The sequence below is a fragment of the Marinobacter sp. X15-166B genome, from assembly GCF_001752365.1.
GTDB lineage: Bacteria > Pseudomonadota > Gammaproteobacteria > Pseudomonadales > Oleiphilaceae > Marinobacter.
In genome coordinates this window covers 3,246,843-3,304,513 of sequence record NZ_MEIY01000001.1, presented here as the reverse complement: position 1 = coordinate 3,304,513, position 57,671 = coordinate 3,246,843, and the positions used below count along the sequence as shown (strand labels likewise).

At 59.2% G+C, this 57,671-nt stretch carries 52 protein-coding genes, 1 tRNA gene and 1 pseudogene (2 of these 54 cut by a window edge); 31 read left to right on the top strand and 23 right to left on the bottom strand.

The window, feature by feature from the left end; translation table 11 throughout:
- The 16 genes and pseudogenes from BG841_RS15555 to cobA form a co-directional block, all read left to right on the top strand.
- Positions 1-2,461 carry the 3' portion of a FimV/HubP family polar landmark protein gene (locus tag BG841_RS15555; RefSeq protein ID WP_070058483.1) on the top strand. It extends 536 nt beyond the left edge of the window, so the window shows 2,461 of its 2,997 coding nt (coding positions 537-2,997); its start codon lies beyond the left edge, outside the window; its stop codon occupies positions 2,459-2,461.
- Between the two features lie 100 nt (positions 2,462-2,561).
- A complete protein-coding gene (gene truA / locus BG841_RS15550) occupies positions 2,562-3,467 on the top strand; it encodes a tRNA pseudouridine(38-40) synthase TruA (protein ID WP_070058482.1) in 906 nt (301 codons plus the stop codon).
- Positions 3,464-4,093: a phosphoribosylanthranilate isomerase gene (locus BG841_RS15545; protein ID WP_070058481.1), complete on the top strand. Its 630-nt coding sequence runs from the start codon at positions 3,464-3,466 to the stop codon at positions 4,091-4,093. The genes truA and BG841_RS15545 overlap by 4 nt, the downstream gene beginning before the upstream one ends.
- Positions 4,086-5,294: a tryptophan synthase subunit beta gene (gene trpB, locus BG841_RS15540; RefSeq protein WP_198929237.1), complete on the top strand. Its 1,209-nt coding sequence runs from the start codon at positions 4,086-4,088 to the stop codon at positions 5,292-5,294. The genes BG841_RS15545 and trpB overlap by 8 nt, the downstream gene beginning before the upstream one ends.
- Before the next feature lie 9 nt (positions 5,295-5,303).
- Positions 5,304-6,119 (top strand): tryptophan synthase subunit alpha, encoded by an 816-nt coding sequence (gene trpA, locus BG841_RS15535; RefSeq protein WP_070058479.1) that lies wholly within the window; start codon positions 5,304-5,306, stop codon positions 6,117-6,119.
- Between the two features lie 54 nt (positions 6,120-6,173).
- Complete coding sequence (accD, locus tag BG841_RS15530; RefSeq protein ID WP_070058478.1) at positions 6,174-7,103, top strand: acetyl-CoA carboxylase, carboxyltransferase subunit beta; 930 nt, start codon at positions 6,174-6,176, stop codon at positions 7,101-7,103.
- Entirely contained in the window at positions 7,081-8,403 is a 1,323-nt protein-coding gene (gene folC, locus BG841_RS15525; protein ID WP_070058477.1) for a bifunctional tetrahydrofolate synthase/dihydrofolate synthase, read from the top strand. The genes accD and folC overlap by 23 nt, the downstream gene beginning before the upstream one ends.
- 115 nt (positions 8,404-8,518) lie before the next feature.
- Positions 8,519-9,169, top strand: coding sequence for an SPOR domain-containing protein (locus BG841_RS15520; protein ID WP_070058476.1), 651 nt, complete (start codon positions 8,519-8,521; stop codon positions 9,167-9,169).
- A 69-nt stretch (positions 9,170-9,238) separates the two neighbouring features.
- A complete protein-coding gene (locus BG841_RS15515; RefSeq protein WP_070058475.1) occupies positions 9,239-9,784 on the top strand; it encodes a CvpA family protein in 546 nt (181 codons plus the stop codon).
- Between the two features lie 35 nt (positions 9,785-9,819).
- Positions 9,820-11,340 carry an amidophosphoribosyltransferase gene (gene purF / locus BG841_RS15510; RefSeq protein WP_070058474.1) on the top strand — a complete coding sequence of 507 codons (1,521 nt, stop codon included), beginning with the start codon at positions 9,820-9,822 and terminating at the stop codon, positions 11,338-11,340.
- 21 nt (positions 11,341-11,361) lie between these two features.
- Complete coding sequence (locus BG841_RS15505) at positions 11,362-12,591, top strand: O-succinylhomoserine sulfhydrylase (RefSeq protein WP_070058473.1); 1,230 nt, start codon at positions 11,362-11,364, stop codon at positions 12,589-12,591.
- A 21-nt stretch (positions 12,592-12,612) separates the two neighbouring features.
- The gene (locus BG841_RS15500; RefSeq protein WP_070058472.1) at positions 12,613-15,204 is read left to right on the top strand and encodes a DNA translocase FtsK; all 2,592 of its coding nucleotides are present in this window, start codon (positions 12,613-12,615) and stop codon (positions 15,202-15,204) included.
- A gap of 18 nt (positions 15,205-15,222) precedes the next feature.
- Positions 15,223-15,870, top strand: coding sequence for an outer membrane lipoprotein chaperone LolA (gene lolA / locus BG841_RS15495; protein ID WP_141737167.1), 648 nt, complete (start codon positions 15,223-15,225; stop codon positions 15,868-15,870).
- Positions 15,870-17,237: a replication-associated recombination protein A gene (locus tag BG841_RS15490; protein WP_070058470.1), complete on the top strand. Its 1,368-nt coding sequence runs from the start codon at positions 15,870-15,872 to the stop codon at positions 17,235-17,237. Before lolA ends, BG841_RS15490 begins: the two co-directional genes overlap by 1 nt.
- An 87-nt stretch (positions 17,238-17,324) precedes the next feature.
- Positions 17,325-18,599: a serine--tRNA ligase gene (serS, locus tag BG841_RS15485; protein WP_070058469.1), complete on the top strand. Its 1,275-nt coding sequence runs from the start codon at positions 17,325-17,327 to the stop codon at positions 18,597-18,599.
- A 101-nt stretch (positions 18,600-18,700) separates the two neighbouring features.
- Positions 18,701-19,432: pseudogene (cobA, locus tag BG841_RS15480) on the top strand (uroporphyrinogen-III C-methyltransferase); the annotation flags it as partial.
- A 3-nt stretch (positions 19,433-19,435) separates the two neighbouring features.
- Here cobA and BG841_RS15475 read toward each other — a convergent pair.
- From BG841_RS15475 to gloB, 8 genes are all read right to left on the bottom strand, one after another.
- Positions 19,436-20,509: a 3-deoxy-7-phosphoheptulonate synthase gene (locus tag BG841_RS15475; RefSeq protein ID WP_070058467.1), complete on the bottom strand. Its 1,074-nt coding sequence runs from the start codon at positions 20,507-20,509 to the stop codon at positions 19,436-19,438.
- Between the two features lie 322 nt (positions 20,510-20,831).
- On the bottom strand, positions 20,832-21,617 hold the full coding sequence (locus tag BG841_RS15470; RefSeq protein ID WP_070058466.1) for an enoyl-ACP reductase FabI: 786 nt from the start codon (positions 21,615-21,617) through the stop codon (positions 20,832-20,834).
- A gap of 87 nt (positions 21,618-21,704) precedes the next feature.
- Positions 21,705-23,327, bottom strand: a complete 1,623-nt coding sequence (locus tag BG841_RS15465) for an ABC transporter ATP-binding protein (RefSeq protein ID WP_070058465.1) — start codon at positions 23,325-23,327, stop codon at positions 21,705-21,707.
- 1 nt (position 23,328) lies between these two features.
- Positions 23,329-24,351 carry an ABC transporter permease gene (locus tag BG841_RS15460; RefSeq protein WP_070058464.1) on the bottom strand — a complete coding sequence of 341 codons (1,023 nt, stop codon included), beginning with the start codon at positions 24,349-24,351 and terminating at the stop codon, positions 23,329-23,331.
- Between the two features lie 8 nt (positions 24,352-24,359).
- Positions 24,360-25,439 (bottom strand): microcin C ABC transporter permease YejB, encoded by a 1,080-nt coding sequence (locus tag BG841_RS15455; protein ID WP_070058463.1) that lies wholly within the window; start codon positions 25,437-25,439, stop codon positions 24,360-24,362.
- A 3-nt stretch (positions 25,440-25,442) separates the two neighbouring features.
- A complete protein-coding gene (locus tag BG841_RS15450) occupies positions 25,443-27,269 on the bottom strand; it encodes an extracellular solute-binding protein (protein ID WP_070058462.1) in 1,827 nt (608 codons plus the stop codon).
- A gap of 41 nt (positions 27,270-27,310) precedes the next feature.
- The gene (locus BG841_RS15445; protein WP_070058461.1) at positions 27,311-28,996 is read right to left on the bottom strand and encodes a lytic transglycosylase; all 1,686 of its coding nucleotides are present in this window, start codon (positions 28,994-28,996) and stop codon (positions 27,311-27,313) included.
- 111 nt (positions 28,997-29,107) lie between these two features.
- A complete protein-coding gene (gloB, locus tag BG841_RS15440) occupies positions 29,108-29,902 on the bottom strand; it encodes a hydroxyacylglutathione hydrolase (protein ID WP_070058460.1) in 795 nt (264 codons plus the stop codon).
- Between the two features lie 88 nt (positions 29,903-29,990).
- On the opposite strand from gloB, the gene BG841_RS15435 reads away from it, so the two are divergent.
- The 4 genes from BG841_RS15435 (at position 29,991) to BG841_RS15420 (ending at position 33,827) form a co-directional block, all read left to right on the top strand.
- Complete coding sequence (locus BG841_RS15435; protein WP_070058459.1) at positions 29,991-30,776, top strand: class I SAM-dependent methyltransferase; 786 nt, start codon at positions 29,991-29,993, stop codon at positions 30,774-30,776.
- Positions 30,766-31,227 (top strand): ribonuclease HI, encoded by a 462-nt coding sequence (gene rnhA / locus BG841_RS15430; protein WP_070058458.1) that lies wholly within the window; start codon positions 30,766-30,768, stop codon positions 31,225-31,227. The genes BG841_RS15435 and rnhA overlap by 11 nt, the downstream gene beginning before the upstream one ends.
- A 14-nt stretch (positions 31,228-31,241) precedes the next feature.
- Positions 31,242-31,946 (top strand): DNA polymerase III subunit epsilon, encoded by a 705-nt coding sequence (gene dnaQ / locus BG841_RS15425; RefSeq protein WP_070058457.1) that lies wholly within the window; start codon positions 31,242-31,244, stop codon positions 31,944-31,946.
- A gap of 174 nt (positions 31,947-32,120) precedes the next feature.
- Complete coding sequence (locus BG841_RS15420) at positions 32,121-33,827, top strand: chemotaxis protein (RefSeq protein ID WP_070058456.1); 1,707 nt, start codon at positions 32,121-32,123, stop codon at positions 33,825-33,827.
- A 71-nt stretch (positions 33,828-33,898) separates the two neighbouring features.
- On the opposite strand, the gene BG841_RS15415 is transcribed toward BG841_RS15420, so the two are convergent.
- Positions 33,899-34,213, bottom strand: a complete 315-nt coding sequence (locus tag BG841_RS15415) for an SCP2 sterol-binding domain-containing protein (protein WP_070058455.1) — start codon at positions 34,211-34,213, stop codon at positions 33,899-33,901.
- A gap of 224 nt (positions 34,214-34,437) precedes the next feature.
- Here BG841_RS15415 and sohB point away from each other — a divergent pair, with 224 nt between their 5' ends.
- Positions 34,438-35,499, top strand: coding sequence for a protease SohB (sohB, locus tag BG841_RS15410; RefSeq protein WP_070058454.1), 1,062 nt, complete (start codon positions 34,438-34,440; stop codon positions 35,497-35,499).
- Between the two features lie 57 nt (positions 35,500-35,556).
- Here the strand turns inward: sohB and BG841_RS15405 are convergent, their stop codons facing one another.
- The 4 genes from BG841_RS15405 to metH all read right to left on the bottom strand — a co-directional run bounded on the left by BG841_RS15405 (position 35,557) and on the right by metH (position 41,991).
- A complete protein-coding gene (locus BG841_RS15405; RefSeq protein ID WP_070058453.1) occupies positions 35,557-36,057 on the bottom strand; it encodes a DUF934 domain-containing protein in 501 nt (166 codons plus the stop codon).
- The gene (locus tag BG841_RS15400; protein ID WP_070058452.1) at positions 36,050-37,702 is read right to left on the bottom strand and encodes a nitrite/sulfite reductase; all 1,653 of its coding nucleotides are present in this window, start codon (positions 37,700-37,702) and stop codon (positions 36,050-36,052) included. The genes BG841_RS15405 and BG841_RS15400 overlap by 8 nt, the downstream gene beginning before the upstream one ends.
- Positions 37,703-38,031: 329 nt before the next feature.
- On the bottom strand, positions 38,032-38,256 hold the full coding sequence (locus tag BG841_RS15395; RefSeq protein WP_070058451.1) for a DUF2970 domain-containing protein: 225 nt from the start codon (positions 38,254-38,256) through the stop codon (positions 38,032-38,034).
- Positions 38,257-38,292: 36 nt separating this feature from the next.
- Entirely contained in the window at positions 38,293-41,991 is a 3,699-nt protein-coding gene (metH, locus tag BG841_RS15390) for a methionine synthase (RefSeq protein WP_070058450.1), read from the bottom strand.
- A 195-nt stretch (positions 41,992-42,186) separates the two neighbouring features.
- Between metH and nfuA the strand changes: the two genes are divergently transcribed.
- Positions 42,187-42,774 carry a Fe-S biogenesis protein NfuA gene (nfuA, locus tag BG841_RS15385; RefSeq protein ID WP_070058449.1) on the top strand — a complete coding sequence of 196 codons (588 nt, stop codon included), beginning with the start codon at positions 42,187-42,189 and terminating at the stop codon, positions 42,772-42,774.
- Positions 42,775-42,866: 92 nt separating this feature from the next.
- Here nfuA and BG841_RS15380 read toward each other — a convergent pair whose 3' ends face one another.
- The 6 genes from BG841_RS15380 to BG841_RS15355 form a co-directional block, all read right to left on the bottom strand.
- Positions 42,867-43,934: a glycosyl transferase family protein gene (locus BG841_RS15380; protein ID WP_141737115.1), complete on the bottom strand. Its 1,068-nt coding sequence runs from the start codon at positions 43,932-43,934 to the stop codon at positions 42,867-42,869.
- Positions 43,935-43,950: 16 nt separating this feature from the next.
- Positions 43,951-44,265 (bottom strand): TusE/DsrC/DsvC family sulfur relay protein, encoded by a 315-nt coding sequence (locus tag BG841_RS15375; RefSeq protein WP_070058447.1) that lies wholly within the window; start codon positions 44,263-44,265, stop codon positions 43,951-43,953.
- 7 nt (positions 44,266-44,272) lie between these two features.
- A complete protein-coding gene (gene tusB / locus BG841_RS15370) occupies positions 44,273-44,545 on the bottom strand; it encodes a sulfurtransferase complex subunit TusB (protein WP_083260285.1) in 273 nt (90 codons plus the stop codon).
- Positions 44,542-44,889 (bottom strand): DsrE family protein, encoded by a 348-nt coding sequence (locus tag BG841_RS15365; protein WP_070058445.1) that lies wholly within the window; start codon positions 44,887-44,889, stop codon positions 44,542-44,544. Before BG841_RS15365 ends, tusB begins: the two co-directional genes overlap by 4 nt.
- Positions 44,890-44,892: 3 nt before the next feature.
- Positions 44,893-45,309: a sulfurtransferase complex subunit TusD gene (gene tusD, locus BG841_RS15360; RefSeq protein ID WP_070058873.1), complete on the bottom strand. Its 417-nt coding sequence runs from the start codon at positions 45,307-45,309 to the stop codon at positions 44,893-44,895.
- A gap of 114 nt (positions 45,310-45,423) precedes the next feature.
- Complete coding sequence (locus tag BG841_RS15355) at positions 45,424-46,149, bottom strand: Bax inhibitor-1/YccA family protein (protein ID WP_070058444.1); 726 nt, start codon at positions 46,147-46,149, stop codon at positions 45,424-45,426.
- 245 nt (positions 46,150-46,394) lie between these two features.
- On the opposite strand from BG841_RS15355, the gene BG841_RS15350 reads away from it, so the two are divergent.
- Both BG841_RS15350 and BG841_RS15345 read left to right on the top strand, forming a co-directional pair.
- Positions 46,395-46,485 (top strand) — tRNA-Ser (locus BG841_RS15350).
- Positions 46,486-46,849: 364 nt separating this feature from the next.
- Entirely contained in the window at positions 46,850-47,593 is a 744-nt protein-coding gene (locus BG841_RS15345) for a MauE/DoxX family redox-associated membrane protein (RefSeq protein WP_070058443.1), read from the top strand.
- Here the strand turns inward: BG841_RS15345 and BG841_RS15340 are convergent.
- Entirely contained in the window at positions 47,537-48,199 is a 663-nt protein-coding gene (locus BG841_RS15340; RefSeq protein ID WP_070058442.1) for a GNAT family N-acetyltransferase, read from the bottom strand. The genes BG841_RS15345 and BG841_RS15340 overlap by 57 nt on opposite strands.
- The gene (locus BG841_RS15335; RefSeq protein ID WP_070058441.1) at positions 48,187-48,909 is read right to left on the bottom strand and encodes an NUDIX hydrolase; all 723 of its coding nucleotides are present in this window, start codon (positions 48,907-48,909) and stop codon (positions 48,187-48,189) included. Before BG841_RS15335 ends, BG841_RS15340 begins: the two co-directional genes overlap by 13 nt.
- A 128-nt stretch (positions 48,910-49,037) precedes the next feature.
- Between BG841_RS15335 and pncB the strand changes: the two genes are divergently transcribed.
- The 4 genes from pncB (at position 49,038) to BG841_RS15315 (ending at position 53,341) form a co-directional block, all read left to right on the top strand.
- Positions 49,038-50,270, top strand: a complete 1,233-nt coding sequence (gene pncB, locus BG841_RS15330) for a nicotinate phosphoribosyltransferase (RefSeq protein ID WP_070058440.1) — start codon at positions 49,038-49,040, stop codon at positions 50,268-50,270.
- 11 nt (positions 50,271-50,281) lie between these two features.
- Positions 50,282-51,142: an ammonia-dependent NAD(+) synthetase gene (gene nadE, locus BG841_RS15325; protein ID WP_070058439.1), complete on the top strand. Its 861-nt coding sequence runs from the start codon at positions 50,282-50,284 to the stop codon at positions 51,140-51,142.
- A 15-nt stretch (positions 51,143-51,157) separates the two neighbouring features.
- Positions 51,158-51,793, top strand: coding sequence for an isochorismatase family protein (locus tag BG841_RS15320; RefSeq protein WP_070058438.1), 636 nt, complete (start codon positions 51,158-51,160; stop codon positions 51,791-51,793).
- A 153-nt stretch (positions 51,794-51,946) separates the two neighbouring features.
- Positions 51,947-53,341 (top strand): esterase, encoded by a 1,395-nt coding sequence (locus BG841_RS15315; RefSeq protein WP_070058437.1) that lies wholly within the window; start codon positions 51,947-51,949, stop codon positions 53,339-53,341.
- 33 nt (positions 53,342-53,374) lie between these two features.
- On the opposite strand, the gene BG841_RS15310 is transcribed toward BG841_RS15315, so the two are convergent.
- Positions 53,375-54,691: a mechanosensitive ion channel family protein gene (locus tag BG841_RS15310; protein WP_198929198.1), complete on the bottom strand. Its 1,317-nt coding sequence runs from the start codon at positions 54,689-54,691 to the stop codon at positions 53,375-53,377.
- Positions 54,692-54,923: 232 nt separating this feature from the next.
- On the opposite strand from BG841_RS15310, the gene BG841_RS15305 reads away from it, so the two are divergent.
- From BG841_RS15305 to yghU, 3 genes are all read left to right on the top strand, one after another.
- Entirely contained in the window at positions 54,924-55,346 is a 423-nt protein-coding gene (locus tag BG841_RS15305; protein WP_070058436.1) for an MgtC/SapB family protein, read from the top strand.
- 63 nt (positions 55,347-55,409) lie between these two features.
- Entirely contained in the window at positions 55,410-55,841 is a 432-nt protein-coding gene (locus BG841_RS15300; protein WP_070058435.1) for a group II truncated hemoglobin, read from the top strand.
- Positions 55,842-55,886: 45 nt separating this feature from the next.
- On the top strand, positions 55,887-56,756 hold the full coding sequence (gene yghU, locus BG841_RS15295; RefSeq protein WP_070058434.1) for a glutathione-dependent disulfide-bond oxidoreductase: 870 nt from the start codon (positions 55,887-55,889) through the stop codon (positions 56,754-56,756).
- 7 nt (positions 56,757-56,763) lie between these two features.
- On the opposite strand, the gene glpD is transcribed toward yghU, so the two are convergent.
- Positions 56,764-57,671, bottom strand: partial view of a glycerol-3-phosphate dehydrogenase gene (glpD, locus tag BG841_RS15290; protein WP_070058433.1) — the 3' portion only. Its footprint extends 646 nt past the window's final position; only the last 908 of its 1,554 coding nucleotides appear in the window; the start codon falls outside the window, past its right edge; the stop codon is at positions 56,764-56,766.

Below are 57,671 nucleotides of genomic sequence, written 5' to 3'. Positions count from 1 at the left end.
CACCTACGGCGCAACGAACCAGAGTGATACCTTGTGGGGTATCGCATTGGCGGTGCGTCCCGACAACAGTGTCAGCCCCCAACAAGTCATGCTGGCTCTGCAGGACCTGAACCCCGATGCCTTCATCGGGGGCAATATCAATCGCCTGAAGCGGGGCGAAGTGCTGCGTATTCCGGATATGGAACAGATCCAGCAGCGGTCACGGGCCGAGGCCAACCGTCAGGTAACCGCTCAGAATCAGGCGTTGCAAACACCAACCCAGGAAGTGGATGCCACCGCCCGCACAGCCGCAGAGGTGACACCGGCCACAACTACTGCCGGGCAGGGTGCAGTTGACGGTGGCAGCGAGCTCAAACTGCTCGTCGCGGAAGACGTGTCCGAGAGCGGTGCGTCTGATAGCGGGTCCGCCGGGGGCGATGGCCAGCTGGGCGGTGGTGCTGATGTCGGTACCGCGGTCGCCCTGGAAGAACTGGAAAGTGCCCGCCGTGAGAACGCGGAACTCTCGGAGCGCCTGACGGACCTTCAGGATCAGGTGGCCACCTTACAGCGGCTGCTGGAACTGAAAAACAATCAGCTGGCCGATTTGCAGGGGCTGAGTGCGCAGGAAGCAGCGCCGGAAACCAGCGGCGAACCTCTGGGCGGCGCGGATGCGCCGGCAGACGCCGGTGGTGCCGGTCTTGAGGCCCCGGTGGAAACAGCGCCCGCCATTGCAGATGGGGAGGTAACCGCCACCGACGCCGAGGGTGCGGGCCCGGCAACGGATGGCGCGGGTGTCGACACAGGCACCCCCGTTGTAACCGCTGAGAGTGGGGTCGAAGCCGAGCCGCTGGCCGACACGGTCGCTACCCCGGGACCCGGCCAGCCGGTAACCGAAGACCCGTCCGGGCAAACTGCGGTTGGTGGCCAGGAGGGGGTGGCGGCAGCGACCCCTGACAGCGCTGAGCAGCCAGCCGCGACCGCCTCCGCGCCTCAGGCAGAAATCGAACCCGACAAAGGTCTGGTCGAGAGCATCATCCACGGTATTACCACCAACCCGTTGTACCAGTTGGTGCTTGGCGGCAGCCTGGTGCTTCTGTTGTTGCTGCTGTTGTTGCTGGCGCGGCGTAATAAGCGCCGTGAACAGGAGTTTTTCGAGCAGTTGGAAGCCGAATCAGCCGCGGATCCGGACCACATGGCCGTTGCAGGCTTCGACTTGACCCTTGATGACGAAGAGGCAGAAAGCGTTGCAGGGGCGGCGGAGGCCAGCGATCCGATCGTGGAAGCCGATGCCCTCATCGCCAATGGGCGTCAGGACCAGGCCATGCAGGTGTTGGAAGCCGCTATTTCCAAAGAACCAAGCCGCACCGATTTGCGGGTTAAACTGCTGGGCGTGTACGCGGAGACTCAGGATCGCAGTGCGTTTGACAAGCAGTTTGGTGAGTTGGAAGCTCTGGGCAATGCAGAGGCTGTGGCCGAGGCGCAAGTGCTGCATCAGCGTCTTGCCGATACCGAGGCGGTGCCCAGCATCGATGAGCTAGAGTCGCAACTGATGTCCGGTGCGGAGACCTCAGCTGAAATCGACCCGGTGCGCAGCGAAGGCTTTGCGTCGGTGGATCTGGAAGAGGGGGCACCGGAACCATTGAATCTGGAGGCTGATGCGGCGGAGGAAGACACGGTCGACCAGCCCATCGAGTATGATCTGTCGGGCATCAGTGAGGCCCAAAAGGCAGACGAGGCCCCAACGGCAGACAGCCAGGATGACGACCTGAGTCTGGATTTCGGCGATCTGGATATCTCCTTTGAGAGCGCCGAGGCCGAATCTCCCAGCTTGACCGAGGCGGATTTCGCCACCCTCGATCAGGACGGCGACAGTGCGGCGACCGACTCCCCTCAGAGTCTGGTGGAGCAATTTGAAGAAACCGGGCGTGATGAGTTGGGGGTCTTCGGGAGTTCCGACGAGCCGTCTCTCGAGCCCCTGGCCGACGATATATTGGACGAGTCGTTTCTGGATGAGCTCGATGCCGAGCTGGAAAAAGCCACCAGCGGCAGCCCGAGCGACACGGAGTCACCGATTGACCTGGACCTGGCTGAACTGGACGACCTTGAGCCGAATGTCACCGATGAGGATCTCGCATTTCTCGAAGAGGTGGCCGATGCGGACGTTCCGTCGTTGGAGCAGGAACTGGATCTGGATGAATTGCTGGAAGAAATTACCTTGGTGGAAGACGAGCTGCAGACCGCCGCAGCCGACCCTGCCCGAGACACGGCAGCGCCTTCCATCTCCGCAGCCGATCTGAGTGACGAGGAGGATTTCGACTTCCTGGACGGCACCGATGAGGCCGCCACCAAGCTTGATCTGGCGCGGGCCTACGTGGAAATGGGGGATGCGGACGGTGCCCGGGGCATTCTGGAAGAAGTCACCCTGGAAGGCAGTGACGAGCAGCAGGCCGAAGCGCAGGAACTTCTTAACAAATTGTCCTGATCCGTTATAATCTGGCTTGTTTCCTGTAAACGCCGGCCTTCGGGGTTGATCCCGGAGGGCCGGCGTTTTCGTTTGTGTCCGCTGATCTTCGGAAAACCTCTTGTTTATAAATCCTCCTCAATTAACCACGGACAATGCCATAGGCCAGGGACGTGTGGTGCTGGCGCTGGAATACGATGGAGACGCCTACCACGGTTGGCAGTTCCAGAAATCCGGTGTCCCCACCATAGAGCAGGCCTTGCAGAAGGCGGTGGCGAAAGTAGCCGACCATCCGGTTGACCTGGTGTGCGCAGGGCGAACCGATGCGGGGGTGCACGCCTCCTGCCAGATTGTGCATTTTGAAACCACCGCGGTGCGCAGTCTCCGGTCCTGGGTGATGGGCATAAACACGGCCTTGCCCGGTAATATTGCCGTGCACTGGGCGGGTAACGCGGCTCCGGATTTTCACGCCCGGTTTTCAGCCATCTACCGACGGTACCGCTATCTGATTATGAACAACCCGGTGCGCCCGGGTATTTTGCGTAATCAGGTGAGCTGGGTGTACCGTACCCTGGACGCCGAGGCCATGAACCGGGCAGCCCAGGCCCTGGTCGGCGAACACGACTTCTCTTCGTTTCGCGCGGCGGGCTGTCAGTCCCGCAGCCCACAACGGTTTATGGAGCGCATTGAGGTCACCCGCCACGGCGATTATGTGGTGGTGGATGTGCAAGCCAATGCATTCTTGCATCATATGGTGCGCAATATTGCCGGAGCGTTAATCGCGGTGGGCAGTTACGAGCGCCCGGAACGCTGGATTCGTGAGATACTGGAAGCCCGGAACCGCAAAATAGCGGGGGTGACCGCGCCGCCGTTTGGTTTGTATCTGGTGGATGTGGGGTATCCCGACGCCTGCGGCATACCCAAGATCATGTGCGGCCCTGACTTTGCCCGCCCCTGGTTTGCCAGCGAGGCGAATCTGCCCCGGCCAATGTCGCAAGTGTATAAGCGGAGTGATCGCCAGACATGAAAACCCGTATAAAGATATGTGGCATTACCCGGGTAGAGGACGCGCTGGCGGCCGCACACGCCGGGGCCGACGCCCTCGGACTGGTGTTTTACGAGCAAAGCCCCAGGGCCGTCGACATCGCAACCGCCCAGGAAATTGTGGCGCGGGTGCCGGCGTTTGTAAGCGTTGTGGGTTTGTTTGTTAATCCGGACGACGCCCGTGTGCGCGAGGTCGTTACCCGCGTTCGCCTCGACTTGCTGCAGTTCCATGGTGACGAAAGTCCCGAGTTTTGTGATCGGTTTGCCATCCGCTGGATCAAGGCCGTCAGGGTGCAGTCGCGCCATGACATAGAGGACGCAATGGCGCGATATGCTGACGCCGCAGGGTTGCTCGTTGACGCCTATGACCCGCACCTGTATGGCGGCACCGGCAAGGAGTTTGACTGGACATTGATACCCCGTCAGCGGCCGCTTCCGCTGATATTGGCCGGGGGGCTCCAACCTGCTAACGTAGCCCGGGCGGTCGCCCGGGTGAAACCTTGGGCAGTGGACGTCAGTGGCGGCGTTGAGGTCGCGAAAGGGTTAAAGGACAGGCTTAAAATCACTGAATTTATTAACGAGGTTCATCGTGTCGACCAAACTGACTGAAGATATGTTGAAGGCGATGCCGGATAGTCGTGGGCATTTTGGCGCTTACGGCGGCCGCTTTGTATCAGAAACCCTCATGGGAACCATGCTGGAGCTGGAGCAGCAGTACCTCAAGCTCAAGGCCGATCCCGACTTTCAGGCTCAGTTCGACTACGATCTGGCCCATTACGTAGGACGTCCCAGCCCCCTCTATTTTGCTGAGCGCCTCAGCCGTGAAACCGGCGGTGCGCAAATCTGGCTGAAGCGTGAAGATCTGAACCACACCGGCGCCCATAAAGTGAACAACACCATCGGGCAGGCATTGCTGGCCAGTTTCCTCGGCAAGAAACGCATCATTGCGGAAACCGGTGCCGGCCAGCATGGTGTGGCCACCGCCACCGTATGTGCCCGGTTGGGGCTTGAGTGCCATATCTACATGGGCGCGGACGACATCAAGCGGCAAACCCTGAACGTCTATCGCATGAAACTTCTGGGTGCGACGGTGCACTCGGTCGAAAGTGGCAGCCGGACACTGAAGGATGCGATGAACGAAGCCATGCGTGACTGGGTTACCAACGTCGACGACACCTTCTACATCATTGGCACCGTCGCCGGGCCCCACCCTTATCCGATGCTGGTGCGTGATTTCCAGGCGGTGATCGGGCGGGAAGCACGGGCGCAGAGTCTGGAGCAGGCGGGCAAGCTGCCGGACGCGCTGGTAGCCTGTGTGGGCGGTGGCTCCAACGCGATCGGCCTGTTTCACCCGTTTCTCACCGACGAGTCGGTGGCGATGTACGGCGTAGAAGCCGGGGGCCACGGGATCGACACCGGTGAACACGCGGCGCCTTTGGCTGCCGGTCGTCCGGGGGTGCTCCATGGCAACCGGACCTATTTGATGTCGGATGAAAGTGGCCAGATATCGGCCACCCATTCGGTCAGTGCCGGGCTGGATTATCCGGGGGTCGGGCCGGAGCACAGCTGGTTGAAGGACCTCGGTCGGGTTCACTATGTGTCGGTCACCGATGACGAAGCGCTCGCTGGTTTCCGCACTCTGACCAGCGTGGAAGGCATCATGCCGGCGCTGGAGTCCGCCCATGCGGTTGCCTACGGGGTAAAACTGGCCGCGGGTATGGATGCAGAGCAAATGGTGGTTGTTAACGTTTCCGGACGTGGCGATAAAGACATTCACACCATTGCACAGCTTGATGGAATCGAGATTTAAGAGGCAGCCATGAGTCGTATTGAAGGTGTATTAACCGCTCTGAAACAACAGGGCAAAAAAGCGCTTATTCCGTTTATCACCGCGGGCGACCCGCACCCTGACCAAACCGTTGACATCATGCACACGTTGGTCGACGCCGGCTGTGACATCATCGAACTGGGTATTCCTTTTTCCGATCCAATGGCCGACGGCCCGGTGATCCAGTTGGCCAGTGAGCGCGCGCTCGAGCACGGCACGACACTCAAGCGGGTGATCGAAATGGTCAAGACCTTCCGGGAGAGCAATTCCACCACTCCGGTGGTTTTTATGAGCTATCTTAACCCCATAGAGACGATGGGCTTTGAGGCGTTCGCGGATGCGGCAGCCGACGCCGGCCTGGACGGTGTGCTGATCGTTGACCTGCCACCGGAGGAAGCCGGGGATGTGTCGCCCTTGCTGGCCGCCCGGCAACTGGATTCCATATTCTTGCTGGCGCCAACCACTTCGGATGAGCGGATCCGTGCTATAAGCACCCACTCCTCGGGCTATGTGTACTACGTTTCCATCAAGGGTGTGACCGGGTCTGCATCGATTAATGTGGATGAAGTGGCGGACAAGGTCCGGCATATCCAGGAACTGACGGCCCTGCCGGTGGGGGTTGGCTTTGGCATCCGCGACGCCAAGACCGCCGCCGCTGTGGGGCAGGTATCCGATGGTGTAATTGTCGGCAGTGTTCTGGTCGATACAATAGCCAGAAATCAGACCCAACCGGATCAACTGAAAGCGGCGTTACAAGGCTTGCTTTCTCCAATGCGTGAAGCACTGGATGCCCTACCTGCAGAATGAGACAGGCCTTGCAGAGGCACCCGGTAGACATGCAGCAACGAACAGGAAGACATCATGAGTAACTGGCTGGACAAGATCATGCCGAGCATGATCCGCTCGGACTCCAAGCAGCGCAGCAACAGCGTGCCCGAAGGGGTGTGGAAGAAATGCCCCAAGTGCAGCGCGTTTCTATACAAACCTGAGCTGGACAAAAACCTGGATGTGTGCCCGAAGTGCAACCATCACATGCGCGTCACCGCGCGCCGGCGTCTGGATATTTTTCTGGATGAAGAGGGGCGTCAGGAACTCGCGGTTGATCTGGAGCCCTGGGATCGTCTGAAATTCCGCGACAGCAAACGCTACAAGGACCGGCTGACCCAGAACCAGAAAGCCACCGGTGAAAAAGATGCCCTGCTGGTCATGCGTGGCACCACCCTGGGTATCCCGTTGGTGGCGTGCGCGTTCGAATTCAACTTTCTGGGCGGCTCCATGGGGCAGGTCGTAGGAGAGAAGTTTGTGCAGGCGGCCAATGTCTGTCTGGAAGAGCGTATTCCGCTGGTGTGTTTCTCCGCCAGTGGCGGCGCACGTATGCAGGAAGCCATCCTGTCGCTGATGCAGATGTCCAAGACCGCTGCGGTTCTGGAGCGCATGAAACAGGAGGGCATTCCTTATATTTCGGTGCTCACCGATCCGGTGTTCGGTGGCGTGTCCGCGAGCCTCGCCATGCTGGGGGATCTCAACATTGCAGAGCCGAATGCCCTTATCGGTTTTGCCGGCCCCAGGGTCATCGAGCAGACCGTGCGGGAGAAGCTGCCGGAAGGTTTCCAGCGCAGTGAGTTTCTGCTGGAGCACGGCGCCATCGACATGATTCTGCATCGCCATCAGATGCGTGAGCGGGTGGCGCACGTGCTGGCCAAATTCACCGGACAGGAACGCCCGGGGACGGAAGCACCCATCGAATTTGAGATCACTGAAAAACCGGATGCCGACGTTGCCGAAGAATAATGCATCCGCGGCGCGCCCGCTTGCACCGGGCGCTGACGCCACCCTGGCTCAGTGGCTTGGCTACCTCGAATCCATACATCCCGCCGAAATTGACATGGGGCTGGAGCGGGTATTGACGGTTTACCGGCGTCTGTTCCGCCGCCGTCCCGAGGCCCGGGTCATTACCGTGGCGGGCACCAATGGCAAAGGCAGCACGGTGGGCGCGCTTGAGCAACTGCTCAGCCAGGCCGGGCGCTCCGTGGGCACTTACACCTCTCCCCATCTCGAGCGCTACAACGAGCGAGTGCGGATCGATGGCGCTGAGGTTTCAGACCGCTCTCTGGTGGCCGCCTTCAATGCAATCGAACAGGCTCGCGGTGAGACCACGCTGACCTATTTCGAGTTCGGCACACTGGCCGCGCTGGTGCTGATGGCTGAGGCCGGGGTGGACGACTGGATACTGGAGGTGGGGCTGGGCGGGCGCCTGGACGCGGTCAATATCGTGGACGCGGATCTTGCCATCATTACCTCCATTGATATTGATCACGTTTCCTATCTGGGTGATGACCGGGAGGTGATCGGCTTTGAAAAGGCGGGCATTCTGCGCAGGGGCAAACCTGCCGTTTATGCCGATCTGGAACCGCCCGCCTCGGTGCTGCAGCAGGCGTCTGCCCAGAGTATCCCGCTGCTCCGCCCGGGAAAGGGTTATGAGTTGACCCCCACCGGGAGGGGAGGGCTTGCCATCGCTTGTCCCTCCCTCGGGCGGGCTGTCACGCTGCCGCAGTGTCATCTGCCGGAAAAGAGTATGGCGGCGGCCGTGATTGCAGCGGTCCTGCTGGAGCCGGAGCTGAGCGATGATGCGGTGGTCGCCGCTATCGGTCGGGTGCGTTTGCCCGGACGCTTCGAGAAGCTCCGTGCCGATCCGGCACTGTATGTGGATGTGGGCCACAACCCGCACGCGGCCGGTTGGTTGGCAGGCAAGCTGACCCAGGTCCGGGGTCGGGGACAGATCCGGGCTGTGTACGCGTGCCTGGAAGACAAGGATACCGCCGGCGTGGTGCGTGCGCTGTCCGGTGTGGTCGATCACTGGCATCTGGCCGGTCTGGCGGTCAGTCGTGGCCTCGGCGTTGCCGAGCTTGCGGAGCGGGTGAAACCCGAACTGGCGGACGCCGGTTCGTCTGTGCAGTGTCACAGCTGCGTCAGCGAGGCTCTGGGCGAGGCCATCGCCAAAGCAGCCCCCGACGATCTGATCATCGCGTTCGGTTCCTTTTTTACCGTGGAGGACGCCCGGCGCTGGGTCAGGCACCCTGTGGAAACTTAATAATCGGACATGGGCGGCGACTTGTTTTGAGTTCTCGGTGACAGGCAGTTAGTATTTATCCCGTTCGTATCGTCCTGCGGGTCAAATGATTGGTAGACAGAAGGGGCTGAAAAGCGTGGATGGGCTCAAGCAACGAATAATTGGTGCACTGGTACTGATCTCCCTGGTGGTCATCTTTGTGCCCATGCTGTTTGATGAGCCTCATTCCGAGCGCACCTCGCGCGCCATCACCCTGCCGGAAGAGCCACCGTTTCCCGAAGTCCATGTGCCGCAACCCAAACCCGCAGACATACCGTCTTACCGGCTGGAAGAACCTGCCGATACCGCAGCGCCGCCCGCGCGGCAAGCTCCGCCGAGCGAACCTCTGCCGGAGCTGGCGGAGCCCGCAATAACCCAGCCCGCACCGCCAGAAGCGCGGGAGCCAGAGCCGCCGGTTGCCAGCACGCCGGAGCCCAGGCCGGAGCCCAGGCCGGAACCCGCGGCCAGGGTGCCCGCGGAAACCGCCAGTGCTGACTTCACCCGGTCCCTCAAGGGGGCATGGGTCATCCAGTTGGGCAGCTTTGGCAATGCGGAGAACGCCCGCCGGTTGCGCGACCGGGTGCGGGAGAAAGGCTACCACTCCCACCTGCAGGAAGTGCCCCGGGGTGACTCCTCCCTGACGCGTGTGTTTTCGGGACCATTCGCCGACAAAAGCGAAGCAGAACGGGCCAAAAAAGCCCTTGATGCCGCCTTTGGGCTGAATAGTCTTGTAACCTCGAACGACTAGTGATTAACCCTTCGATGTGACGCCAATTCCTGTTAGAATTCGCGTTTCTGCTTCCTGGTTGAGTTGCCCATGAACGCGTTGATCTGGATAGACTGGGTCATAATTGCCCTGATTGCCGTATCGACACTGATCAGTCTTAAGCGCGGTTTTGTCAAAGAGGCGCTCTCTCTTGTTACCTGGGTTGGTGCGTTTATCATCGCCCGGACTTTTCACCCCCAAATGCAGACTTTGCTTGAAAGCACCGTGGAAACGCCGCTGGTCCGGCTGATCTCCGCATTTGCGATTTTATTTTTCGGCGCGCTGATGGTGGGCGCTATTATTAATAATATGGTAGGACACCTGGTGCGCGCGACCGGCCTGACAGCCACGGATCGTGTGCTGGGCATGGGATTTGGCCTGCTGCGCGGGTTGGTGGTGGTGATCGTGGCGATCGCATTCATTCGCTATACCCCCCTGGCACAGGACACCTGGTGGCGAACCTCCATTATGATTGACCGGCTTGCCGTGGTGGAAAGCTGGTCCAGACGTACCCTGGGTGACGATTTTGTCCGGTTTCTCGAGCCCGCTGAGAATCACCCTGTTAATGGTGTGGAACGAGCGGCCACACCCCACTAACATTCAGACCTAACGCTTCGGAGAACACCCAGCCCATGTGTGGAATTGTCGGTATTGTCAGTACCTCTAACGTAAACCAGACGCTCTATGACGCGCTGACCGTCTTGCAGCACCGGGGCCAGGATGCGGCCGGTATCGTAACGTTTCAGGACGACAAGTTTTTTCTACGCAAAGACAATGGCCTGGTACGGGATGTGTTCCGCACCCGTCATATGCGCCGGCTGGTGGGCAATGTGGGTATAGGTCACGTGCGTTACCCCACGGCGGGCAGCTCCAGCTCGGCGGAAGCACAGCCGTTCTATGTCAACAGCCCCTACGGCATTACGCTGGCCCATAATGGCAACCTGACCAACGCCGCCGACCTGAGTGAGGATTTGTTCCGCACCGACCTTCGCCACATCAACACCACCTCCGATTCCGAAGTGTTATTGAATGTGTTTGCCCATGAACTGCAAAAGCTGGGCAAACTCAAGCCGACCAAGGATGATATCTTCGCAGCGGTCAGCGCTGTCCACCGGCGGTGTCGCGGTGCCTACGCCGCCATTGCCATGGTCACCGGCTACGGCATTGTCGGTTTCCGGGACCCCAACGGCATTCGTCCCGCCTGCTACGGGGTGCGTGAAAGCGAACAGGGGCGCGAGTACATGATCGCCTCTGAAAGCGTGGCGTTGAACGCGGCCGGGTTTACCCTGGTGCGGGACATCCAGCCCGGCGAAGCGGTGTACATTGAAACGGACGGTACGCTGTACACCCAGCAGTGCGCGGAAACCTCCCGGCTGATTCCGTGCATTTTCGAGCATGTGTATTTTGCCCGCCCGGATTCCATTATGGACAAGGTGTCGGTATACAAGGCGCGTCTGCGCATGGGTGAAACTCTGGCGGACAAGTTGTTGCGGGAACGCCCCGACCACGATATCGATGTGGTCATCCCGATTCCCGACACCAGCCGAACCTCTGCCATGCAACTGGCGTATCGGTTGGGGGTCAAGTTTCGCGAAGGCTTCATTAAAAACCGTTACATCGGCCGCACCTTCATCATGCCCGGCCAGACCATGCGCAAAAAGTCCGTGCGCCAGAAACTGAACCCCATTGATCTGGAGTTCCGCGGCAAGAATGTCATGCTGGTGGACGATTCCATTGTGCGTGGTACTACCTGCAAAGAGATCGTGGAAATGGCCCGGGATGCCGGAGCGGCCAATGTGTATTTTGCCTCCGCCGCGCCTCCGGTGCGTTACCCGAATGTGTATGGCATTGACATGCCCTCCGCCAACGAACTCATTGCCCATAACCGCAGCGTCGAGGAAATCCGTCAGCTGATCGGCGCTGACTGGTTGATTTATCAGGATCTGCCGGACCTGATAACCTGCGTCAGTGACGTAAACCCGGACATCGACGATTGGGAGTGCTCGGTATTCAATGGTCAGTACGTCACGGGCGACATTGACGCCCGGTACCTGACCGAGCTGGAAGCATTGCGAAACGACGAACAACGCTCCCAGGCCGCGGGCCAAAGCAAAGACAATGGCATCATTGATCTGCACAACGACGAAGATTGAATTAATAAAGGAACCTGTTACATGACGCATTGCCGTGAAGAGCACAGTTTTATTCCGGAGTCGGATCTTGACGGTATGTCAGTCGATACCCTGGCGGTGCGCGCCGGACAACTGCGCACCGCACAACTGGAGCACAGCGATCCGATCTTTGCGACGTCCAGTTTCGTGTACGGCAGCGCGGCCCAGGCGGCCGCCCGGTTTGCAGGAGACGAGCCGGGTAACATCTACTCGCGTTTCACCAACCCGACCGTACAGGCGTTTGAAGGGCGGATTGCCGCGTTGGAAGGAGCCGAGCGGGCGGTGGCCACGGCGTCGGGCATGGCGGCGATCCTGGCCACCTGTATGGCTCATCTGCAAAGTGGTGACCATGTCATCTGCTCCCGGGGCGTGTTCGGTACCACCAATGTGTTGTTCCAGAAATACATGGCCGGTTTTGGGGTGACGACCTCCTTCGCCAGTCCGACCGAACTGGATGAGTGGCGCAGCGCCATCACCCCACAAACGCGCATGCTGTTTTTGGAAACCCCCACCAACCCGCTGGGGGATGTAGCCGACATTGAAGCACTGGCCGACCTGGCGCATCGGGCGGATGCGTTGCTGGTGGTCGATAACTGTTTTTGCACACCGGTATTGCAGCGTCCGCTGGAGTTGGGGGCCGATATCGTGGTCCATTCGGCCACCAAGTATCTGGACGGACAGGGCCGGTGCGTCGGTGGCGTGGTAGTGGGGCCTGACCGGTTGCTGGAAGAGGTTTTCGGTTTCATGCGGTCTGCCGGACCCACCATGAGCCCGTTCAACGCCTGGACGTTTCTCAAGGGCCTGGAAACCTTACCGATTCGTATGCGTGCCCACTGTGATAATGCGCTAGAGTTGGCGAAATGGCTGCAGCAGCAGGAAGTTATTGATCAGGTATACTATTCCGGTCTGCCCGATCATCCGCAGCACGAGTTGGCGAAACGCCAGCAGTCCGGGTTCGGCGGGGTGTTGTCGTTTACGGTGAAGGGGGGGAGAGAGCAGGCGTGGGCGTTTATCGACGCCACCCGGATGATCTCGATAACCGCCAACCTTGGGGATGTGAAAACCACCATTACCCATCCTGCGACCACCACCCACGGCCGGCTGTCTCCGGAAGACAAACTGCAGGCCGGGATCAGCGACAACCTGATCCGGGTGTCGGTCGGTATAGAGGCGATTGACGATATCAAGTATGACCTCGGACGCGGCCTGGCTGCGCTGGCAACTCAAGATTAAAGTGGAATTGTCTTAATATTCATGGCTGAGCCCAAAAAAGCATCAACCCCCAAGGAGCTGACTGACAAGCAACAGCGCTTTCGTCGTCTGGCCGCGCAAGGCGCAAGGGAAGGCACAGTAATCGGCTTGATCGTGCTGTGCATCTATCTGGCAATGGCGTTGGTGACGTTCAGTCCCTCTGACCCGGGGTGGGCCAGCATCGGACACCAGACCGAAGTGACCAATGCCGCCGGACGCACCGGTGCCTGGCTGGCCAGTCTGCTGCGGCATTTCTTTGGTCACGTGGCGTTTTTATTCCCGGCGATGGTGGCCGGTTATGCCGTCATGATCATCCGGCGGCGCAACAAGCCGCTGGATTTGCACTGGCCGCTGTTTTTAATGCGCTTTGGCGGATTCCTGCTGATCCTGTTGTCTGCCACCAGTCTGCTGTCGCTGTACTCTCTGTTTGGTTTGCAAGCGTCGTCGGGCGGGACCATGGGCGCCGCGGTCTCGGACGCCATGGTGCGTTTTTTCAATTTGCCGGCTACCACGCTGCTGCTGGTGGCCATCTTTTTGTTTGCCCTGACCGTAACCACGGGGCTGTCCTGGTTCTGGATCATGGATCAGGTGGGCGGGTACACCCTGCGCATGGGCGAGTCGCTGAAAGCGCTGCTGTTTGCACGCAAAGAGCAGAACCCGCTATTGGCGACAGCTGCAGCGACGCAAACGCCATCCCCCGCGGAACCAGAGCCCCCCATAGTGCGGGAGCGGGTTACCCGGGGGAGCAACGGTGACAAGCTGGCCTGGTGGCGGCGAATCCCCGGCTTCGGCCGCAAGTCCGCGCGCCATCCGTCGGGTCGGAAATCCGCGCTGGCCTCGAGACGGGAGCCGGGGCTGGACAGTCTGGCCGCCATAACAGCGGATGAGCCGGAGTTGATCGAACATCAGGAACCGGCGGTGTCCGGCATCGGAGGGGGGCGTTCAAAAGCAGCGGCCACCAGGCGGGCGGCTTCGTCTGCGGCGGGCAAGACCGCCAAGACTCTGAAAATCTCACCGTTCAAACGGGAAGACGACCGGCCCAAAATGAGCAGCGGGTCGCGGCAGCCGTCCTTGCTGGAAGACATTGAGAGCCCCATTCCACCGATTTCGTTGCTGGACCCTGCAGAGCCACACCCGGAAAAAGGCTATACCGAAGAATCCCTCGAGCACATGTCGCGGCTGCTGGAAGAGAAACTGGCCGATTTCGGGGTGTCGGTGGAGGTGGTGGAGGTCAACCCCGGGCCGGTCATCACCCGCTTTGAAATAAAACCCGCGGCCGGGGTCAAGGTCAGCCGGATCACCAACCTGGCGAAAGACCTGGCCCGTTCGCTGGCCGTGCTCAGTGTGCGCGTGGTTGAGGTGATTCCGGGGAAATCGGTGGTGGGCATCGAAATTCCCAATGAAATCCGGCAAATGGTGCGCCTCAGTGAGGTGCTGGGAGCCGCAGTGTTTCAAGAGTCCGCCTCGCCATTAACCATGGCGCTGGGGAACGATATCGGCGGCAATCCCATGGTCGCCAATCTGGCTAAAATGCCCCATTTGCTGGTGGCCGGTACCACCGGTTCCGGTAAGTCGGTCGGGGTCAACGCCATGCTGCTGAGCATGCTGCTCAAAGCCGGGCCTGAGGACGTCCGCTTCATCATGGTCGATCCTAAAATGCTCGAGCTCAGTGTTTACGAAGGCATTCCCCATCTGCTGGCCCCGGTGGTGACCGACATGAAGGAAGCCGCCAACGCCTTGCGGTGGTGCGTGGCGGAAATGGAACGGCGCTATCGTTTGATGGCCAGCCTGGGGGTGCGCAACCTTGCGGGTTACAACCGCAAGGTCAAAGAGGCCCGGGCCGCCGGGGAACCGATTCTGGATCCGTTATGGAAGCCGGACGAATACCTGGATAACGACGAGCAACAACGGCCAGAGCTGGAAACCTTACCCTTTATTGTCGTGGTCATTGACGAATTTGCTGACATGATCATGATCGTGGGTAAAAAGGTGGAAGAGCTGATTGCCCGTATTGCACAAAAAGCCCGGGCAGCGGGAATTCACCTCATCCTGGCCACCCAGCGACCCTCGGTTGACGTAATCACCGGTTTGATCAAGGCCAATATACCTACCCGTATCTCCTTCCAGGTGTCGTCGAAAATAGATTCCCGCACGGTGTTGGATCAGGGTGGGGCCGAGCAATTGCTCGGCCATGGTGACATGCTGTATCTGCCTCCGGGGTCCGGGTTGCCGGTGCGGGTGCACGGGGCCTTTGCCGGCGATGACGAAGTGCATCGGATTGTCGCGGCCTGGAAAGCCCGGGGCGAGCCGGTTTACATCGACGACGTGCTCAACGGGGCCGAGGGTGAACACCTGCCGGGTGTGCCAACCCTGAGCGAGGGCGGCGACAATGAAATGGACGCTTTGTATGACGAGGCGGTAGCGTTTGTAACCGAGGGCCGCAGGGTTTCCATTTCCTCGGTGCAGCGGAAATTCAAAATCGGCTACAACCGGGCCGCGAATCTGGTTGAAGCCATGGAGGCTTCCGGTGTGGTCAGCGCAGCGGGTCACAACGGTGCCCGTGAAGTCTTGGCGCCTCCACCTCCAAAAGACTAGGGGTACGCTATGAGGAACATGAACCGAAAATTCGCGTGGTTGTTAGTGACGGCGGCAAGCCTGTTCGCCTGTCTGGCCACTGCGGATGAGAGCTTCTCGGCAGAGGCCGCCGCTGAATTGGCGGCCACCCTGCAAAGTTATCGTACCTACCAGGCTGATTTTATCCAGATCGTGGTCAACGAAACCGGCAGCCGGGTGCAGGAGACCAATGGGCGGCTGAAAGCCAAGCGGCCCGGGTTGTTTTACTGGGAGGTAAACCAGCCCATGGCACAGTTTATTGCCAGTGATGGCGAGCGGGTGTCCGTGTACGACCCGGATCTTGAGCAGGTGACCATCCATAAACTGGATCAGCGAGCCAGCAGCACCCCGGCGTTATTGCTCAGTGGGGAAGTGCGTAATCTGGCGGAAACCTATCGGGTCAGTGAGCGTCAGTTCGGGGATAAACTGCGTGAGTTCACCCTGGCGCCGCGCAATCCCGACTCCTTGTTTGTGACGTTGAAACTGTCGTTTGCGGATGGAGTGCTGCAGGAGATGCGCCTGACCGACTCGCTGGCTCAACTGAGTATTCTAAGTTTCAGTAATGTCCGCTTGAATCAGGGCTTGTCAGACAGCGATTTCACCCTGGATTACCCGGAAGGGGTCGATATTATTCGGGACGAAGGTTGATGCAGGACAATCTGTTCGCCGATGAAAAAGGATTTGAGCCTTTGGCGGCCAGGATGCGGCCGCAGTCTCTGGAAGACTACGTAGGGCAGGTGCATTTGTTCGGCCCGGGGAAACCCCTGCGTAAAGCGGTCGAGCAGGGACAGTTGCACTCCATGATACTCTGGGGGCCGCCCGGCGTGGGTAAAACCACGTTCGCCCGGTTGCTGGCCAATCTGGGCGAGCTGAGTTTCGAAACCTTGTCGGCGGTACTCAGTGGGGTGAAAGACATCCGTGCGGCGGTTGACCGCGCAAAGTTGCGCAAACAGGCCGAGGGGCGGGATACGTTGCTGTTTGTTGACGAGGTGCACCGGTTCAACAAAAGCCAGCAAGATGCGTTTTTGCCGCACATCGAAGACGGCACTTTTATCTTTGTCGGTGCCACCACGGAAAACCCCTCGTTTGAACTCAACAGCGCCCTGTTGTCCCGCAGCCGGGTGTATGTGCTCAAGAATCTTACCGACGCCGAAATTATCACCCTGCTCGAACGCGCGCTGGTGGCTCCGGACGGACTGGCAGGCCGGGTGGCCGTGTCCGCCGAGGTGTTGCGGCTGATCGCGGCGGCCGCCGGTGGTGATGCGCGCCGGGCCTTGAATCTGCTGGAGGTGGGCAGCGATCTGGCGGAGCCGGATGCCGACGGAACGCCACGGATCAGCGCGCAAAATCTGGAACAGGTGATGCAAACCAGTCTGCGTCGTTTTGACAAAGGCGGGGATGTGTTTTTCGACCAGATATCGGCGTTGCATAAATCCGTGCGCGGGTCAGACCCCGATGGCGCATTATACTGGATGTGCCGCATGCTCGACGGTGGTTGCGACCCTCTCTACGTGGCGCGGCGGCTGGTACGCATCGCCAGTGAGGATATTGGTAATGCCGACCCCCGGGCGTTACGACTGGCACTTGATGCCTGGGAGGTGCAGGAGCGCCTGGGATCGCCGGAAGGCGAACTGGCCATGGCCCAGGCAGCCACCTATCTGGCCCTGGCCCCCAAGAGCGTGGGCGTTTACAACGCCTATAACCAGTGTATGGCGGACATCCGCCGTGACCCCGATTACGAGGTTCCGGTGCATCTGCGCAACGCGCCTACTGCACTGATGGAGAGCCTCGGCCACGGCGACGATTACCGCTACGCCCATGACGAGCCAGACGCCTTCGCTGCGGGCGAAGCCTATCTGCCGGAAGCAATCCATGGGCGGCGCTATTACCATCCGGTGCCGCGCGGGCTGGAAATACGGCTGGCGGAAAAACGGAGCTGGCTGGATGAAAAAAACCGCGCCAGCAGCCGTCGCCGTTATGCCGACCGGGATGGCGCCAAGCCGGACTGGGCATAATCCATCGCCCAACCATAGCCTGGCCAATTTGCATGGGTATAATGCGGCTAGCGACATTATCAAAATACAGCATCTATCAGGATCATCATGCTCGACCCCAAACGTGTACGTAACCAGACAGAAGAAATCGCCCGCCAACTGGCGGTTAAACATTTCCCTTTTGATCAGGCTGAGTTTGAACGGCTGGAAGAACGCCGCCGCTCGATCCAGGTGCGTACCGAAACCTTGCAGAGCGAGCAGAACAAACGCTCCAAGCAGATCGGCAAGGTGAGGGCTGCGGGGGAAGATGTGCAGCCGTTACTCGAAGAGGTGGAACAGCTCAAGAGCCAGCGCTCGGAGGCTGAAAAAGAATTGCGTGCTGTTCAGGAAGCCCTGACGGCGTTTCTGGCCGGTCTGCCCAACGTACCGGATGCGGACGTTCCGGCCGGTGCGGATGAGAACGATAACGTGGAAGTGCGGCGCTGGGGAACCCCCCGGGTGTTTGAATTTGAACCCAAGGACCATGTCGCTCTCGGTGAACAGCTGGGCGGCCTGGATTTTGAGACCGCCAGCCGGCTGGCCCATGCCCGGTTTGCCGTCATGCGCGGGCCGGTGGCTCGGCTCCACCGGGCGCTGACCCAGTATATGCTGGACCTGCATACCCGCGAGCACGGCTACACCGAAACCTACGTGCCTTACCTGGTAAACGCCGACACCCTGTACGGAACGGGGCAGCTGCCAAAGTTCGAGGCCGATTTGTTTAAAATCGATGGCGACCAACCCTTGTATCTGATCCCCACCGCGGAAGTGCCGGTGACCAACCTGTTTGCCAACAGCATCCTGGACGCAGGTGAGCTGCCAGTGCGCATGGTTGCCCATACCCCTTGCTTCCGCAGCGAAGCCGGCTCCTATGGTCGTGATACCCGCGGGATGATCCGTCAGCATCAGTTTGACAAGGTGGAACTGGTGCACGTGGTGCGCCCGGAAGATTCAGACGAGGCCCTGGACATACTCACCGGCCACGCTGAAAAAGTACTGCAGGAGCTGGGACTGCCTTACCGGGTGGTGGATTTATGTGGCGGGGACATCGGCTTTGCCGCCGCGCGCACTTACGATCTGGAGGTGTGGCTACCGGGGCAGGACACATTCCGCGAGATTTCCTCCTGCTCCAACACCCGGGATTTCCAGGCCAGGCGTATGCACGCCCGGTGGCGCAACCCCGCCACCGGCAAGCCCGAACCGGTGCATACGTTGAACGGTTCAGGTCTGGCGGTCGGGCGCACCCTGATCGCGGTGCTGGAAAATTATCAGCAGGCAGACGGCAGCATCGCCGTTCCCGAAGTGCTCAAGCCTTACATGGGCGGTGTCGAGACGATTCGATGAGTGAGCGCCAGCCCCCGCCGTCGGCCAAAGGTGCCCGCAATGCCCGCTTACCGACCCGGTATCGGCGCAACGCGGTGACTGATAACCCTAACAGTTCGGCCGGTGAGGTGTTTCTCATTGGCGCGGGGCCGGGTGACCCGGAACTCCTGACCCTGAAAGCCTGGCGCATCCTCAATACGGCGGAGGTGGTGCTCTTTGATCGCCTGGTGTCCCCGGAAATTCTCGCGCTGATACCGGAACAGGCCGAAACGATTCACGTTGGCAAGCGTCGTTCGCAGCATGTCCTGCCGCAGGCGCAAATCAATCAACGACTGGTTGAGCTGGCCCAGGCCGGCAAGCGCGTGGTTCGCCTCAAAGGCGGGGATCCGTTTATATTCGGACGGGGTGGGGAGGAACTTGAGACCCTGGCGCGGGCGGGCGTGCGCTTTCAGGTGATCCCGGGCATTACCGCGGCGTCCGGGTGCGCCGCATACGCCGGCATACCCCTAACGCACCGGGATTACGCGCAGTCCGTGCGCTTTGTCACCGGCCACCTCAAAAACAACACCTGTGATCTGCCCTGGGCGGATTTTGTCCAGAACAATCAGACCCTGGTGTTTTATATGGGGCTGGTGGGTTTGCCGGTTATCGCACGTTCACTGATGGACCACGGCATGTCGCCGGCCATGCCCGTGGCGCTGATATCCAAAGGCACCACCCCCGAGCAGCAGGTGGTGGTGAGTGATCTGGAGCATATCGCGGCACGGGTTGCAGAAAGCGGCGTCGGCGCGCCAACTTTGATCATCATTGGCCAGGTCGTGGAACTCCGATCAAAGTTGGACTGGGTCGGCTGACGCTTACTGGTTGCGATTGGGCAGCACGTCTTTCAGCTTGGCGTGCATTTCGCGAATCGCTGTTTCCGTGGTTTGCCAGTCGATGCAGGCGTCGGTAACTGACACGCCGTATTGCAACTCGTCCAGATTGGCCGAAATCGGCTGATTGCCCCAATTCAGGTGGCTTTCCACCATCAACCCCTGGATAGAGGTGTTGCCTTCGACAATTTGGCTGGTGATGTCCTGCATCACCAGTGGTTGCAACCCGGGATCTTTGCTGGAGTTGGCGTGGCTGCAGTCCACCATGATAGAGGGCCGCAGGCCGGCCTTTTCGAGAGCCTGTTCACACAGTGTCACACTGACCGAGTCGTAGTTGGGCTTGCCACCGCCGCCGCGCAGCACGGCGTGACCGTAGGCGTTGCCTTTGGTGCGAATGATGGTACCCCTGCCTTCCTGGTCGATGCCCAGAAAGTTGTGCGGGTAGGATACCGATTGCATTGCGTTGACGACCACATCCAGACTGCCGTCGGTGCCGTTCTTGAAACCGATGGGTACCGACAGGCCGCTGCTCATCTCGCGGTGGGTTTGGGATTCGGTGGTGCGGGCACCAATCGCGGACCAGGAAATCGTGTCCTGAAGATACTGGGGCGAAATCGGGTCCAAGGCCTCGGTCGCCGCCGGCAGGCCCAGCTCGGCAATATCCAGCAGTAGCCGGCGGCCAATATGCAAGCCCTGTTCAATGTCAAAGGTATCATTCAGGTGCGGGTCATTGATCAGACCCTTCCAGCCCACCGTGGTGCGCGGCTTTTCAAAATAGACCCGCATGACCAGCAACAGGGTGTCACTGACTTCGTCGGCCAGCGCTTTAAGTTTTTCAGCGTATTCCCGGGCCGCTTTGACGTCGTGGATGGAACAGGGACCAACCACAATAAACAGACGGTGATCTTTACGGTCCAGAATGTCATAGATCGCCTGACGTCCTTCAGCGACGGTTTTGGCGGCTGCAGGGGAAAGCGGCAGTTCCGCTTTCAGCGCCTTGGGGGTGATCAAGGGTTCCTGACTGGCCACATTGACGTTATCGATCTTGATGCCGGACATGCTTGTTGTTTCCTCGAAATAAACCATTCGGCAGGGCAGGGGCACAGCGCCGCGCTGCCCGCAGTGAGTACGAGCGGTTGTGCATTGTTGACTGTAGATAGCCGAATATACTGCGGTATTTTAAGCTTCAATGCAACGCGATCTCACCGGTGCACAGCGCAGCCACGGGCTGTTGATGCGGCGCAGGGTCATAAGACAAGTGTTTGGTACTGCGGGACTTTTCAGGAGACAGGCGGTTTCATATCGGCCCCGGACGGAGGGCAGACGGAGTGAAGAAACGGGCAACCGGGGGCTCCGGTTGCCCGTGGTGCAGGGCGGACGGTTATTCCGGAATTTCGCCCATGGCGGTCACGTTGAAGCCACCATCAACGTGCATGATTTCTCCGGTAACCCCGCTGGCCATGTCGGAACACAGGAACGCGGCGGCGTTACCCACTTCGTCAATGGTCACGTTGCGACGCATCGGCGTCTGCTTGGCATTTTCGGCCAGCATCTTGCGGAAACTCTTGATGCCTGAAGCCGCCAGTGTGCGGATCGGGCCGGCGGAGATGCCGTTCACACGAATGCCGTCAGGGCCCAGGCTGGCCGCCATGTAGCGGACGTTGGCTTCCAGTGAGGCCTTGGCAAGCCCCATCACGTTGTAGTTGGGCAATACGCGTTCGGCGCCCAGGTAGGTCAGGGTCAGCAGCGAGGCGTTCTCGCTCAGCATACCGCGGGCTGCCTTGGCGAGGGCTACAAAACTGTAGGAACTGATATCGTGGGCGATGCGGAAACCGTCACGGGTGGTGACGTCTACGTAGTTGCCGTCAAGTTCGTGGGCCGGTGCAAAACCGACTGAGTGAACAATTACGTCCACTTTGTCCCAGTGCTTGTTGAGTTCGGTGAATACCGCTTCGATTTCTTCATCACTGGTGACGTCACAGGGGAATGTCAGCGAACTGCCCCAGCTTTCCGCAAAGCCCTCGATGCGGGATTTGAGTTTTTCATTCTGGTAGGTGAATGCCAGTTCGGCACCCTGTTGATGGAACGCCTCGGCAATACCGGCGGCGATCGACAATTTGCTGGCAAGTCCGACAATCAGGACTTTTTTACCGCTAAGAATTCCCATGTTTATTCTCCCTGAGAAGCTGGTTTCGAGCATTATCCCCGATTGACGGTGACAGGGGTAACACTCAATTGGTCGTAGTGGGTGAGACTACGGTAGTTGGTTCGGTTTTTTATGTGAGGTGTTTTGGTAGAACAGCGCGGCGCTCAGCAGTTCCCGGGTGTAGGGGGACTGGGGCGCAGAGAACACCCTGCCGGCGTCGCCGCATTCGACCACCTGCCCCCGCCGAAGGACCAGCAGCTTGTGGCTTAACGCCCGCACCACCGCCAGATCGTGGCTGATGAACAGATAGCTCAGTCCGTAACGCTGCTGCAAATCCCGCAGCAGCTCAATGACCTGAATCTGCACGGTGCGGTCCAGCGCCGAGGTCGGTTCGTCCAGCACAATAATTTCGGGCTGCAGCACCAAGGCACGGGCGATGGCGATACGCTGCCGCTGACCGCCGGAAAACTCGTGGGGATAGCGGTGTCGTGCCTCCGGATCCAGACCGACATCCTGCAGTGCCTGCACGACCTTGGCCTCATGATCCTGGGGTGGCCCCGGATGGTGAATCTCCAGCCCCTCACCGATGATTTGCGAGATCGACATGCGTGGGCTCAGACTGCCAAACGGGTCCTGGAACACAATCTGGATGCGTTGCCGGTAGGGGCGGAATGCCCTCTGGTCGAGCTGGTCAAGCCGTTCGCCGGCGATCTGCACCGCGCCCTGGCTGGGGGTCAGTTTCAGCAAGGCGTGGCCAATGGTGGTCTTGCCACTCCCGCTTTCGCCTACAATTCCGAGGGTCTGTCCACGGGGCAGGCTGAAGCTGACGTCCTGCACCGCATGAAAAGTCGATTTGGTGCGCCCCAGCAGGGTTTTCCCGGTCACAAAGTGAACGTTCAGACCCTCTACCTGCAACAGTGGTTGTTCGCTCGCCGCCGGGGACTCCGGGGGAGCCGCCGGCGGCTCGGCGCCCAGCAAGCGCCGGGTGTAAGGGTGTTGGGGCTGCGTGAACAGCACCCCGGTCTCGCCCTGCTCAACCAGTACGCCCCGCTCGAGCACGGCCACCCGGTCCGCATAACGCCGGACAATCGACAGGTCGTGGGTAATCAGCAGCACTGCCATCTTGAATTTGCGCTGCAGCTCGGCCAGCAGCTCGAGCACTTGTTTCTGTACCGTCACGTCGAGGGCGGTGGTTGGCTCGTCGGCAATCAGAATATCCGGCTCATTGGCCAGCGCCATGGCAATCATCACCCGCTGCTTCTGTCCGCCGGACAGTTGATGGGGGTAGCTGGACAGCCGGGTTTCTGGCTCGGCAATGCCCACCAGATCCAGCAGTTCGATACAGCGTTGGCGTGCTTGCGGCCCGCGCAACCCCTTGTGCAGTGCCAGGGTTTCGCCGATTTGCTTTTCCACCGTATGCAGAGGGTTCAGGGAGGTCATCGGCTCCTGAAAGATCATGCTGATGCGCCGGCCGCGCAGCTGCCGTAATCGTTTTTCCGGCACTCTTAGCAGATCTTCCCCTTCGAACCGGATGGCACCGGAGGGGTAGCGTACGTGGCGCTCATCCAGCAGGCGCAGTATGGACAGTGCGGACACCGATTTGCCGGAGCCACTTTCGCCCACCAGTGCCAGCGTCTCTGCAGGATTCAGCGACAGGGAAAGTTGGTCGACCACCTTGGTGTGGCCGTCGAAGGCAATCGACAAATCGGTAATTTCCAGCAGGGCAGACATGTCAGTTCTTCCTCGGGTCAAACGCATCGCGCACCGCTTCGCCAATAAACACCAGCAGGGTGAGCATGAGCGCAAGGCTGACAAAGGCGGATACGCCCAGCCAGGGGGCGTGCAAATTGGCCTTGCCCTGAGCAATCAGTTCCCCAAGAGACGGCGAGCCCGAGGGCAAACCAAAACCGAGAAAATCCAGCGACGTGAGTCCGGTGATCGCGCCACTGAGGATGAAGGGTAAAAAGGTCAGCGTGGCCACCATGGCGTTGGGCAGTATGTGACGGAACATGATCAGCCGGTTGCTCAGGCCCAGCGCCCGGGCCGCCCGCACATACTCGAAGTTGCGGGCGCGGAGGAACTCCGCCCGGACCACGTCCACCAGCCCCATCCAGCTGAACAGCAACATGATGCCCAGCAGCCACCAGAAATTGGGCTGCACAACGCTGGACAGGATGATCAGCAGGTAAAGCACCGGGAGTCCCGACCAGACTTCCAGAAAGCGTTGGCCCACCAGGTCGATTTTGCCGCCATAGAACCCCTGAATCGCGCCCACTGCCACCCCCACAATGCAACTGAAGAAAGTGAGGGTCAGGCCGAACAGCACGGAAATCCTGAAGCCATAGATGACTCTGGCGGCCACATCCCGGCCCTGATCGTCGGTGCCCAGCCAGTTTTCCGCCGACGGTGGTGCCGGTGAGGGCACTTCCAGTTGATAGTTGATGGTGTTGTAGCTGAAGCGGATTGGCGGCCAGAGCATCCAGCCATCGGCTTCGATTTGCTCCTGGATAAACGGATCCCGATAATCGGTTTCCGTGGGCAGGAAGCCGCCAAAGGTATCCTCCGGAATCGACTGCACCACCGGCGCGTACAGGGTGCCCTGGTAGGACACCAGTAAGGGCGAGTCATTGGCGATCAGTTCCGCGATCAGGGACAGTCCAAAGAGGAGAATAAACGCCCACAGCGACCAGTAACCACGGCGGTTGCGGCGGAAATTGGTCAGCCGCCGCCGTTGTATGGGAGAAAGCATTGCCATTCGCACGGTCAGCGCTCCCTGCTTTCGAAGTCGATGCGCGGGTCCACCAGTACATAGGTGATGTCGCTCACCAGCTTCAGTACCAGCCCCATCAGGGTGAAAATGAACAGGGTACCGAAGATGACCGGGTAGTCCCGGTTCAGGGCCGCCTCGAACCCGAGCAGCCCCAGGCCGTCGAGGGAGAAAATCACTTCGATCAGCAGCGAACCGGTAAAGAACAGCGACACCAGCACACCCGGCAAACTGGCGATGACAATCAGCATGGCGTTGCGGAACACGTGGCCGTACAGCACCTGACGCTCTTCCAGACCTTTGGCCCGCGCGGTAACCACGTAGTGTTTGCTGATTTCATCCAGAAAGGAATTCTTGGTCAGTAGCGTTAGCGTGGCAAAGCCGCCGATTACGTTGGCGGTCACCGGCAGCGCCAGATGCCAGAAGTAGTCGCCGATTTTCTGGTACCAATTCAATTCATCAAAGTTGACCGAGGTCAGACCCCGCAGAGGAAACCAGTCGAAATAGCTGCCGCCGGCAAACAGCACAATCAGCAGAATGGCAAATAAAAAGCCGGGAATGGCGTAACCCACGACAATGACCGAGCTGCTCCACACGTCGAAGCGGGAGCCGTCGGTGATCGCTTTACGGATGCCCAGAGGAATGGATATCAGGTAGATGATCAGGGTTGACCAGAGGCCCAGCGAGATGGACACCGGCATTTTGTCGATGATCAGTTCGGTGACGGTGCGGTTGCGAAAAAACGAGTCGCCAAAATCAAAGCGGGCGTAATCCCAAAGCATTTTTGCGAACCGTTCGTGGGCGGGGCGGTCGAAACCGTACATCACCTCCAGCTCCTGAATCAGCTCTTTGGGCAACCCCCGGCTGCCCCGGGAGTCGGCAGTGGCGGACACCACTTCACTGCCGCCACCGCCGGTGGCCCGGGCCAGCGCACCGCCACCGTGGCCTTCCATCTCGGCAATGAACTGCTCGATCGGACCCCCGGGGGCGGCCTGAATAATCACAAAATTGAGCAGCATAATCCCGATCAGGGTGGGAATGATCAGGGCCAGGCGGCGTAGTATATAACCTCCCATTGGTTATTGGCGCTCCTGGCCTGCAACCCACCAGTTATCGAGATCGATACCGTTTTTGGGAATCGTTTCGGGGTGCTGCAGTTGGGCCCAGTAAGCTATCCGGTCGGTCGACAGATACCATTGGGGGATGGTGTAGTAACCGTGCAGCAAGACCCGGTCGAGCGCCCGGGTGCGGTGGATCAGGGCTTCACGGTCCGGTGCCTGGATGACCAGCTCGATCAGTTCGTCGACCACCGGGTCGTGGACGCCCATGTAGTTGCGCGAGCCCTCTACGTCCCGGGTGGTGGAGGACCAGTATTCCCGTTGTTCGTTACCGGGGGAGTCGGATTGTGGCAGCACCTGGGTAATCATGTCGTAGTCGAAGCTGCGCACCCGGCGGATGTACTGGTTGGTGTCCACCATGCGCACGGTCATGTCGATGCCGATGCGGGCCAGGTTGTTTTTGAACGGCAGCACCAGCCGCTCGAAGTTTTTCTGGTGCATGAGAATCTCAAATTGGAGCGGCTGGCCGGTGCGGGTGTTGACCATTTTGCGGTCGCGGATCTCATATCCCGCCTCGTTGAGCAGGTTAATGGCGGTTCTGAGATTGTCGCGCATGCCGTATTTGCCCGTGGTGGCGGGTGGTTGATACACCTCGGTGAACACCGATTCCGGCAATTGGTCGCGATAGCGTTCAAGGATCGCAAGTTCTTCGCCTTGCGGCAGCCCCCTGGACGCCAGTTCGCTGTTTTCAAAATAGCTGCTGGTGCGGGTGTATTGACCGTAAAACAGGTTGGTGTTGGTCCAGTTGAAGTCGAAGGCGTAGGCGAGCGCGGCCCGCACTTTCGGATCGGCAAACTGGGGTTTGCGGGTGTTGTAGACAAACCCCTGCAAGCCCACCGGACGGTTGTGAGCCAGTGCTTCCACTTTGATGCGACCATCCTCGAACCGGGCCCCCTGGTACGCGGTGGCCCAGTTTTTCGCGGACGATTCCAGCCTGAAATCGTAATTGCCGGCCTTGAACGCCTCCAGTGCCACCGTATCGTCGGAGTAATAGTCATAATGGATGGCGTCGAAATTGAAACGGCCTTTGCGCACCGGGATCTGCTCGGCCCAGTAATCCTCTACCCGGGTATAGGTGATGGAGCGACCGGCATCAAATCGGCCGATGCGGTAGGGGCCGCTGCCCACAGGAGGGACGAGATTGCTGTCGCTGAAGCTATGCTGCTGCCAGTAATGTTTGGGCAGTATGGGCAGTTGCCCCAGAATCAGCGGCAACTCCCGATTGTTGCTGTGGCCGAAATCAAACCGGATGCGATGGGGGGTGTCGATGGTGATCTTACTGACGTCGGCGTAATAGTTACGATAAAACGGGTGGCCTTCGGTGGTCAGGGTGTCGAAGGAGAATTTGACGTCGTCTGCCGTGATCGGCTCGCCGTCGTGAAAGCGGGCTTCTTTGCGCAAGTTGAAAATGACGTAACTGCGGTCTTCAGGCACCTCGATGGATTCGGCGATGAGCCCGTAGGCACTGAACGGTTCGTCGGCGGAAGCTTCCATCAGTGTGTCATAGAGGTAGCGGTTGATGCCGGCCGCAGCGATCCCACGGGTGACAAAGGGGTTAAAGGAGTCATACCCGTTGGCAACGACTCCCAGGGTGAGGGTGCCGCCCTTGGGAGCGTCGGGGTTCACATACTCAAAATGCTTGAACCCAGCGGGGTAGGCGGGCTCGCCATGCATGGCGATGCCATGCATGGGTGTGGTTTCTGCCGCCGGGGATAACGCAGGCGCGATTAGCAGGGCGGCGATGCAATACAGGAATCGTGGGTATGAAACTATCCGATTTGTTGCCATGGGGTTCGCACACATCCGTTGTTATCGTTAAGAGAACCGTCTCAGGGGCTGTTGCGCACATCGACGTAGAGTACCAGACTTTGGCCGGGCTGCAGATAGCGGGCGGTATTGATCTTGTTCCAACTGGCGATGTCGCTCACATTGACGGAAAACCGGTTGGCAATCGCCGTTAATGAATCCCCTCTGCGCACCCGATAACCCACCCTGCGCACCATGGCACGGTCGCGGGCGCTGGCCAGCGTGGCGGGTGTTGCGTTGTTTGACCAGACCACCAGACGCTGGCCCGGTATCAGAGGGTCGCCCGGGGCCATATTGTTCCATTTGGCCACTGCCCGCACCGAGACACCGTGGCTGCGGGCGATGTCCCAGAAGGTGTCGCCGGGTTTGACCAGGTGCTCAATCCGGGTGCCGTTACTGCGCTGGCCGCCGCGGGCCTGGGTTTTGGCCAGCCGCTGACTCTCGCTGAGAGCGTAACTCGACGCCCCCTTGGTGGCGGTGGGAATCAGCAGTTGCTGGCCGGCTCTGATAAAGTCGCCGCGCAGATTGTTGACCTCCCGAATGACTGCGGTGGTGGTGCCAAACTTCCTGGCGATGGTCGACAGATTGTCTCCGGAAGCGATCTTGTAATGTTGCCAGGACACCCGTTCGGCGGGGTCCAGGGCTGCCAGCCCGGAGCGGAGCCGGTCGCTGTTGTCCACCGGAACCAGCAGGCGGTGGGGGCCGGAAGGCGAAGTGGCCCAGCGGTTGTAGGACGGGTTGAGCAGGTAAATTTCGTCTACGCTGACCCCGGCAAGTTTCGCCGCTTGCGCCAGGTCTATCTGGCCGCCGGTATCGACTACGTCAAAAAACGGCTGGTCCTCGATGGTCGGCAATTCGATCCCGTAGGCTTGCGGGTTGTCGAAAATTTGCGCCAGAGCGAGCAGCTTGGGCACATACTCGCGGGTTTCCCGCGGCAGTTGCAAAGACCAGTAGTCGGTGGGCCGGTTACGCTGGCGGTTCTTCCGCATGGCTTTTGAAACCGTGCCTCCGCCACTGTTGTAAGCCGCCAGAGCCAGCATGTAATCGCCGTCAAAGCGTTTGGCCAGGCGATCGAGATAGGTGAGCGCAGCATCGGTGGCGGCCAATACGTCTCTACGCTCATCGTGCCACCAGCTTTGGGTCAACCCGAAATACTTACCCGTAGACGGAATGAACTGCCACAGGCCGGCGGCACGCCCGTGGGAATAGGCGAAGGGATCAAATGCACTTTCCACGATGGGCAGCAGGGCCAGTTCGCCGGGCAGACCGCGTTTTTCAGTCTCGTTGACGATGTAATGGAGATACCGGCGACCACGCTCGCTCACCCGGGCAATGTACGCGGGGTGCTTGCGATACCAGTCCAGCTGTTGCCGTACCCGTGGGTTGTCAGCGTTGTGATCGAGGGCGAACCCGGCGCGCAACCGGTCCCATAAATCATTGGGGGTGTCGGCTTCCGAAGTGGCGCCCGTCGATGTGTCGAGTTTTTCCCGTGCTTGTCTGGCGGTCGCTTGCATGTGCGGGGCGATGGAATCGTCCAGGTCGGTCACGCCTTCGCCGGCGGCAACCTGAAGCGCCTCAGAGTCGAGCACTTCCGCTTCGGCCGGCTCGCCGGCGGTGCCGGTCCAGTCGGGCAGCATGGGGCGTAGTGAACTGCAACCGCTGGATAAAATACCAACACACAGCAAGGCGGTTAAACTTCTGGCCGTCATAAACATTCTTCCGACAATTCATACGTTAGGAAACGGCATGGATTCTAGGTGAACCGCTATAACGGAGCAACACGCCCAGTGTTACCGCCCTGACAGGTTGTGTAACCGGGATCAGAACTGATCTTTACCGTGGCGCACAGCGGCCAACACGGAGTCCGCGCTGTCCACGGTCAACTGATGCTTGGCGCCGTAAGCTTTCGCGGCCTCAATAACGGCGTCGTCGTCCCATCTCAGAAACGGGTTCAGTCGTTTTTCCCGCCCCAGAACCCCCGGCACGGTCGGTAGGTGCCGGTCTCGGAGGGCAATGCATTCGGCCTCAAATTCGGCGAGTGCGGCGTCGTCCGGTAGCCAGTGGCGCGCAAATTTCAGGTTCGCCAGGGTGTATTCGTGGGTACAGTACACCGCCGTCTCGTCCGGCAAATCTCTGAGCTTGCTCAGCGACTGCCTCATTTGGGCAGGAGTGCCTTCGAACAAGCGGCCACAGCCGCAGATAAACAGGGTATCTCCACAAAACAACACGGGCCGGTCAGCGACCTTCTGGTCGGAATAAAAGGCGATATGGTCCAGGGTGTGGCCCGGTACGGCCATGACCCTGAAACTCATCCCATGCCAGTCGAGGGTGTCGCCGGAACGCACCGGGGTGTCGATGCCGGTGAAGGGCGAGTCTGCCGGGCCCACCACCCGCTCCGGTGACAAGGCCGCGACCAGAGCCTGCACACCTCCGGTGTGGTCCGGATGATGGTGGGTGATCAGAATGGTATCAAGAATCAGGTCGTGCTCCGCAAGATGTTGTATGACCTGCTCAGATTGCCCGGGATCAACCACCAGAGCCCTCCTAGATTCCCCCTGACTGAGACACCAGATGTAATTGTCCTTGAATGCGGGAATGGGAGTGATCGTCAGCATAGCCTTCACCATAAGAGCCTGAGTGTGGTGTATGGAATTGATTGCTATCATAGAGCAACCGCGCTTCTAACCCAACCGGGACCGCACCATGAACAGAGAACTGATGAGCTATCCAGAACGACACCGCAGTTTTGAGCATTGGTTCCAGACTTCGCTTGGCCGTGCGTTACTGGCCGACCAGCGCCAATGCATAGACACCAAGCTCGAGCAGATACCACCGGCTGCCCGCCAGCTCCAGGTAGGAGTCAGTCATCGCTTGCCCTTGGCCGGCAGCACCGATTTCACCCAAAAAATTGTGACCACCCCGGAATGGAGTCCGGATTTGCCTGAGGGTGTTGCCGTGTGCGACGCCGACGAATTGCCTTTTCCAAATGACTCCATTGATCTGGTGATACTCCATCATACGGCGGATTTTTCCGCCTACCCGCATCAGGTCATCCGGGAGGCCAGCCGGGTCATGCGGGGCGGCGGCCAGCTGCTGGTGTTCGGATTCAATCCGCTCAGTCTGTGGGGACTCCGTCGGTTGGTTTCCCGCAGTCACCGGGGGCCCTGGGGGGCGCGCTTCATCATGCGTTCGCGCATGGAAGATTGGTTGAGTCTGCTCGATTTTCAGGTTGAGTCGTCGGACACTTTCTTTTTACGGCCACCGCTCCAACGCAGTCACACGGCGACCCGGCCCGAGGCAACGGAACGGAATTGGTGCGCTCGTGTTCTCCCTGTCGGTGCTTATTACTGTATCCTTGCCACCAAGCGCGTGTATGCCTCGACCAGAACCCGGCAGGCATGGCGGCGGAACAACGTGGTGGCGATGCCAGGTGCAATCAGTGTGTCGGCCCGCCACTCCAGAACCAATGAGAGCAGTAATGACAGATAAAGCAGTGAACACCGATGAGGTGGTGATTTACACAGATGGTGCCTGCAAGGGCAATCCCGGTGCCGGCGGGTGGGGCGTTGTACTGCGTTTCGGAACCGCCATGAAAACGCTGCATGGGGGTGAGCGTAATACCACTAATAACCGCATGGAACTGATGGCGGCCATTAAGGGGTTGAATGCCCTGACCCGCAGTTGCCGGGTGGCGCTGTACACCGATTCCCAGTACGTGCGCAAAGGTATCACCGAATGGATGAGCGGCTGGAAAAAAAATGGCTGGAAAACCGCCGCCAAAAAACCGGTGAAAAACGAAGATTTGTGGAAACAACTCGATGCTGCGGTGCATCGGCACCAGGTCAACTGGCATTGGGTGAAGGGGCATTCCGGTGTGCCGGACAACGAACTGGCCGATGAACTGGCCAACCGTGGTGTGGAAGAGCTGGTGAACGGGTAGGAGGTGGCAACATTATGAGACAAATTGTACTGGATACCGAAACCACAGGTATTGATCCCGCCGCGGGACACCGCATCATCGAAATCGGGTGTGTGGAACTGGTGGAACGGCGGCTGACCGGGCGCCACTATCACGTGTACATCAACCCTGAGCGGGAGGTGGAAGCGGAAGCGGTGGCCGTTCACGGCATCACCGATGAATACCTGCGGGACAAGCCCTTGTTCAAGGATGTGGCGGATGAATTCTTCGCGTTTATCAAAGGGGCCGAGCTGGTCATCCACAACGCCGCGTTTGACGTGGGATTCATGGACGCAGAGTTTGCCCGTCTGCCATCGGGCTTAAAAACCGCCGACCACTGCGGCATTGTCGATACCCTCGCCATTGCGCGGGCCAAATACCCCGGACAAAGAAACAGTCTGGATGCGCTGTGTAAGCGTTACGGAGTGGATAACAGCGCCCGGGAACTGCACGGCGCATTGCTGGATGCGGAGATTCTGGCCGATGTCTATCTGCTGTTGACCGGGGGGCAGACCGCGCTTTCCCTGGACGCCGGCTCCGCAAACGGTGAGGGCGGGTCGCAGGTCAGACGTCTGCCCGCGGACCGTAAGCCTTTGCCGGTGTTGCGGGCAGACAGCAGCGAAATCGAAGCGCATGACAAGTTGCTGGCGGTGATTGAGAAAGTCGCGGGGGAAACCCTGTGGTCCAGGCTCCCTGAATAGCCGCAAACCGAGACCTGTGTATTAGTGTACGTATTGTTACACTTCCGGCGTCTTGAGGAACGGGTGTTTTGTGCTATAAGTAGTCGTCAGTTCTTTGTTTTCCATAAATTTCCGTACGTTGATACCTCCGCAGCCAGCAACGAAACGGCCAGTGCATCAAAACAGGACGTGTGTATGGTTCAATCATCTTTAGCCACCAGACCGCAATCGTTTGATCTGGTCAAAAGTGAAATTGAACAGACCATCAAGCATGCCGGGATGAGCCTGGACCGGTTCCAGGATAACCGGGAAAGCGGCGAGGACTTACAAAACTGCGTCGACTACCTGAACCAGTTACGAGGCATATTCGTTCTCATCGAGTTGCGGGGTGGCACCCTGCTGTGCCAGGAAACCGTGGCTCTGGCCAATGACGTGCCCGTGGGCGCCAATGACGACAAGAACATCCTCCTCACTTCGCTGAACAGTGCCCTGTTTATTCTGCAGAGATACGTTGAGTATTATCATCAGCAGCGGGTCGATCATCCCGAACTCCTGTTGCCGGTCATCAACGATCTGCGGGAAGCTCGCAAGGCGCAACCCTACCCCGAGTCCTGGTTTTTTGATATCGACCTGAACAAACGCCCGGACTTCTGTGCCGGTCTGGGGCTGTCCCCAATGACCGCTGGCCGGGATGCGCATGAGATGTTGGCCCGCCGGATGCGGCTGACTTACCAGGTTGGCCTGCTCGGCGCGTTGCGCGAACGGGACGATCAGGTCAACAAACGTCTGATTGGTCGTGCCGCCCGCGGTTTTGCCCGTTTGTGTGCGGGAACCCCCATGGCGCAGATGTGGGGCTTGCTGGCCACCGTGATGGACACCATGCTGGACCGCTCCATGGTCATCAGCAAGGCCCGCAAGCGCATGCTGATGCGCATCGAAAGCTGTGCCCGTGAAGTGATCTACGTCGGTCAGGCGGCCAGCGCCAAAGAGGCGCCGGAATCTCTGATCCGGGATCTGGTCTATCTTCTCTACCGCAGTGGCTCGACCAACCCGGAGGTGGTCGCGGTATTGCACGCGTTCGATCTGACGCCGGCCGAATACACGGATACCCAGTTTGAGGCCCACAGCAAACGTTTGTACGGCCCCGGAGTGGACGTACTGAAATCGCTGTCTGCGGCGCTGCAGGAAGAGCTGAATCAACTTAAGGATAAGCTTGACATCATCGAGCGGGGGATCGAACCGGATCTGGCGGAATTGAGCATCATTGCCATGGCGCTGGATCGCATGTCGAACACCCTGCTGATGGTGGACCTCAATCAGCTGTCCGAGGTGGCGCGCCGCGAAGCCGCCAAATTGCGCCAGTGGGAGGCGGAATCCCGCCTGCCGGCGGAGCGGGAGCTCTATTCGCTGGCGGATGCGGTGCTGGATATTGAAAGCGCCATACTGCAGATGCTGAATCGCGGGGTCACCTCTGAATCGGACGCTCTGGCCGAGGCCCGTAACTCCCGTCAGCACTCGGTGTATTTCAACGAAGCCCTGTTGGTGGTGTCTGACGAAGCCAAAGACGCACTCACACTGGCCAAGCGCGCGATCACCGCCTACGTTGATACCGACTACGACAAGCTGCACCTGGCGAATCTGCCGGCGACTCTGCACAGCGTGTGGGGGGGCTTGCAGATGGCGGGCGATCCCTCCGCCGCCGAGACGGTGGAACGGGTTGCCCGGGCCATTCAGAAAAAACTGCTGGATACCGAAGAGCCACCGAATGGCATGGTACTTGAGGCGCTGGCGGATGCATTGACATCGCTGGAGTATTACATCGAGGGGCTAGGTGCCCACGTGGAATCCAATCCGAAACTGCTCACCCTGGCGGCGGCGGCGTTGGACGACGCTCTGCTCTGAGTACCGCCCCCCAGAAACAAAAAACCCTGCCGATCGGCAGGGTTTTCAGCGGGTGACCCGTGGCTCGCGGCCTAGCCCATGTCGAACAGTTCGCCCAGCTTGGTTGCCAGCATCATATCGCCTTCTGCACGCAACTGACCCGACATGAAGGCCTGCATGCCGTCGGTCTCGCCAGACACAATCCCCTGAAGCGTTTCCGAATTCATAATCAGGGTTACCGAAGGGTCATCGCTCGGGCCTTCAACCAATGCGCAGGTGCGATCTTTGATGGCCAGGTGGTAGACCTTGTCGTCTTCAATATCAAACTGGAAAATCAGATCCTGGCCTGCAGCCGCGTCTGGGTTGAAGTTCTTTTCCAATTTTTCAAATACCTGAGCTACAGACATTCTTTTACCTTTTTGACTGGTTGGCATGTGCCGGGGTGTATGTTTGCTGGTTAGCAACAATTCGACTTTAGGGTGAGGAAGGGACGCCTGTCAAGCTTGATCGAACGCTTGTTTTAATTTTTTGATGCGGGTCTGCAAAATTACAATTCCGGAGCGCTTGTTCCACCGGACGCCTCAGTTACAATCGTGCTCTCGCTGTATGACTCTTCAACTGGAGAAGCACTTTGGAATTTTTGACAGAGTTTGGGTTATTCATCGCCAAAACCACCACCTTGGTCGTTGCCGTCCTCATTGTGGTATCTGCCCTGGTATCAGTGGCTCACAAGCACAAGAGTGACGGCGACAAAGAGGGCGAGTTGCGGGTGCGCCGCCTGAACGACACATACCGCAAGCTGCGGGAGGAGATCCAGGCCCGGATGCTGAGTGCCGATGAGCGCAAGCAGTGGCTGAAACGCCAGAAAAAAGAGAAAAAAGCGGCAGCCAAAGCCAACAAACGCCAGTCAGAGGGGCAGGCCAGCCCACCCAAAAAGCCCCGGGTATTCGTGCTTGATTTTGACGGCGATATCAAAGCCAGTGAAACCGATACCCTGCGGCGCGCCATTACCGGGGTGCTGAGTGTGGCCGAGGCCGGGACGGACGAAGTGGTGGTGCGTCTGCAAAGCGGTGGTGGCCTGGTCCACGCCTACGGTCTGGCGGCCGCCCAGTTGGACCGCATCCGCAGTAAGGGCATTGCCCTGACAGCCTGTGTCGACAAGGTAGCGGCCAGCGGCGGTTACATGATGGCCTGTGTGGCCGACCGTATTGTTGCCTCACCATTCGCGGTCGTCGGTTCCATTGGCGTTGTGGCCCAGCTGCCTAACTTCCATCGCTTTCTGAAGAAAAACGATGTGGATTTCGAAGTGTTGACCGCTGGTGAGCACAAACGAACGTTGACCATCTTTGGCGAAAACACCGAAAAGGGACGGGAGAAATTCCTCACGGATCTGGAAGATACCCATGGGTTGTTTAAAGAGTACGTGGCCGAGCGTCGCCCCGCGCTGGATCTTGAGGCAGTGGCAACGGGGGATGTGTGGTTTGGCCGGCGAGCCCTGGCGGTCAACCTGATTGATGAAATCAAGACCTCGGACGAATACCTGATTGACGCCTGTGAGCGGGCCGAGGTCGTTGCGGTGAGCTTCGAGCACAAGCGCAGTTTGCCTGAAAAACTGGGGTTGGCGGCCAGTACCGCGCTGGAGCGGAGCCTGTTGCGCGTGTTGAGTCTGTTTCGTACCCAAAAGCTGCAGTGAGCTCATGCGGTTTGAGGGTATGTGCGCGGGTGGCCCTGCGGACACCCGCGCAACCGGTCAGGCGCGGCGGCGGAACAGGGGCTCGTCGGTATCGGTTGCCGCCTGATAGCCCTGGCTGAAGAAATTCAGGCAGGAGGCGGCCTTGCCAATGTCTTTGTCCGCCCGCAACACAAAACTGCTGAACCCGCAACGCTTCATGAACTGCAGCTGGTCCAGCAGCACATCCCCCACGGCGCGCAGGTCGTTCCGGTAACCATGGCGTTCCCGCAACAACCGGGCCGTGCTGTAGCCCCGCCCATCGCTGAATTTGGGGAAGTTGATGGCGATCACCGGCAGGTCATTGGCGAATGCTGCCAGCACGTCGGGGTCGTCATGCCCATCCAGCCAGACGCCGATGTCGCCCCGGCCGGACAGTTCACCGGCGTTGGCGGCCCAGTAGTCGAGGGGTACCAGCACGGGCCCGGAGGGCAGCGTGAGGGTTTCACCCTCGGCAGGCCGCTCAACAAGAACCCAGTCGTCGTGGCTGATCACGCCCTGGCTGCTGATGACTTCAGGCATATACACGCTCCTTGAACGGTTGGATACCGATACGGCGGTAGGTGTCCAGAAACTCCTCCTCCTCGGTACGGTTGTTGACATACACGTCGATGATCTTTTCCACGACATCGGGCATGGCCTCGCTGGCAAAAGAAGGCCCGAGAATTTTGCCTATACTGGCGTCGTGCTGGGACGAGCCGCCCAGACTGATCTGGTAGAACTCCTGCCCTTTTTTATCAACACCCAGAACGCCAATGTGACCCACATGGTGATGCCCGCAGGCATTCATGCAGCCGGAAATGTTCAGGTCGATCCGCCCCAGGTCGTACAGGAAGTCCAGGTTGTCGAACCGGCGCTGGATGGCTTCAGCGATGGGAATCGACTTGGCGTTGGCCAGGGAGCAGTAGTCACCCCCGGGGCAGCAGATCATGTCGTTGAGCGTGTTCAGGTTGGCAATGGCAAAATCCAGCGGCGTGAGCGCCTGCCACAGCTCAAACAGCCGGTCCTGACGCACATCCGCCAGCACAACGTTTTGCTCGTGGGTAACCCGCACCTCGCCAAAGCTGTAGGCGTCAGCCAGATCGGCGATCTGCTCCAGCTGACGGTCGGTGACATCCCCGGTGGGCACGCCGGTCTTTTTCAGGGTAAGGGTAACAATGGCGTATCCCGCTCGTTTATGGGGGTGCACATTGTGGGTCAACCAGTCGTTGAAGGTTTTGTGACGGAAACGCAATTCTGCCAGTGTGTCGCTGCAATCGGCCAGGTCGGCGTAAGCCGGTTCCGTGAAGTGTTTTTTCATGGCGTCGATGGCGGCGCGGGTCAGCCGGGTCGGTGAATCCTTGATGTGCGCCCATTCCTCTTCCACCTTCTGTCGGTAACCCTCCGGCGTCAGTGCCTTTACCAGGATTTTGATGCGGGCCTTGTACTTGTTGTCACGGCGCCCGAAACGGTTGTAGACACGCACAATGGCTTCCAGATAGGTCATCAGGTCCAGCTCCGGCAGAAATTCCCGGATTACCGCGCCGATCATGGGCGTGCGCCCGAGTCCGCCGCCGACATACACCTTGAACCCGAGCTCGCCCGCCGCGTTGCGCACGATCTGCAGGCCGATGTCGTGTACCTGAATGGCGGCCCGGTCACTGTGCGGTGATGCATTGACCGCAATTTTGAATTTGCGCGGCAAGTACGCAAATTCCGGGTGGTAGGTCGACCACTGGCGAATGATTTCGCAGTAGGGGCGGGGGTCGGTCACTTCTTCGCTGTTGACCCCGGCAAACTGATCCGTGGTGGTGTTGCGAATGCAGTTGCCACTGGTCTGGTTGGCGTGCATCTCCACTTCCGCCAGTTCCGCGAGGATATCGGGCACTTCCTCCAGCTGCGGCCAGTTCAGCTGGATGTTTTGCCGCGTGGTGAAATGAGCGTAGCCTTTGTCGTAGTCCCGGGTGATGCGGGCCAGGCGCCGCAGTTGTTGCGAGCGCAGCATGCCGTAGGGCACGGCTATCCGGAACATGGGGGCATAACGCTGCACGTACAGGCCGTTTTGAAGGCGCAGCGGCAAAAACTCTTCTTCACTGAGTTCGCCTGCAAGCGCGCGTTGAGTCTGATCACGGAACTGTGCAACCCGCTCGGCCAGCATCTGCCGGTCGTGCTCATCATATACGTACATAGTGGACGGTCCTGCCCTGAAACAAAAAGAGAGCCATTGATTGACGCAGAAGAATAACAGGCCACCTATATGCTTAAAATGATTATTTAATGCTATAGATATCTATATTAGTAATAAGGGAGGGTGGCGCGGGTGGACGAAACGGCGGGCAGCACCTAGTGTTACCGGTAGCCATACCTTGTCGGAATTAATAAAAGGACGTCAGCCATGAAGAAAGGAACACGGACAGACAGTCAGGTGGATGCCATTGCGGCGGTGGTGCTGATATTTTTGGTGGTTGCCCTTGCGGTGACCTGGGTTGCGGGGCAGTAGGCTACGGCTGCATAGGGTCAGCCGGACAGCACCCAGCGCACGATGAGCACCAGGGTCAGCACAAAGCCCGCGGTGAATAACAGGGCGGCAGCCAGGTAGGGCCAGGGGCTGTGGCTGGCGAAATCTTCCTCCCGGCGCTTGCTGGATTGCACGCCCAGAGCGCCGGAAAGAATACTGGCAAACACCCGGCCAAAGCCACCAGGCCTGGGTGGGTGTTTGTTATCGGATTGTTCATCGGGCACGCGATCACCTCGGCGAGGTTGAGGGTGGCGAGCTGTCTATTCAGCAGGGTCGTACGACAGGCTCGGCTGCAGCCAGCGTTCCGCCTCTGCGACAGAAATGCCTTTACGTGTAGCATAGTCCTCAACTTGATCCCGTCCAATACGACCCACCGAAAAATACTTGGCGTCCGGGTGACTGAAGTACCATCCGGAGACCGCCGCGGCCGGGAACATGGCGAAGTGTTCGGTCAGCTCGATACCGGCGTTTTCAGGGGCTTGCAGCAGGTCGAACAGCACCGTTTTCTCGGTATGGTCGGGACACGCCGGGTAACCCGGGGCCGGGCGAATGCCCCGGTAGGCTTCCCGGATCAGGTCCTCGTTGTCCAGGTTTTCGTCTTTGGCGTAACCCCAGAATTCTTTCCGGACCCGTTCGTGCATGTGCTCCGCCAGTGCCTCTGCCAGCCGGTCGGCCAATGATTTCACCATGATGGCGTTGTAGTCATCGTTGGCCTGCTTGAACTCCTCGGCAAACTCCTCCGCACCGATGCCGGTGGTCACCGCAAAACCGCCCACGTAGTCACACTGTTCCCCGGACTCGTCCGCAAGGAAGTCCGACAACGACAGCATTTCCCGGCCGGGGGCTTTGTCGTCCTGCTGGCGCAAGTGGTGCAGGGTGGTGAGCTCCTCGGTACGCGATTCATCTTTGTACACCACAATGTCATCGCCCCGCCGGTTGGCGGGCCAGAAACCGATGACCGCCCGGGCCGTGATCCGGTTTTCATCAATCATCCGGTTGAGAATCTGCTGGGCGTCGTCAAACAGCGATTTGGCGGCTTCGCCCCGTTGCGGGTGATCGAAGATGGCCGGGTATTTGCCTGACAGGTCCCAGGAAATGAAAAACGGGGTCCAGTCAATGTAGGGCACCAGGGTTTTCAGATCGTAGTTATCGAAGGACTTGAGTCCGGTAAAGCCGGGCCTGACGATCTGCTGCTGCGAGAAGTCCAACCCGGGTGCGCGCTCGCGGGCTTGTTCCAGCGTCACCAGTTTGACCCGCTCCCCGCGATTTTTACGGCGCTCGCGGATCATGTCGTATTCGCCGCGGGCGTCGTTAACGAATTCTTCTTTGGCGGTTTCGCTGAGCAGGCGTGAGGCCACATTGACGCACCGGGAGGCATCAGCAACGTAGACGGCAATGTCGTTCTGATAATGGGGTTCTATTTTGACCGCGGTGTGGGCTTTGGACGTGGTCGCCCCACCGATCATCAGCGGGATGTTGAAGTCCAGCCGCTGCATTTCACGGGCCACGTGGGACATCTCGTCCAGTGAGGGGGTAATCAACCCGCTCAGGCCGATGATGTCGACGTCTTCCTTGACCGCCGTTTCGAGGATTTTCTCGCACGGGACCATTACCCCGAGATCGATGACCTCGTAGTTGTTGCACTGCAATACCACGCCGACGATGTTTTTGCCGATGTCGTGAACGTCGCCCTTGACCGTCGCCATGAGGATCTTGCCCTTGGCTTGCTGGCCTTCGGATTTTTCTGCCTCAATGAAGGGGATCAGGTGGGCCACCGCCTGCTTCATGACGCGGGCACTTTTCACCACCTGGGGCAGAAACATTTTGCCCTCACCAAACAGATCGCCGACCACGTTCATGCCGTCCATGAGCGGACCTTCAATGACTTCAATCGGGCGGGGCAGTTCCAGGCGGCAGGCTTCGGTGTCCTCGATAATGTAGGTGGTGATGCCCTTGACCAGTGCATGTTCAATCCGCTTGCTCACCGGCCATTCCCGCCAGGACAGGTCTTCTTCCTGCACCCGGCCGCCCTTGTTCTTGAATCGTTCGGCGATTTCCAGCAACCGGTCGGTGGCATCGTCCCGGCGATTGAGTACCACGTCCTCGACCAGCTCTTTCAGTTCCGGCTCGATTTCGTCGTATATCACCAGTTGTCCGGGGTTGACGATGCCCATGTTCATCCCGGCCTTGATGGCGTGGTAGAGGAACACCGAATGGATCGCCTCGCGCACTGCGTCGTTGCCGCGGAACGAGAAGGACACGTTGCTCACCCCGCCGGAAATGGAGGCGTGGGGGAGGTTCTCCCGAATCCAGCGGGTGGCGTTGATGAAGTCGACGGCGTAATTGTTGTGCTCTTCGATGCCGGTGGCAATGGCGAACACGTTGGGGTCAAAAATAATGTCGGCGGGGTTGAAGCCAATGCCCACCAGCACCTCGTAGGAGCGCTTGCAGATCTCGATCTTGCGCTCGAAGGTGTCTGCCTGCCCGGTTTCATCAAACGCCATCACCACCACCGCGGCTCCGTAGCGCATGCAGTCCCGGGCGCGTTTGATGAACTCTTCTTCGCCTTCCTTAAGGCTGATGGAGTTGACGATCGCCTTGCCCTGAATGCACCGCAATCCCGCCTCGATCACTTCCCACTTGGACGAGTCCACCATGATAGGCACCCGGGAAATGTCCGGTTCGGAGGCAATCAGCTTGAGGAAGGTGGTCATGGCTTCCTCGGAGTCGAGCATGCCCTCGTCCATGTTTATGTCGATGATCTGGGCGCCGTTCTCCACCTGATCGCGGGCGACACTCAGCGCTTCTTCAAATTGCTCCTCTTTGATCAGTCGCAGGAAGCGTCTTGAGCCGGTCACGTTGGTACGTTCACCCACGTTGATAAACAAGGTGTTTTCGTCGCCGGTAAAGGGTTCCAGGCCGGACAGACGCAGCGCGACCGGGCGCTCGGGTATTTTGCGGGGCGGGTATTTGGCCACAGCCTCGGCCACGGCCTTGATGTGCTCCGGAGACGAGCCACAGCATCCACCGATAATATTGACAAAGCCATCACGGGCAAAGCCTTCAATGATTTTTGCCATTTCCTCAGGAGTCTGGTCGTACTCACCAAATTCGTTGGGCAGCCCCGCGTTGGGGTGGGCGCTGACAAAAGTTTCCGCTTTGTTGGACAGTTCTTCCACATAGGGGCGCAGGGCATCGGCGCCGAGCGCACAGTTGAGACCCACCGCCAAGGGGCGGGCATGGGCAACGGAGTTCCAGAAAGCCTCGGTGGTCTGCCCGGACAGGGTGCGTCCCGATGCGTCGGTGATGGTTCCGGAAATCATCAGCGGCAGGGCAATGCCGCTGTCTTCAAAATATTGCTGGGCGGCGTATATGGCTGCTTTGGCGTTCAGGGTATCAAAGATGGTTTCGATCAGAATGAGGTCGCAGCCGCCGCTGACCAATCCCTCGACCGCCTCATAGTAGTTGTCCACCAGAGTCTGGAAATCCACATTGCGAAAGCCCGGATTATTCACGTCCGGCGACAGCGACGCGGTGCGGGAAGTGGGGCCGACGGCGCCGGCCACAAAACGTGGCCTGGTTGGGTTGGCTGCGGTCACTTCGTCGGCCACCTCGCGGGCGATACGGGCGGATTCAAAATTCAGCTCCCGGGCTGCGGACTCGAGGCCGTAATCGGCCTGGGACACCTGGGTGCTGTTAAAGGTGTTGGTCTCAATGATGTCGGCCCCCGCATCCAGAAAATCGCGGTGGATGCGCTTCAGCAACGCCGGCTGGGATAAGCACAGCAGGTCATTGTTGCCTTTCAGGTCCCGATCGAAATTTGCGAATCTTTCGCCACGAAACGCCGCTTCGTCCAGTTTTTCGTTCTGGATCATGGTCCCCATCCCGCCATCGAGAATCAGAATGCGTTCATTCAGGGCTTGGGTCAGTGCCGCCTGGCGGGTATTGCGATCGATCATAGTGATAACATCCGAAAGTCATGGAGAGCGTAATTAAGCCGGATCATAGCAAATATGCGGTTTTGCGTCCCCGTGGATTTGACCTGGAGCAGTTGGTTGTTGCCCGATAAAGACTGAGTAAATTGGTCGGTCTTTGAAAAAACCTCAAAAACCCCTTAAAATGGCCTCACATTTACCTGAACAGGTTGTTACGAGATGGCCCTGGTTACAGTAACTGATTCCGCGCGCGACTATTTGGCGCAACTGATTGAAAAACAAGATGTTGAAGGCATGGGTGTGCGCATCTTTGTGACTCAGCCTGGTACCAAGCATGCCGAAACGTGCCTGGCGTATTGTCCACCGAACGAAATTGTGGCCACCGACGAACAGGTGGATCTCGAAAAATTCATCCTGTATCTGGACCACAACTCCGTGCCGTTTCTGGAAGAGGCCTATGTGGACTACTCCAAGGATCAGATGGGGGGCCAGTTAACCATCAAGGCTCCGAACGCCAAAGTGCCCAATGTTGATGAGAACGCACCGCTGGCGGACCGCATCAACTATGTGCTGGCCTCAGAGATCAACCCCAGTCTGGCGTCCCACGGCGGTGAGGTGTCGCTGGTGGAGGTAGTGGACGGGTCAGTCGCCGTGTTGTTGTTCGGCGGTGGCTGCCAGGGCTGCAGTGCGGTCAGCCTCACGCTGCAGCAAGGGGTTGAGAAAACTCTGGTAGAGCGGGTGCCGGAAATCACCGCGGTACGGGACGCGACCGATCACTCTGTGAAAGACAATGCCTATTATCAGTAAGTTGTTTCAGGCGTAACCACAACTTCAGGTTGTTGGGTGTTATCAGACCGGCTTTCACGCCGGTCTTTTTTTTTGCCGGTGCGACACACCGGTCACACCGCTGGCGAGGCGGGCCGGGTGGCTACCGGGGCTTGCTCGAACCTGTGCCGGTCCCGGTGCTCCCACAGGGTGTGGGCCAGCTCCCACGCCGCCGACTGACTGGCCGCGGCACCGGTTTCCAGCAGCGCCAAGGCTGCTGTTGATAACACCGCAGCCTCGCCGTAGCTGTCGGTCGCGGCCCCCGACCAGACCGCGTACATATGGTGCAGGCTCAGTGATTTGGGTTTGACGTGTCGACGCTCGAACAGGGCCGGCCAGCTGACTTCGTCGGTGTCCCCGGCGCCGTTCGCGCGTAACACGGTTAAGGCGTTGTCGGGGTTGCGCTCAGACTCTCCGCCTTCCCCCCGGATGACCACCGTGCGTGGGTAGCCCAGCAGTCGCCCCGACTCCTGGTGAAGAGGCCCGTAGGGGGGGTGGAATATCCCCTGCAGGGTGACGGGCGCGGTTAACGGATTGATCAGGCGCGCCAGGGAATGCACCGGCGAACGCAGCCCCAGAATCGGTCTTAACTCAATGATGTCGGCCAGTTGCGGTGACCACGCCGCAAGGGGCAGGTAGGTGAACTGCCGCGCAGCGAGTTGTTGCGCCGCCTCTGTCCAGGAAGTGGCCGGAGCCAGGCCGAAAGCCGCCAGGGTTGGGCGCAGGTACAGGCGTTCCGGGGTGTGGCCATCGGCACCGTGGATAAACACCCGTAAGCCGTGTTGCGCCAGCAATAAAATGGCAAACAGGAACCAGGGGGGGTGGCGGCGCTTGCCCGCATAAGACGGCCAGTCGAGATCGACGCTCAGCCCCGTCGGTACCTGGGTATGCTCCCGCACCGCCTGGACAAACCCCGTCAACTCGGCGGCGGTTTCTTCCTTGACCCGCAACAGCATCAGGAAGGCGCCGAGCTGGGTGTCTTCCACATCTCCCTGCAGGATGAGCGACATGGCGTGGCGCGCTTCGGCCTGACTCAGGGAGCGGGCGCCCCGTTTGCCCCGCCCCAGAATGCGGACATAGGGGGCAAATGGATGCTCGCCCTCTCTCGGCTCGGGCAGTATGGAATCGACCGGCTGGTTCATCATCGCTCCTGTAACGCTATAAACAGTTGGTGGGACGGGGCAGGCCGGCAATGCGGCAGGCGGTTTTGGCGGGCGTCCCGGGAAACAGTTGCATCAGGTAGATGCTGTTACCCTTGGCTTCGCCAAACCGCTCTTTGACCGCTTTGACAAACAGGCGGTTGGAGGGCGGTGAGACCTCATGAATCTTGTAGAAGTCACGAAGGAACTCTATGATTTCCCAGTGATTTTCGCTCAGCTCTATCGCGGATTCTGCGGCGATAACAGCGGCGATTTCAGCCGACCATGCCCAGGGGTCCTCGAGAAAGCCTTCGTTGTTCCGTGCTACGTGCATAGGGTGGTTACCAGCTGATTATGCGGCTGGCCTGGGTGGTCAGGCGAACCATGTGGTCAAACCCGACTCCGTAACGGCTGAGCCCGTTCCCGGTTAAACCGCGGGCGTCCATATCCGCAGCCAGCGCTGCCACCCTGGCCGGTAGCGTAAGGGTGGTGTCGGCCAGTGCCAGCACCGCATTTTCGGTCAGCAGCAACTGATCTTCTCCGGTCACGGCGGCCAGGCACAGGGCAAATCGCGGGTGATCCGGAGACTTGTTGAGAATGTGTAAGGTGGTCATGGGCATACTACGTGGCTGTAGGAGGATAACAGGGCGGGTTCAAAACGAACGGTCTCTACCCCCGCGAGCAAGTCGACGGGCGCCAGGCCGAACCGGGTCAGTGACGTGCTGTCTGCCAACAGTTGGTCTACGCCAAATACGGTGGCTGCACTGAGATTGCGATCCACGTTCTTTTGCGCAATGAGCTCGGCCTGCTGCCCCTGGCGCAGCCAGTTTACACCTGCACCGGTAAACAGCAGGGCGACCGGCTGATCAAACGCGGCCAGGGAAAAGGCCATGTCGAGACCCTCGCGACCGGCCCAGTTGCCGTAAGGTGGTTGATCGATGATGATCAGTGTGGTCATAGGTCAGGCTCCACTGTGAAAATACACAACCCGGGACGATTGTAATTGTCCCTCGACCCATTCCCCCAGCCCGGCAATCTCAAAAGGCGCGGCCAGATTGGCCGCCGGCTTTTCATAGCGCGCTTGCTCGGCCGGATCCAGCAGTCCCCGGCGCAGCGCCGAGGCAATGCAGGCAACGGCGGGAATCTCGTGGGCGGTCAGCAACTCACCCCAGCGCTGGGTCCAGTTGGCTTCATCGCTGGGGGGCGCTGCCAGTACAGATGCAAGGTGAATGCCGTCACCGTACAGAAAAACCCGGTCGATGGTGTGGCCGGCGGCCAGCACTGCTTGCGCAAAATTCAGGGCAGTCTGGGGCGCCTGGCTGGTGTAGGGTGCGCCGGTAATGACCAGGGTGTAGGTCAGAATGCGAGGAGAGGGCATGATCGTCAACAGTCTCGCCTGGGTGAGTGTGCCGCCATTATACCCCAGATCAGCGACGGTGTTTGAACACAAAAAACCCCGGACGAACCGGGGTTTTGCTGAAGGGGTAACGGATCAGTCGTCGCTGAAAGCGCCAATCAGGTGGAGCAGGCTGACAAACAGGTTGTAGATGTTCAGGTACAACCCGGTAGTAGCCATGATGTAGTTGGTTTCACCGCCGTTGATGATCCGACTGGTATCAAACAGGATGAAACCCGACATCAGCAGGACAATCGCAGCACTGATGGCCAGGCTGAATCCACTGACGGCAACGCCAAACAGGCTCGCCACGACAGAACCGATGGCCGCCACCAGCACCACGATGAGGCCGGCGAACAGCATGCCGCGCAAGAAGCTGAAGTCCTTACGGGTGGTCAGCACATAGGCCGACAGCGCCATGAAGACGAAAGCCGTGCCACCCAGCGCCTGCATGACGATGACGCCGCCATTTTTCATGGCCAGGTAATGGGACAGCAGGGGACCAATGGACAGGCCGAGCAGGCCGGTGAACGCAAACACCACCCCGATCCCTGCGGAGCTGTTGGCGGTTCTCGGCAGAACCAGCCAGATCAGCGCCAGGGCGCCGAGGCTGCACATGAGGCTGACACCCTGGCTCAACTGGACCGCCATGGAAACACCTGCCATGACGGCGCTGAACAACAGCGTCATGGCCAGCAATGAATATGTGTTGCGTAAAACCTTGGTGGCTTCAGCGCTGATGCCCGCGCCAGCAGCGTGTGCGGGCTGATGTGCAGAGTAGGTGCCGTGACCCTGCTGGGCGTTAAAACGTCTGTTTTCCATTCTATTCTCCGGTGATGTCCGTGCAGTTATAGAGATCCTACCTCAATGATAAGGGTGAAACCTAAACTTTCAATCGATTGGGACAGCAAACATCGAAAATAGCTCCCTTGAACTTTCATATTCCCGGTCTCGATGCCCTGAATCTCATGCGATTCATTTAGTTGCACAGAAACCGTTGACACGGAAAACGAATCCGGTATTATGCACCCCGCTGTCAACGAGACGGCATTTGTAAGTGAAAAACCGGTGGGCTGGCAGAGTGGCTGAATGCAGCGGTCTTGAAAACCGCCGAAGGTTAATAGCCTTCCCGGGGTTCGAATCCCTGGCCCACCGCCACTTATTTCTGCAATAGTCCGCGCGACCATTCTGAACTGGCCATAATCCAGTTGCCTCAATTGCGTTTCTCCCGCATCGATACCTGAAACTTTACGACCCCATCTCACCGCTGTGCTCCTGCTGATGGAAGATCGCAAGCCGTTGTGGGTCTTCATGCGTCAAGCTCTGTGCCAGCGCCCCAAACCGTCTGAATCACCCCAAACCGTCTGAGTCACCCCCGGGAAGGCTCGTGTCTGGCACCGTTTCCCTGCTGTGATGCAGTCGCATACATTGACGCCTGCAGTTGGTTTGTAGGTTAACCGGCAGTGCGCTTTACTGGCTTGGGAGACTGGATTCATTCACCGGCAAACCGGAGGGAGCAGCTATGGTTTCAGACAATCGAAATCGCGCCGTCCTTTACCGGATGGTGATGGACGACCACCTGTGCCCGTTTGGCCTCAAATCAAAGGATTTGCTGGAGCGGGAGGGGTACGAGGTTGAAGACCACCATCTCACCACCCGTGAACAGACCGATACGTTTCAGGAAAGGCACAAGGTTGATACGACGCCTCAAACCTGGATCGATGGCCAACTGATCGGTGGGTATGAAGACTTGCGCGCGTACTTCGGCAAGGAGGCGAAAGACGGCGGCGAGACCAGCTATACACCGGTTATTGCAATATTCGCGCTGTCGTTGCTGATGGCGCTTGCCATGAGCTGGGCCGCCTACGGCAGTATTCTGACGGTGCGTGCCGCCGAATGGTTTATTGCCGCCGCCATGTGTTTGCTTGCCGTGCAAAAATTACAGGACATCGAGAGTTTCTCGACGATGTTTCTCAATTACGACTTACTGGCGCAAAAGTGGGTCCGGTACGGATATATATATCCGTTTGGAGAGGCATTGGCGGGGGTGTTGATGATTGCCGGGGCGATGCTCTGGCTGGCTGTGCCCGTTGCCCTGTTCATCGGCAGTATAGGGGCGGTATCGGTGTTTAAAGCGGTTTATGTGGATAAGCGTGAGCTGAAATGTGCCTGTGTTGGAGGCAACAGCAACGTGCCCCTGGGATTTGTCTCACTGACTGAAAACCTCATGATGGTCGCCATGGGGCTGTGGATGCTGATCCGATAGGGGGCGCACCATCAGCCAGCTGGGTGTGGTCAGAATCACCGGCGTGGCCAGTACGCTGAAACCGAAGCGTTGGTAAAAACGTACGTTGGCGGGCGTGTCGGTTTCCAGATACAGGCAAGCATCCGCCGCCCGGTTGCAGGCGTAGTCCATCAGGCGTGTGCCGACGTATTGACCTTGCCAGTCGGGTTCGACCGCCAGGGGGCCCAGATGCCAATGCGGTGTGCCCGGGTCGTGGCGGCGCCAGGTGTTCAGCCAGATGGCGGTACGCAGGCTACCCGCGGGCGTGTTGCTGGTCAGAAGCGTCGGCAGCAACCGGGGCAGGTCGCGCCAGGTGGGCCGGCAACGGCCCGGTGGCAGGAGCCCCAGCACGCCCACCAGAGTGCCGTTGCGATACGCACCCAGCAGGTCACCCTTGCGTAAAATGTAGCCCAACAAACCCGCCAACAGGCGCTGGAGGCGCTGTTGTCGCCGAGTATCCGGGCCGCCGAAAACCGCAAGGTGAAGGGGGTTGTCGCGCATTGCCCGGGCACAGAGGGTCGCAGCCCTGGTCAGGTCGGTTCTGCTCAGGGGCTGGATGGCGATCCCGGGGAGGCTCACCCGTTGCACGCCTTCATCCGGTAGCTCTTGCCGATTTCGCTGTCGAAATAAGACAGCGAGCTCTCTTCCAGCCGGTACAGTCGCGAAGGTTGACCCTTGGCCGCGATTGCACGCCGCTCGCCGGTCTCCACCAGCACTCCGGGGTTGATCCAGCGGCTGAATACCGTCTGTTTTTTCACACAAATACCAAATATTTCATAGGCATGGACAATCTGGCTGACGGCCACTTTTTCCGGCAGCAGATAGAGCAGCAGGGACGAGTATTTGATCTTGTTCAGGAAGGCGTCATAGGCCAGCCTCACCAATTTGCGGTGATCAAAGGGCAGGGGTGAGGCCCCGGTCAGAATCCCGTCAATCGACTCCCAGCGAATGCTGTCCTGCTGGTCCAGTTCGGCCATGTCGGGGCGATTGAACAGGCACAAAAAGGGAATGGTCACGGACCAGCCGAGTGCCGGATCCCGGGTGGCGCTGCCTTCGGGAGGCAACTTTTCCAGGTAACTGGGCAAGAAGCCGACCTTGCTGGTCAGGATGCGGGTGACGGCATCCTCCAGGGTGTGGTCGTATCCGTTGCCGTCGTCCAGGGGGTGTTCGCGGACCCAGCCGCCGACCAGGGCGTACTGCCCTTCGTGTGGCCCTTTCAGGCGTTCTTTCAGCATGACTTCCGGTTGCCCGTTATCCGGGTTCAGTCGCAGGCAAATAAAGTCGAGAGTGACAACCACGAGTCGGCCTCCGGCAAGTTGAGTGTTCCTGTCAGCCTATCACCGCATATTTAACTGTCAAATGAATTGACAGAAGAGCGGTGGGTCGCTATCGTTATGGTCAAATGAATTGACACTAAGGACCTGGGATGAGCGTCACCGTCAATAACCCATTGTTCCGCCGCCCGATCATCACCAGCGCCATGGACACGGATGCCTATAAGCTGCACATGCAGCAGGTGGTGTTCGAAAAGTACGCCTCGGTCCTCGTGAAGTATAAATTCCGCTGCCGCAGTGACGAGGGTCTGGCCAAGTATGTAGCTGAAATTCGCGACGCCATCTTCGCGCTGGAAGGGCTCAGTTTCACGCCTCAGCAATTGACCTACCTCAGCGAAATACCATTTCTCAAACCGGCGTTTATCGACTTTCTGCGCCAGTTTCGATTTGACCCGCAACGCTATCTGTCCATTCGTGTCGAACAGGGCCAACTGGTCATCGACAGCGAAGGCCCATGGCTGTACACCATTTTGTTTGAGATTCCGGTGCTCGCCATTGTCAGCGAGGTGCGCAACCGCCATCGCTACGGCGAAGCGGATGAAGACCAGATTCAGCGGGTGCTGTGCCAGAAAGTGGAGCATCTGCAGGGGGAGTTGCGGCGCCGCGGCATGCAAGAGTTCCAGTTCGCCGATTTCGGTACCCGCCGGCGTTTTTCCTACCCCGTGCAAAGACGCGTGGTCGAGTACCTGGCGCAAACCCTGCCGGATCATTTTATCGGTACCAGCAACTATCACTTGGCGCAGAAGTATCAACTCACCGCCATCGGCACTATGGCGCACGAATACCTGCAGGCGCACCAGGCGTTTGTGAATGTAGCGGATTCCCAGAAAGAAGCTCTGGAGGTGTGGAATCAGGTTTATCGCGGCCGTCTCGGTGTGGCGCTGACCGATTGCATCACCACGGACGCCTTCCTGCAGGACTTTGATTACCTGTTTGCGGTGTTGTTTTCCGGGGTGCGACACGACAGCGGCGACCCCATAGCCTGGGGTGAGAAATTCATTGCGCATTACGAGGCGCTGGGTATCGATCCAAACACCAAGACCCTGGTTTTCAGTGACAACCTGAATTTCGACCGCGCGCTGGACATTGCCGCTCACTTTCAGGGGCGCATCGGCACCAGTTTTGGGATCGGCACCTTTCTGACCAACGATCTGGGCGCCTGGGTCACACCCGCCGGTGATGCGTTCCGACCCTTGAACATTGTGATGAAGATGACCGAATGCAACGGCATGCCGGTTGCCAAGATCAGCGATGAACCGGGCAAAAGTATGTGCGATGATTCGGTCTATCTGGCGAACCTGAAGGCCCGGTTCAACGTTAAGTAAGGAGCAGAGTGATGAGCGACACCGACCGTAAAGCAGCTGAACGCATCCTCGCAGAGTGGGGCGTCCAACCGACCGAAGATCGCGACTGGCAGGCCGAGATCCGCCAGCGGGTGGCTTTTCTGTGTGACGCGCTGCGCAGTGCCGGGCGCAGCGCCCTGGTGCTGGGCATCAGCGGAGGGGTGGATTCAACGGTAACCGGCAAACTGTGCCAGTTGGCGGCCGATGAGATGAGAAACACCGACCCCGCAGCCCAATTCATTGCCGTCCGCCTGCCCTATGGCACCCAGGCGGATGAAGAGGACGCTCAGGCAGCGCTGCAATTCATCGCCCCGGACCGGATCATGACGGTCGATATCAAAGCCAGCGTGGACGCTCTGCACGCCGCCGTGATGGTGAATGCGGAAGACGTCGATCCGGCGGCTGCCGATTTCGAGCGTGGCAACGTCAAAGCCCGGGTGCGCATGGCTGCCCAATACCAGATCGCCGGGCTGCACCAGGGGCTGGTGGTGGGTACCGACCACAACGCGGAAGCGGTCACCGGATTCTTCACCAAATGGGGGGACGGTGCCTGTGACCTGCTGCCCCTGCGCGGGCTGAACAAACGTCAGGTGCGGCGGTTGGCCAGCGCCTTGGGCGCGAATGACGAGTTGGCTCATAAACAGGCCACCGCAGACCTGGAGGACCTCCGTCCGTTGCACGCCGACGAAGCCGCGCTGGGGATGTCTTACGATGTGATTGACGATTTTCTGGAATTCAAGGGCGGCACGGAGGAGCAGGTCCGCCAGCTGGTGGCGCAGTATCAGAAAACCCAGCATAAACGCTGCGATCCTCCGGCGGTAATGGGCGCGTTCCGCCCCGACAGCAGTGATTAAACAAGGAGTTGTGACATGACAGCCATTGCCTCTTTCGACGTCGACGCGCAGAAGGGATTCACCCCCGTGTGCCCGGACGAGTTGCCGGTGCCGGAAGGCGATCAAATTGTGGACGAACTCAATGCCCAGGCTGCCCTCGCCGATTTCCGAATCGGTTCCCGGGATGCCCACCCCGCCAATGCCCATTGGATCGCCAATCACCCGGATGAGGTGTTCAGCGAAGTGGAAGGCGACAATGTGGATATCAAGTGGCCCCCGCACGCCCTGGTGGGCACTACCGGCTTTGAGTTACTGGACGGTCTGCCGCACCCCGTAACCGGCTACCATTTGATGGTGAGCAAAGGACTGGATCCCGACTGCCACCCCTATGGCGCCTGTTATCACGATCTGGGCGACCGGGTCAGCACCGGTGTCATCGAGTTTCTGAACCACCACCAGGTCGGCACGGTGATTCTGGGCGGACTGGCGATGGACTACTGTGTCGCTAAAACAGCACTGCAACTGCGCGCCGCGGGCTTTCGGGTGATTCTGAACCGCGCCGCCACCCGTGGCATTGCCCCAGACAGCATGGCCGCAGCGGAGCACCAGATGAAGCAGTCCGGGGTAGAGCTGGCAGCGTCGGCCGAGGAGGTTCGTCAGCTGATTGCCTGAGTCACGCGCGCCAGCCGGGCGGGGCCGCCCGCGTCCGGCGCGCAGCTGCTAAGCTGAATGAAAAGATGCCTGTGTGACCAGGTAGCGGGTCCGGGTGGCCGGTGCGCTTGGTTTGCAAGGAAGGGACAGCGGGCCGAACGGGAGGGCAAGGCAATGCATAATAACCGTAAGCGCACCGGCAGGACCGCACTGCTGATGGTGTCATTCCTGTGGCTGAGCGCGTGTATCTCCCACCAGCAATACCGCCACGATTACCACCCCTGTGTGTCAGCCAGCCCCGAAGCCGATTGCCAGACCAGCGCAATACAGGTTTACCAAAGCCCGGCGGCCGAAAGTCAGGGTTATCTGCTGGGCTTTGTCGAGTTTGATGATCAGGGACACCTGTGGGACAGACAGCAAATGCGTCGGGTGCTCGATCAGTTTGCCGAGGCCGGTGCCCGCCGGGATTTGCTGATGGTGGTGTTCGCCCACGGCTGGAAACACAGCGCCAGAGCCGGTGACGACAATATCGACAAGTTCCGGGCCACGCTCAGACATCTGAGCGCCATGGAAACCGCCCTCAGCAAGCAGTCCGGCAAGCCGGCGCGGCAGGTGGCCGGTGTCTATCTGGGCTGGCGGGGTGGCTCGGTGAGTGTACCGTTACTCAAAGAACTGACGTTCTGGGACCGTAAAAACACCGCCCACAAGGTGGGGTACGGGGGGGTTACCGAAGTGCTCAGCCGGCTGGAGTTGCTGCGCATCACCAAACACGCCGTGGCCCGCCGGGATCAACAGGAGAGCGATACCCGGCTGGTGGTGATCGGCCACAGCTTTGGCGGTGCTGTGGTTTATTCGGCGCTCAGTGAAATACTGGAGCATGGCTTTGTTCATACGCAGGGGCCCGCGGGTCAGGTCAGTAACACGGTGGGCTTTGCCGATCTGGTGGTGCTGATCAACCCGGCGTTTGAAGCCATCCGTTATAGCAGCCTGAGTGACATGTCCACTGAGCGCGGTACCTATTTTGTCGGCCAGCTGCCAACTCTGGCGGTGCTGACGTCGGAAGCGGACCGCGCGACCAGATTTGCGTTTCCGGCGGGCCGCTGGTTTTCCACCCTGTTTGAAAAAGAACGGCAGGTCAAACGGCCCAACCCGGTGCGCCGGCAGCCGGAAAGCATCGACGAGGGTAAGGCCAACATCACCACCATCGGCCATTTCGAGCCCTACCAGACCCATTATCTCCGAGCCAGCGAAGTGCTCACCGACGAACAGCCGGCCAGGTTTGACGTCGCCACGGAGGTGGCCTTGTTTGTGGCCGCCAGTGACGCCTGGGAGCAGGATCGCCCGGGCAGCCGCATTGTCTTTAACGGCTCTACGCTGGAGCGCAGCCTGAGCTCGGCGGGGCGCAACCCCTATCTGAACATTTATGTCGATGGTGAACTGATCAGCAACCACAACGATATCTACGACCCGCGTATCGAAAGTTTTGTGCGTCAGCTGATACTGATTGCCTCCCAGAGCCGGGAGCTGGCTGATCGCCAGCAATTGCGCAACGAGGTCAGGAAACCTTAGCGCTGTCCGGGCATCGCCGCTGCCTAAGCCCGGTCAGCCCGGGTTACCGTCGGTGGGGTTGAGGATTTTGACCTCCCGCTGCGGGAATGGAATGTCGATGTCGTGGTCTCGCAAGGCCTGCCAGATCATCAGTAACAGGTCCGCGCCGACACGGTTCACGCCGTCGTCGATGCCCTCCATCCAGAACTCCACCAGGATGTTGATGCCGGAATCACCGAAGCCACTGATTTCCGCATCCGCCAGTTCTTCTATGGGGGTGTCCGGTGCGTTGAGAACCTGGGGGTGCGAGCGCACCACCTCCTTGATCAGATCAAGCATTCTGGGGACATCCGTTTTATAGGCCACCTGAAACTCAATCGCGTAGCGTTGTTTGTCGTTGTTATGGGTCCAGTTGATGAACCGGCTGGTGACGAACTGTTCGTTGGGCACAACAATGTCTTTACCGTCAAAAGTTTCCAGCACCGTGGAACGCATATTGATTTCACGGATGGTCCCCGCCTGACCGTCGTCAAGCTGCAGGTAGTCACCCACCTTGAAGGACCGGTCCAGCAAAATAATGATGCCGGAGATAAAGTTGGCGGCGATCGCCTGCAGCCCAAACCCGAGTCCCACGCCGAGTGCACCGCCAAACACCGCCAGTGTCGTCAGATTAACGCCGATGATCTGTAGCAGCAAAATGAACAGTGCCGTTGCCAGGGCCACCTGAAAAAGCTTGGCGAGCACTTCACGGGTGCCGATATCAATCCGTTCCTGGCGCCGGATCACCTGCTGTCCGGCTCGGTTGGAGATGTGGCCGAGCCAGAACAACAGGGCTCCGAACACCGCCGCGCGCAACATTCCGAATATCGAGATGCGGATCTCACCGACATGAATGGCGAACGAATCTAGATAACCGATCACCGCATCGAGCCAACCGAACACATACAGTATAAGTATCGGCATCAACAGCCATTTGCAGGCCATGCTGACGACCGGGTTTTGGATAAAGCGTGTGACTATGTTGTAAATCAGAAAAATGACGGCCAGACTCTGGGCCAGAAGAATCAGCCATTTTTGTTGCACCAGCAGGCTGCTGAGCTGGGCCGCCACTCCGAGCGCTAGAATCGTAAGCAGCGGCGCCAGCGTTTGCTTGATGACCTGTATGGTTTTTCGTACCGGCAGCCAGCGCGCTGAGGGCGGCACCTCCGTCAGCGGCGTTGCATTGCGCTTTACCAGCGCCGCGAAGCCGTAGGCGAAGATCACCGCCAACACGATCATGGCGGCCTGCACATACACCATGGGGCCGGTCAGCCACGCCAGCAATAGCGCCATGAAGTGATCGAATTGCGCTTGCAGTGTGTCAATAGTCACTCAGGTCTCCACCCCGTCTCCCTGGCTTCATCACTGGTGTGGCCGCTGGCAGCAGTGCCGGAGACCAAGGTGCCACAGGAAACGCCTCCCGGCTGGCGCTTTAACAGAATATAGACTGCAATAATATGATGCGCCTCGACTCTTGAAGCTTGGCAGTTGGGGGCAGGGCGGTACCACAAGAATTCTTTGTCCGGTCGCCGGGATGTGAATTGCCGAAAGGAATGACGGTGCGATGGAAATTGACTTACACCTGATATGGAGCCATCTCTACAAAATCGGTATCGCCTTTGTGCTCGCATTGCCAATTGCCATGAACCGGGAGTACAAAGCCAACGGAGCCGGTTTGCGCACCTTTCCGCTGGTAGCCATCTCCTCCTGTGCGTTCATGCTGGTGGGCATGGACGTGTACGAGGGGGCGGAACCCGAAGCCCGAATCATGTATGGCATCATCACCGGCATGGGTTTTATTGGCGGGGGATCCATCATTAAAACCGAGGGACGGGCGGAAGGGACAGCGACAGCCGCCGGGTTATGGCTCACGGGGGCTATCGGGTTGTCGGTGGCCTACATGCGTTACGAAATCGCCCTTGTGCTGTCGTTCATCGGTTTTCTGATCTTTCAGTTCACCGGCCTCATCAAAAATGATCGGTCCTAGAACGGTTGGGCAAGGCAGCGTATTGGGCGGTGCCTGTTTTCATGAGACAAGAGTGTATAATTTATGAATCAGAGGGTTATCGAGCAATCTGCAAGTAAAGCGTACGGCGTGGGAGACGCCTCCTACCGGGCGGCGGGGGAGTTGGCGGGAATTACCAGGCTGGTAGACGACTTTTACGAACTTATGGACCGGCTTCCTGCAGCTAAAGCCATACGGGCCATGCATCCGGCTGACCTGACCGAATCGCGGAAGAAACTGGTCTGTTTTCTGTCGGGCTGGCTGGGCGGGCCCAAGCTGTATGCCCAGGAGTACGGCCCCATAAGCATCCCGGGAGCCCACCGACAGTTCCCCATTGGTGAAGCGGAGAGCGAGGCCTGGCTGTTGTGCATGCGCGAAGCCGCCGCCCGGCAGCCCTATGAACCGGCATTCCGGGACTACCTGCTGACCCAGTTACGGGTTCCGGCAGAGCGGATCAGGGCGGCGTGCGGCCGTTAAATGCAACGGGTCAGGTTTGGTTGAAGCGATTGGAGTGGCGTGCGTATGAATGAACAGTATACCCCCCCGAGAGTCTGGACCTGGGACGCGGAGAGCGGGGGCAAATTTGCCAGTATTAACCGTCCGGTTGCCGGCGCGACCCACGACAAGCAGTTGCCGGTGGGCAGACACCCGTTGCAGCTGTACTCCCTCGCCACCCCCAATGGGGTGAAAGTGACGGTCATGCTGGAGGAGTTGCTGGCGAAGGGCATTACGGAAGCCGAGTACGATGCCTGGCTGGTCGATATTTCTGAGGGGGAACAATTCAGCAGCGGTTTTGTAGGCGTGAACCCGAACTCCAAGATCCCGGCGTTGCTGGATTGCAGTGTTGCTCCGGCGACCCGGGTGTTTGAATCCGGTTCCATCCTGTTGTATCTGGCGGAAAAGTTTGGTGAATTTCTGCCAACGGAACCGGCCAGGCGCGCTCAGGCCATGAACTGGTTATTCTGGCAGGTGGGCAGTGCGCCCTTTCTGGGCGGCGGGTTTGGTCATTTTTATGCGTATGCCCCTGAAAAATACGAATACCCGATCAACCGTTACACCATGGAGGTCAAGCGCCAGCTGGATGTGCTCGACCGGCAGTTGGCCGACCACCCATTTATCGCAGGTAACGACTACAGCATTGCCGATATGGCGATCTGGCCCTGGTACGGTGCCCTGGTCAAGAACCGGGTGTACGAAGCCGCAGAGTTTTTAGCGGCGCACACCTACACCCACGTGAACCGCTGGGCGGAGGAGATCGCGGCCCGGCCCGCGGTACGGCGCGGTCGAATCGTTAACAAGGCCTGGGGGGAACCAGGTGCGCAGTTGCACGAGCGCCACGACGCCAGTGATTTCGAGCTGCGCACTCAAGACAAGCTGGAACAGGCCGAATGACCCCTCGCTATCCGCTCAGGCCAATACCGCCGGCTGTGTCAGTGTCCGGCCGGGTCCCGGTCGCAGACAGGCCCGAAGCGCGGGTAATCAGGTAGCGCTCCAGCGCCTCGACCTCGCTGGCGGACGCGTACAGACCTTGCTTGGTGCGTCGCCAGAGAATGTCGTCGGCAGTCACGGCCCATTCGTTGTGTACCAGGTAGTCGACTTCTTTCTCATACAGGGAGCCCAGAAAGTGCGTGCCCAGATCCGTCATGGCGGTACAGTCGTGTAAAAACTCACGGCACAGGGTGCCGTAGGTGCGCACATAACGGCTCACCAGCGCATCAGATAACCAGGGGTAGGTGTGTTTCAGTGAGGCAGCCAGGCTGTCCTGGTTGTCGAAATCACCTCCGGGAAGCGCGGCCGTTTTGGTCCACCGTACTTTGGAAACACCCAGATACTGGCACAGCTTGTCCGTGGCCGCCTCGGCCAGTTTGCGGTAGGTGGTAATTTTGCCCCCGAAGACTGAGATCAACAGCGCCTGTTCGTCGTCACTGACTTCAAAGGTGTAGTCGCGGGACGCCTTTTGCGCATTTTCTTCTTCATCATCCATCAGGGGGCGCACACCGGAAAAGGACCAGATGACATCGGCGGGGATCAATTGCCTTTTAAAATGGTCGTTGACGATGTTCAGCAGATAACTGGTTTCTTCCGCGGAAATTTTTGCCTCCCCCGGGTCGCCCTGATATTCCACGTCGGTGGTGCCCACCAGCGAAAACCGGTCTTCGTAGGGGATTACAAAGACGATACGCTCGTCTTCATTTTGCAGAATGTAAGCCTCGTCGTCCTGATTAAGGCGGGGCACCACAATGTGGCTGCCCTTGACCAGGCGGATCATTTTCGGCGCGGGCATTGCCAGGCTTTCACCAAACAGGG

Bases quoted from the DNA above. Each gene is read 5' to 3' on its own strand.
- BG841_RS15545 (WP_070058481.1), top strand. From the start codon at position 3,464: ATGAAAACCCGTATAAAGATATGTGGCATTACCCGGGTAGAGGACGCG.
- trpA (WP_070058479.1), top strand. From the start codon at position 5,304: ATGAGTCGTATTGAAGGTGTATTAACCGCTCTGAAACAACAGGGCAAA.
- accD (WP_070058478.1), top strand. From the start codon at position 6,174: ATGAGTAACTGGCTGGACAAGATCATGCCGAGCATGATCCGCTCGGAC.
- folC (WP_070058477.1), top strand. From the start codon at position 7,081: ATGCCGACGTTGCCGAAGAATAATGCATCCGCGGCGCGCCCGCTTGCA.
- BG841_RS15515 (WP_070058475.1), top strand. From the start codon at position 9,239: ATGAACGCGTTGATCTGGATAGACTGGGTCATAATTGCCCTGATTGCC.
- purF (WP_070058474.1), top strand. From the start codon at position 9,820: ATGTGTGGAATTGTCGGTATTGTCAGTACCTCTAACGTAAACCAGACG.
- BG841_RS15505 (WP_070058473.1), top strand. From the start codon at position 11,362: ATGACGCATTGCCGTGAAGAGCACAGTTTTATTCCGGAGTCGGATCTT.
- BG841_RS15500 (WP_070058472.1), top strand. From the start codon at position 12,613: ATGGCTGAGCCCAAAAAAGCATCAACCCCCAAGGAGCTGACTGACAAG.
- lolA (WP_141737167.1), top strand. From the start codon at position 15,223: ATGAACCGAAAATTCGCGTGGTTGTTAGTGACGGCGGCAAGCCTGTTC.
- BG841_RS15490 (WP_070058470.1), top strand. From the start codon at position 15,870: ATGCAGGACAATCTGTTCGCCGATGAAAAAGGATTTGAGCCTTTGGCG.
- serS (WP_070058469.1), top strand. From the start codon at position 17,325: ATGCTCGACCCCAAACGTGTACGTAACCAGACAGAAGAAATCGCCCGC.
- BG841_RS15475 (WP_070058467.1), bottom strand. From the start codon at position 20,509: ATGTCCGGCATCAAGATCGATAACGTCAATGTGGCCAGTCAGGAACCC.
- BG841_RS15470 (WP_070058466.1), bottom strand. From the start codon at position 21,617: ATGGGAATTCTTAGCGGTAAAAAAGTCCTGATTGTCGGACTTGCCAGC.
- BG841_RS15465 (WP_070058465.1), bottom strand. From the start codon at position 23,327: ATGTCTGCCCTGCTGGAAATTACCGATTTGTCGATTGCCTTCGACGGC.
- BG841_RS15460 (WP_070058464.1), bottom strand. From the start codon at position 24,351: ATGGCAATGCTTTCTCCCATACAACGGCGGCGGCTGACCAATTTCCGC.
- BG841_RS15455 (WP_070058463.1), bottom strand. From the start codon at position 25,439: ATGGGAGGTTATATACTACGCCGCCTGGCCCTGATCATTCCCACCCTG.
- BG841_RS15450 (WP_070058462.1), bottom strand. From the start codon at position 27,269: ATGGCAACAAATCGGATAGTTTCATACCCACGATTCCTGTATTGCATC.
- BG841_RS15445 (WP_070058461.1), bottom strand. From the start codon at position 28,996: ATGACGGCCAGAAGTTTAACCGCCTTGCTGTGTGTTGGTATTTTATCC.
- gloB (WP_070058460.1), bottom strand. From the start codon at position 29,902: ATGCTGACGATCACTCCCATTCCCGCATTCAAGGACAATTACATCTGG.
- BG841_RS15435 (WP_070058459.1), top strand. From the start codon at position 29,991: ATGAACAGAGAACTGATGAGCTATCCAGAACGACACCGCAGTTTTGAG.
- rnhA (WP_070058458.1), top strand. From the start codon at position 30,766: ATGACAGATAAAGCAGTGAACACCGATGAGGTGGTGATTTACACAGAT.
- dnaQ (WP_070058457.1), top strand. From the start codon at position 31,242: ATGAGACAAATTGTACTGGATACCGAAACCACAGGTATTGATCCCGCC.
- BG841_RS15420 (WP_070058456.1), top strand. From the start codon at position 32,121: ATGGTTCAATCATCTTTAGCCACCAGACCGCAATCGTTTGATCTGGTC.
- BG841_RS15415 (WP_070058455.1), bottom strand. From the start codon at position 34,213: ATGTCTGTAGCTCAGGTATTTGAAAAATTGGAAAAGAACTTCAACCCA.
- BG841_RS15405 (WP_070058453.1), bottom strand. From the start codon at position 36,057: ATGCCTGAAGTCATCAGCAGCCAGGGCGTGATCAGCCACGACGACTGG.
- BG841_RS15400 (WP_070058452.1), bottom strand. From the start codon at position 37,702: ATGTACGTATATGATGAGCACGACCGGCAGATGCTGGCCGAGCGGGTT.
- metH (WP_070058450.1), bottom strand. From the start codon at position 41,991: ATGATCGATCGCAATACCCGCCAGGCGGCACTGACCCAAGCCCTGAAT.
- nfuA (WP_070058449.1), top strand. From the start codon at position 42,187: ATGGCCCTGGTTACAGTAACTGATTCCGCGCGCGACTATTTGGCGCAA.
- BG841_RS15380 (WP_141737115.1), bottom strand. From the start codon at position 43,934: ATGAACCAGCCGGTCGATTCCATACTGCCCGAGCCGAGAGAGGGCGAG.
- BG841_RS15375 (WP_070058447.1), bottom strand. From the start codon at position 44,265: ATGCACGTAGCACGGAACAACGAAGGCTTTCTCGAGGACCCCTGGGCA.
- tusB (WP_083260285.1), bottom strand. From the start codon at position 44,545: ATGACCACCTTACACATTCTCAACAAGTCTCCGGATCACCCGCGATTT.
- BG841_RS15365 (WP_070058445.1), bottom strand. From the start codon at position 44,889: ATGACCACACTGATCATCATCGATCAACCACCTTACGGCAACTGGGCC.
- tusD (WP_070058873.1), bottom strand. From the start codon at position 45,309: ATGCCCTCTCCTCGCATTCTGACCTACACCCTGGTCATTACCGGCGCA.
- BG841_RS15355 (WP_070058444.1), bottom strand. From the start codon at position 46,149: ATGGAAAACAGACGTTTTAACGCCCAGCAGGGTCACGGCACCTACTCT.
- BG841_RS15345 (WP_070058443.1), top strand. From the start codon at position 46,850: ATGGTTTCAGACAATCGAAATCGCGCCGTCCTTTACCGGATGGTGATG.
- pncB (WP_070058440.1), top strand. From the start codon at position 49,038: ATGAGCGTCACCGTCAATAACCCATTGTTCCGCCGCCCGATCATCACC.
- nadE (WP_070058439.1), top strand. From the start codon at position 50,282: ATGAGCGACACCGACCGTAAAGCAGCTGAACGCATCCTCGCAGAGTGG.
- BG841_RS15320 (WP_070058438.1), top strand. From the start codon at position 51,158: ATGACAGCCATTGCCTCTTTCGACGTCGACGCGCAGAAGGGATTCACC.
- BG841_RS15315 (WP_070058437.1), top strand. From the start codon at position 51,947: ATGCATAATAACCGTAAGCGCACCGGCAGGACCGCACTGCTGATGGTG.
- BG841_RS15305 (WP_070058436.1), top strand. From the start codon at position 54,924: ATGGAAATTGACTTACACCTGATATGGAGCCATCTCTACAAAATCGGT.
- BG841_RS15300 (WP_070058435.1), top strand. From the start codon at position 55,410: ATGAATCAGAGGGTTATCGAGCAATCTGCAAGTAAAGCGTACGGCGTG.
- yghU (WP_070058434.1), top strand. From the start codon at position 55,887: ATGAATGAACAGTATACCCCCCCGAGAGTCTGGACCTGGGACGCGGAG.